The organism is Butyrivibrio sp. Su6, from assembly GCF_900108105.1.
Taxonomy (GTDB): Bacteria; Bacillota; Clostridia; order Lachnospirales; family Lachnospiraceae; genus Butyrivibrio.
In genome coordinates this window covers 115,343-170,166 of sequence record NZ_FNUR01000002.1, presented here as the reverse complement: position 1 = coordinate 170,166, position 54,824 = coordinate 115,343, and the positions used below count along the sequence as shown (strand labels likewise).

Sequence of the window (54,824 nt, the reverse complement as noted above, 5' to 3'; positions counted from 1 at the left end):
CTACAACAGCGATTTTAATCACTTTCTACCTCTGGAAAAATAATCTTATAAACCGGGAAATATATTACCATCTGCACACCGCCATTTATAACAGTTATGAGTATGTTATAAACGGCAGGCTCAAGGAACTGCTTACAGATAGGAACATAGATAGACATCAGCACGCTGCACACTACTGTTATTGCAACGAATGCTATGACATACCACATTGCCTGATACCAAACATTTCCGTGAGACTTAAAGGTAACATTTCTCTGCATTGGGAAATTGACGCACTGAGCGATAAACAAAGTAATCGCAAAGGCTGCAAAATATCCCATTCCACCAGTTTCATCTCCGGTTACCGGATAATTAAAAATGTACGTATCTACTATACCCAATTTTACCCTAAAAAGCTGACAAGGTACACTGCACCAATCTGTGTTGTTATTAATTATTGTGGGCAAAAAAGTGAGCAGTAAATACTGAAGCAGTGTAACCAAAAGAGAAAAGAGATAAAACTTAACAAACTGAAATAGTAACTTCTTTATCTTTTCTCTATTCATCATCTTACCTCTACAGTGGCTGTCGCTGTCAGATTTTTATTAAGTGAAACTGCATTTACCACCATGTTTCCTTTACTTACAGGTCTTATTACAGCAAGTGCTTCACCGTAGTATGTGTCACAGACATCATCCAGATAGCTTCCCTCATAATATGGGCAGGCGCTGCCAAGGCCAATGAGCTCTCCGCCGGTTACGCTGACCTTAATGTGATCTCTTTCAAGAGGCTTTAACTCACCTGACTGATCCGTAAACTTAAGTCGAACATAAGCAAGATCGCCGTCACTATTTATTGCTGTAAGCTCAGGCTCTGCTACTAACTGGGTCTTTTCCCCTGCAGTTAAAAGAGCTGTTGTAGCAATTACTTTACCATTTTCAGCGTATGCCACAGCCTTAAGTTCACCCGGCATATAAGTAACATCAAACACTACTCTGCAATCGTTTTGGGTTCTCTTTTTACCAATTGTCTTACCGTTTAATAAAAGCTCTATCTCGTATGCGCGGGCATAGACTTCTACCCTGGTCTTCATATTCTCGCATCCTTCCCATGACCAGCTGGCCATGGCATTTGTCATCTTCCATGCGGATGGAGAGTGTTTTTGATCAGCATATTTAACAGGGATAACACCTATTGCAATATCCATCTGTCCAAAGGCTACGCGGGTGTAATCAGCTTCAGAAAGAGATTTACCTGTGAGATCAACTCTTCCGGAACCTGCTGCCACCCATCCTTTTCCGTGGCTAAAATCCGGTGCATAGTCCTGATATTCCCAGCTTCCAACGCCTACTTCTCCAAGGTAATCCATACCTGACCACACGAAGTCACCTATTATCCTGGGCTCATCTGCAGCAAGCTCCATGAATTTGTAAGCATCGCTGCAAAATGTCTCACTTCCTAGTATCAATCGGTCAGGATATTTCTTTAGATCATGGACATATCTGTTGATTCCATAGTTGTACCCTGCAAAATCCATTCTTGCAAAGGCGTCTTTAGTCAGTACATCGCAAGGATACAGAGTTGCTCCAAACTTCATGAAATCTGCGCCAAGTATCCCTGCAAGGTTATTAAAGAATTCACTGCCAACCGCCTTCTTTTTTTTGACATTCTTAACTTCCTGCTCCGCCTTTTTATCAGAGTAGATGCCAAGTCCCATTGAACTTAAGAAGTTAAAAAAGATATTGATTCCACATGATACTGGTCTTGAAGGATCAAGTTCATGGAGGTAGTCAGTCATGTTACCGCACAGCTCGATACCCCTTGCCTGAGCTGTCTCTGCAACTTCATTACCGGTTGAATACATGATCACACTTGGATGATTGTAATCCTTATCTACAAGGGCCTTTAAGTCTGTTTTGTAGTTCTTTTCAACTGATGTAGCATAGTCGTATCTGGTCTTGTGGATATACCAGGCATCGACGTACTCATCCATCATCAGGACGCCCATTTCATCGCATGCTCTAAGAATAGCCTCAGAGCATGGATTGTGAGCACTGCGCACTGCATTATAGCCATTTTCCTTCATGAGTCTGATCTTTCTGTAGTCAGAGAACTCATGTCCGGCTGCTCCGAGAATACCATTGTCATGGTGAATGCATGCGCCTCTGAGTATCACTCTTTTTCCATTGATGGCAAAGCCTTTTTTAGCATTGAATTCAAGGGTTCTGATTCCGATACGCTCAGTTCTGACATCATCACCAAAGCTTACCTTAAGGTCATAAAGCTTGGGATTTTCGGGGCTCCAAAGTTCTGCTTTTGGAAGCTTCATGGTGATCTCAGCTACACCATCGGCGTTAGTTATTTCTTTTACCTCTGTATCAAGTTCTGCTATGGCGCATGTCACCTGGCCTTCAGAGTTTGTGCTAACCGCAGCCTTTATCACAGGAGGATCTATTGACAGGGTATCAACCTTAATTCCGTTTATGAGAATATGCTTTTGTGGCATCTGGTATAGCCATACAGGCCTGTAAATACCGGTTCCTGTATACCATCTGCTATTGGGCTGATCAGTATTTATAGCCTCTACAAGAATAGTGTTGTCCTCACCATATTTCAGAAGCTTCGTCACATCCACATAAAATCCGGTGTAACCATAATCCTGGTAAGCAGCTTTGACGCCATTTACATATACAGTTGCCTTGTGATAGACACCTTCGAAATACAGAACAGTGATCTGATCTGCCCATTCCTTTGGAGCCAAAAGAGTCTTTTCAAAAGAGTAATCCTGTGGCACATACCATCCAAGGTTTACTCCAGTGACGCTTGCGTCATCCTTTCCATCCAAAAGCATCGCATCATAGGGAAGATTTACGTCAATGGCGGTATCTCTTTTCCCTGTAACAAAACATTTCCAGTTGTCGTTTAAGCATATTCTCTTCATATTAAACTTCTCTTCTTAAAAATCCACTAACTATTGTAAGTAACACTCCAATGCCCATAACAATTGCTATAGACACTATGTTTCCGACCTGTGTGGCATCTCCGAACATATTTATGCCCTGAAATGCATCTACGAATGATCCGACCTGATCAGCCAGATGTCTGAATACCGCAAATGAATAGCAAGCTGTTGCAGCTACAATCAAAAGGTCCTCGTCCCTGATCATTACAATAACATTTAATACAATTCCTATCACAAGTGCAGCTACCACCAGGGAGTTTGTGGCATTATGAGCAGGCGCCCATGCCAGGTATCTGACAAGTGATATAACTGCAACAATAAGCGAAAGCACTACGGCACAAAAGCCATATGATTTTTTTGCAAAAAAATTCTTCATATTCGTCCACCTCATTCCTTAACAATCTCAATTACATTTCTGCGTTTCTTCAGATCCATGAATATAAACAAAATGTCAAGTGCAGCAAATACCACGATCAAAGCAATCATAAGTGGCTGCCACCAGGGTGTTACAGATACGATTTTAGAATCAACGCTGTATCCGTTCATAACGCTGCTGTTTGCAACTGTATAGAGGTAATCATGTGCTGACTTTCTGACAAGTGCCAAAAGATCTCCATCATCAGTCTCTGTGATCTGTTTTGCAATAGTTGTTCCAACTGAACCGGAGAAATCAAGGCAGAACTGATCTACACCGGCTGCAACTGCACTTGTAAGATGCCACTTATATGTACCCTCGGCACCGGCTACAGCGTCAGTTTCCTGCTGTCCAACAAATCCCCATTCCTTCTCAATTACCTGGCTGCAAAGTGCTGTACTCTCTGAGCACCATACAAGGCCAAGTCTGTTAAAGCCATGCATAAGAGCTTTTCCACCGGCTGCTGCAATAGCTCCCTCGGCTGCTCTTAGAGATGTCTCTCTAAATGCCTGTTCGTTAAAGAATACTGCGATTCCTTCTCTGTTATTTTCCTGATCATTACCAACTACGTGCTTGGCACCGGCCTGAACGCCTCTTTCCTCCATAGCAACTACTTCAGGAATAGCACAGAGATAACTCATAACTGCATCTTCTGAATAGTATTCAAAGTTTCTGCCACCAAATGGTGTTCTGTGGATGTTAATTCCAGGCATCCAGTCTTCTTCCATTCCGAGATACATACACTCATTGGCCATGAGCTTGCCTCTATTGTACATAAGGTCTTTATTAAATGTAGAAGCAAGGACTATCTCTGTTGGGAAACATGTATCCTGTACGCTTGTTCCATATTTGCTCTCGTTATATGTACCGCCAACACCATCAGGTCCATCGCCTGCAACAATGGCTGGCTTACCCACAGAAGCAATCTCAGTTGTACCAAAGTTATCTGACAGAAGGCTTGTAAGCTCAGATATTGTAAACTGGTTCAAATATGTATCCCATGCCTCATCGTCATAATCAAGCCCGATAAGTGCAGCAAGCGGCATTCCTATGTTATCGCCCTGAGTGAAATCAGCTACAGAAAGTGCATCTTCACTCTTTTCATAATAATTACCTGCAAGAAGCTCGATCATCTCATCATTAAGTGTAAGCTGTGTAGCAGATGTTGGATATGTAGCTTCCCAGTCGTTTCTTGACAGATAAGTAACTGTGCCTTCCTGCCAGTAATTAGGATCAGCTTCTTCGAACTGATTTGTAACAACTTCATCTGTGTACTGTGAAGTCTTATATGTTTCTGTATCTAATGCTTCGCTCCATGTGTATACATTAGCTGCATTTCCTGTTACTTGCTGACCATTTTCATCAGTAAGTTTCTCTGCGCCCTTTGCTGCAAGAACGTTATTGAGCGCGTCATGTGCATTATCACCGATTGCGATATAATAATCGCCTTCGCTCATGATATATCCTTTTGCATTTGTGTAATCGTAGCTTGCAAGGAGGTACTTATCACAAGTAATGCTAAGTGTCTGTGACTGCCCCGGTTCAAGTGTATCTGTCTTCCCAAAATCGAGCAGCTGGATAGCAGATTTTTCTACCAGATTCTTTTTCTCATAATCTCCGTAAGGAGTCTGAGCATATATCTGCACAGAAGTCTTACCGGCGACATCACCTGTATTTTTCACAGTTACATTAACTGTTATTTCGTCTCCATTTATTGTTACGCTATCAAGTGTCTTTTCAAAAGTAGTATATGAAAGTCCATATCCAAATGGGTATGTAACTTCCGCAGCATAGTTCCAATCTTTTCCAAAAGATGAACCAGCAGATGAAGTTGCGTTGCCCTGTCCGAGAACGCTGTCTTCATATCTTGTCTCGTAGTACTTGTATCCAACATAGATGCCTTCTGCCTGAACTGTTGAATAAGATATTCCGGCATCAGCATCATCTATAGCTGCAAGTACTTCATCAAGATTAGCCCATGTCTGGTTATTGAAGCTTCCGTTTACAACTGCTGGTGCTGAAAGTGAATTAGCAGCATATGTATCTGTCAGTGATCCTGATGGATTGATATTGCCGTTCAGAATCTGTGCAACTGCTTCAAATCCTCTCTGACCCGGCTCACCGATCCAAAGGCATGCATCGACTCCATATTCATCGAGCCACTCAAGCTCCATGGGATTACCGCTGTTTATCAGCACAATTACCTTATCGAATACGCCAGATTCGTTGATCATATTCAGAAGGTCTTTTTCCTCCTGATGAAGTGCCAACTGGCTGATTCCTTCAAAGCTGTCTTCGAGAGCCAGCTCCATTCCTTCTCCGCCTTCTCTTGCAAGCATTACGATTGCAACATCGCTGTAATCTGCAAATGAAGCCTTAAGATCATCTGTATAGAAAGAGATGTCTTCTTCACCCATTGATAATACGCTTGTAGTATTAGTTAAAAAGTCATATTTGCCGGTTCCTCTCTCTGTTGAGGATTGGGCATATGCATTGTAAAGCGTGTCATTGATCTCAAATCCCTGCTCAGAAAGAGCTGTGTACAGGTCAATACCCTCAGATGTTTCATAGGCCTTTGAACCTGCAGATGAACTCTTGTATAAAGGCTGTGCCACCGCGTGTCCAAAAAGAGTTACTTTTGTTTCATCAGATGAAAGTGGAAGTGCGTTGTTATCATTTTTTAATAAAACTGCTCCTTCTGCCTCTTCCTGAACCGCCTCATCGTAAGTCTCCCTGATAAGTGTCTGAAGATTCTCAGAATTTAATTCGCCATAATCACTTTCAAAATATGTTGTATCTTCTGACGTATCGCCATCATTTACAACCTTACTGGTAGTAATCCCCAAAGCCTGATTAACTGTACCCGAATACCCCAACATACAGTTAAATCCAACGCTTGACAGTACCAGACAGCATGTACTGACAGATGCCAAACCAGTCCATAACTTGGAATGTTTACTCATTTTTTACATACCTCCATAAATACATAAAATACTTCCTGTGGCCAACATTATCTGATTTTGGAGGCAGTAACAATAGGTTGTTCACAACCTGTAATTCATGGTTCATAAACTGTTTGGTTGTATTGGAAATTTGTATGCTACACATTGGTAGGCAGTGGATAGGGGAGATTTTTAGTTCTTACCTTGATTCAAGGGATTCAATTCTTTTTCCAATCTCTTTATCAGCAGTAAGATCATAAACCATTCTATAGCAATCAAGCGCCTGGTCTTTGTCTCTGCCTTCTGCCGCTTCCTCTGCTGCCTTGTACAAAAGTGCAAGGGTTACAGGGTTAGCCTCTGTCGGAATTTGGTTATCCTTAAGAATCTTCTGAATCTGAGGCAGATCTTTCTTTGCAACTTTCTTACCTACAGCCTTCTCCAGGAATTCCAGTTCAGCATCAGCCTGTTGGGATTCGCCAAAATATTTGCTATAGAGATAACATGCTGCAGATACTTCCGGCTTGTATTTTTCCAGGTAATACCATCCAAGGTTTCTGTAATAAGCTGCAAGCTCAGCCCTTGTGCAGCAGTAATTATAAGATTCTGTGCTATAGGAATATTCACCATCTGCATCTCCAAGTTGCTTACAACACAAAATAATTCCGAGGATTGTTTCCATGTCCACAGGGTTCTCAAGGTGTGCACTAAGCCATTCCTGCTGGGCCCCAGAATAATTCCCTGCAAGCAACTGTTCTTTTGCCTTCTCCTTGTGAGGTGTCAATGTATCCTCATCGGATATCTCATATTCATCATCTCCCAAACAGTAATACTCATACAAAAACACTTCCGAAATATGCCTAAGGCAAACTTTTAGTTTACTCATCTTTTCTTTTCCTCTTTAGTATTCCTTTTTTACCTCTGTTACTTTGTACATTTTCTTGAACATTTCCAAATCCTTAGCATCTCTGATCAACATTACCTCAGTGAAATGACCATCTTCTTTACTCTTAAACCCTGCTACCTGCTCACCGGTGCAGATACTACACTTAATTACGGCTATCTGTTTGTCAGAGTCATAAGGTACGGAATTAGTTTTTGGAATCCTAAACTTACTCATTTTCAAATCCTCACTGGTATTGTTCTGTATCATGTTCTGTAAAAAAGCATAACACAATAGAAATTGTTTTGGGCATGTATAATGCGGAAGCATTCGTAATAAAAAACCCGTATCATATGATACGGGCCATTCATTATTTTAATATAGAGAGCTTCATATTATGCACAAATCTGGGCTACGACAACTTGAGCGCCGCTAACTTGAATGTCGAGAAGCAAACCGGAATCTGCGCAGTCTTTCAAGTACTGTGCAAACTCTTCTTTTGTCACGTCCTCAGGGCCGTCTTCGCCGCCGACCATCTGGAAGACTGTCTGATCAGTAATGATGAATGCTGCTTCATCTACATCATTCATTCCTACAGGATCCTGAGCTATGTCATTTCTAAAATTGGTAACACCTTTTACCGTAAGAATATCATCTTCGATATATGCCTCGTATATGATTGCCTGAAGAACCCCTGATTCGTCCGGTTCTCCTGCGCTATCTTTATCTGAAGCTCTTAAATATCCGCTCATCCAATATGTGCCGTCATCCTCTAAGGCTTCAGTAAAACTAGTCGAAGCTGTGTCAGTTTCAGGTACAGACGCTGATTCTGTAACGCTTTCGATGGCTTCTGCAGAAACTGCTGTTGCCGCTCCGGCATCGGCGTTTTCTGTCTTTCCACACCCTAATAGTGTTGCACAAATAGCTACTGTTAATAAAAGTGATACTTTTTTCATCTTTCTCCTCCTCATAAAAATAATAACAACATATTGATTATACCCTAGAAAAAGTACCATATTTATTAAAAGAGTATTAAAAAAGCCATGTACGGGAACTTTGCTCCAGTACAATTTTTACTTGCTTATTCTTTTCTTGATCTCATCTATCAATGTAATATCAGCCGGAAGCCATTTTACTGAATCAATGGTATCTACATCAAGCCACCTGGCATCCTCTGCTTCTTTTAACACCAGATTGCCCGATATCAGGCTGCACCAATAGCAACGCATGGACAGGTGAAACTCCGGGTAATCATATTCGATTGTGCTTATATACTCATCAACGCTGATTTCAGAATCAAGCTCTTCCCTGATTTCCCTTGCCAGAGCATCTTCAGGGCTCTCTCCAGGCTCAACCTTGCCTCCTGGAAACTCCCACCAGCCTTTATAATCTCCATAGCCCCTCGCTGTGGCAAAGACTCTTTTGCCGTCTCTGATCAGCGCAGCAACTACATTTATTGTCTTTCTTGAAGTGTCCATAACTGCCTCTTTGTCTAGTATGTGGTCCATGGACCACATACCCCGTCCCCAATGGGCCACTTATCAGCATACGGATAAGTTCAGCGGTATTCTTTATTTTTATCCGTACAAAATGGTTATCTTTGGCTCCTTTCTCTTTCCTTGTACGGATAAGATTACACGTTACTAGCATTTTTATCCGTACATTATCTGCCAAAAGAGCTCTTCCTGCGCCGTTTGTACGGATAAGATGGCACTTTATTAGCATTTTTATCCGTACATCACATGTCAAATGACCTTTTTACAACACCATCGTACGGATAAAGTAACACATCAAATATATCTTTATCCGTACGTCAATCTTTTCCCACCATATTTGCTCATGCCTGAAAGGAATGCTTTCCCACTTTAATGGGCCACTTATCAGCATCCCTTGCCATCTATTCCACAGGCTGCTCCCGTTTCCCCAGGGTGAACAACCTCAATTCCCTGCTGGATAAAAAAGCCTTCCCAATCCAGAGTGAGTTTTCCTTCATCAGTCACAAGCGCAGGAATCCCAATATATCCATTCTCCTTGGCCTCATCAAAAATCTCATCCTTATCGCGTAGTTTAAGAAACTCTTTCAGGCCCTTAAGGCTCTTTGTGATGTCGATGTTTTCATATTCTATATTGTTTCTGTCCAGATTGTACTTGCATTCTATGCAATCTGGGCACATCTCACTTCCATATATTTTTAACATTTCAAATCCTCCAATTAAAACTCAACTTCTTTATTTGATGATATACGCATCAACTATCTCGCCAACATACATGGTATGGAAATCTCTGTTTGCCATGGGATATGTTCCGTCAACATCCTGAGGATATGTCTTTTCTCTAATATCTTCAGGAATCTTTGAAAGATCCTGATCCTGCGCATAAAGTACTCTGCACTCTATGGTCAGAGGATACTGCTTAACTCCAGGAGTCTTGATGGTATCAGCATCCACCAGCTCAAGCCCTGCCTCTTTTACCTTGTCAACATTGAAGCCCGACTGCCATCCACAGATCTTATTTATCTGAGGATCCGGATTTTCAAGCGGAACACTGATTGTGAATTCGCCCGCCTTATCAAGCTGTCCCTTGGTAAATCTACCCTGGCGGACATACACATGAAAAGTAGGCTTATTCCACAGTGTTCCAAGATGTCCCCAGCCTATCACCATTGAATTAAACCTGTCATCAGCAAATGTATTTAACAGGACTCCCTTGGGAAGTGCCTTTGTAATAAGGTTGGCATAATCAGTTACATTGATTTTTTCCTTCATTTTCGTAACCTCCATAATTCAAAACAATATCTGACTGCGCTATCAATAACAAAAAACCTCTCTGAAATTGTATGCATTTTACGCAATCTGATTGCATCATGTGTACCGTCAATTTCAAGAGGTCTGTTTTATCATCATTCATTTGTAATACGCAGAGACTTCAAGAAAACTCCTGGTGCCATCTATGTAATCTTTATATGCTGTTTCTGCATCTTTTCCGCGAAACACCTTACAAAGTCCGCACATATCGCAATCAGAAATACATGGATATCTTTCCTTTATATATGCTCTGCGCTCTTCCAAAGTGGAATTTCCTATCTCAGGTGCACTTGCCATAACAACAATCTCCTCAGTGTATCTGCCTGTCCTGACGGTATTTTTCCATATACTCCATGTTTATCTCACGAATTTCTTTTTTACCATCAATGTAATCCTGATATATGTCCCAGGGACTTCCGCCTCCAAGCCAGCACGAAGAACAATTCTCACAACCACCTCCGCAGTCAAGAGAGTTCTTCACTATCTGTTCACGTTCTTCTTTAGTTGTATCTTTGATAAGAATTGACTTCATGCCTCTTCCTCTAATTACACTCTATATACGCACGCACCAAGCAGTCATGAAATGAACAGTAGCGTAATGATAGGTAATGCTTTCCTATAATCTTTATTTGTAAAAAGATATGCTGTTCCAAATAGAAAACCAGCCACTGCAGAAAAAATACCAACAAGCACGCTTCCTTTAGTCAATATGTGGAATAATCCCCATATCAGTCCAAGAACAATTCCTCCATAAGGAATCTTATCGCTCTTAAACCATTTCTCAAACGCCTTCTGACCATAGACAATAACAAGAGAAATAAGGAATCCTTCTGCCAGGTAATAAATATATTGGAATACAAATAAGAGCGGTTCCTTGGAATTCCATTCAATAAGAACTTTAAAACCATTCCAATCCAAATACTTCGCAATGATATTTACAACGAAGCACACCAAGAGTGCTATGTATTGCCATCCCTTTATTTTTTCACGGTGTTCCCAGATATCGAAGTCTGTTGTTTTCTTTCCAATATAGATTACTATAAATCCAGCAATGATCCACAATGCTGTAGTTATTACCCAATGAATTATGTTTTGCGATGAGCTGTAGTTGCTTACATCAATCCCCATCTTCCCTTCAACGAACTGTAACAGCAATTCTATTGAAAAAGCCGCGCATGCATACAGCGCACACCATAAAAAATCAAAACCAGTTACTTTCTTTTTACCCATTAAAAACTTTCCTCCCAAGCATATAAAACATAACCTCTCAATAATACTATTTCAATGTAAAGAAAAAAACTCTCATTGTTCTTTTCCCTCAGCTCTTTACTCTTTCCTTGTACGGATAAGATTACAGGTTGTACGCCATCTTATCCGTATTTCATGTGGGATTAGAGCTGTCTACTGACCGTTTGTACGGATAAGATGACATATTATCAGCATTCTTATCCGTACACTCATAGGAAACACCCTATTGTCTTGCCCTTTTCTTCACAGGCTCTTTCCTCTCACCAGCCTTAATTCCGATGACACCGCGTATCTGCTCTGGTGTAGTAATAATCTAAAATACACTGCCTATATTACAAGAAATAGGATAGTAGCAGAACAAAAGCTACCAGAAGGTTATATCGGTATTTTATTTGTATCCCGATGTTCTTTTCAAAATAAGTCCTAGTCACACTGGCTCTCCAATAGATATTTCCCCAGATATTTTTTCACCTAGCTGATTTGCCCATCTTTCCGGATAAGCGGAAAAGTAAGATATTCTATTGCGCGCTCTCTTCCTTACGAATATTGGCAAAAAACTCCATGTGATTGATGGAATACCTACTAAAAGCAAGTACAATGGGCCAAGAAGTAATGACTGTATTGTATGTCCATATTCATGTATCATCAACATCCTTGAAAAGCGCTCTAAGTCATATTCTTTTCTGTATTGAGGATAGTAAAAGAATGGATCATCAGAAACAAAAAGAAACATCCCCAGTGACAAACTCGATGCCATCTGTCTTTTACAAGCTCAATAATAGAAATCCCATCACAGGACCAGCAAATATTGCAAGATAGATCAATGTGATCCATGGCTGATAGTCCACGTAAAATTCTTTGAACGTCAATCTCCATGGGTGTTTGATAAGAACCCAGCCAACAAGATCTATCACGATGCAGATAACAGCCCAGACAGCACCGGTAATAAGTGCCTCCTGAAGCGTTGGGGCTGCAGTGCTTCTCATATATATCCATCCGAACAGAGAAAACAAGATAATATTGTAAAGCGGATGCCAAGGCTTCGTCTTCTCATAGCCCTCTCCCATGCCCGGGCTCTCTTTCATAGATTTCATGTGAAGAACCTTGATATTAAATATGGTGTGGGCAATCCCCACCCACGTAACAAGAACATAACAAATTAGTAAACAAATCAGTGCTATTTTGACATTACTCATTATTCTTTTCCCCATCTTTCTGCATTGATTTTTAGATGCACATGATCATTTCTTTATCACTGCAATTACACAGGGCATTCTTCCGTCAACAACATGGTATTCTACTTTATCGTATCCCATAGCCGTAAAGAACGACTTGTATGAATCAATATCAAACTGCTTCTTGAAATCTGCTCCCAAAAACTCTATGAATTTCACCGCTAAACCTGCTGACTTCTTTGACATGTTGATGTATGTAGGTATGATTATCTTCCCACCAGGCTTTACTACCCTTTCAATCTCTGCAAGTGCCTTCCCCGGATCCGACAATAAATGGATCACATTGCCGGCAACCACCTTGTCAAAACGATCATCCCTGCACTTGATGTTTGTGATATCTGCTTTCTTAAAACTCACATTATTGAACTTTCGACACTTTCGTGCAGCCTGTTTAAGCATCCCTGGCGCAAAATCAGTCGCTATAAGTTTCCTGCACTTTTCGGCAATGCAGACAGTAATAGCTCCCGTTCCGCACGCACATTCAAGGACCTCATCTGTCGGATCGATAAATTCAGCGACCTTTTTCCCCGTACCAGAATAAACCTTATAATTATATACATTTTCAAACAAGTCATATAATGGTGAAACCTTATCCCAAAACATATGAATTCTCCTATATCTTCACTCAACAATTCTTCTTCATCGCAAACCTGAGCATATCCACGCTGCCAAAGCAGAGGCCGCAGGGAATATGATCAAAAGCTTTATCAGCTGTCTTTTTATATTGTATCCATATTTCCTGCCTTGTGCCACGTCTTCTATTTCAGGAAAACAATCCTCCACCTTAACTAAAGTTAGCGTTAACTAACACAATACTATCACTTTGGCAGGACTTGTTCAATTAAATAGTGCACAAAAAAGCGCCAGCACTGTACTCTTCAGTACATCTGCTGGCTCCTTCATTCATCTGACAGTTTTCTCTGCCAGAGTATCATGAAGCTCTGTACTCCATAAGAGTTGTGTTCTGCCATTTTCCAAATCGATCTTTAGCTATTCTTTCCCTATAGCCAATTTCCCTGAAACCACATTTTTTGTGTAAGGCTATACTTGCTTTATTAATTGAAAATATTGCGGAATAAATACTCCAATATCCACATTGCTCAGCCTCTCGGATAATCGTATCTACCAAAGCTGTTCCTATCCCATGACCTCTATAGTTTCTATCAACATATACACTCATTTCAACGCAGCCTTTATATGCGCACCTACTTGAAGAAGGACTTAGCGCTATCCAGCCTACAACCTTTCCTTCTTCCTCAAAAACAAACCTGCAATTCTTTACGTGGCCTTCATTCCACTCAGTAAAACTAGGACACTCTGTATTAAAAGTTGATGTTCCCTCTTCTAATCCCTGCTTGTAAATCTCTGCTACTGTCCCCCAGTCTTCATCTCTCATTTCTCTAATCACAGCATTTCACCTCCGATTTTTTTATCGCATCATTATAGATATTTAACGCCTCTAAAACCTGACTCTGTTTTTCCTTTGGAATCATAGAAAAAACTCTCTTAAACTTCATATTCATATCTTTTTCTATTGTATTGAATCTTGCCATTCCTTCATCAGTCAGATTAAGCACTACGCACCTGCGATCCCTTTTTGAAGGTTCTCTCAAAACATATCCTTTTTGAACAAGTTCTTCTACAGATCTGCTTACAGCACTTTTATCCATCTTAAGAAGTTCAGCAAGTTCCTTTACGCATATTCCGGGTTTTCTGCCTATCTCAACAACCAGAAAGCATTGAGATGTATTGACGTTACATTGACAGCAATCAGAACTGTTTAGCTTCTCAAGATTACGTTCTAATTCTCTGGTACTTTCTCGAAATAGTTTTACCTTATCCATCGAATGCCCTCCTATGGATTTAAATGATAAAATCATTAGTTGTATTTGTCAACTAATTTATAATATAAAAAAGCCACATAGCCGTTTTAAACAACTACATGGCAATTCCGACATATTCGTTGTTAAAGAAACCATATCAGGAATCCCAACGTCTGTATTAAGACTCATTAACCAGTTTCCCTGTCATATGTTCAGGAATGAGTTCGAGGCACTGTACTCTCGGCAGTGCATTTTTCAGTTCTTTTTGTAAAAACTCTTCATCATCTGTGAACTTCTTTGTTAGATGGGTGCATATCTTTATTGCAGTATCCTCATCCTCTACAAACTTGATTCTGCCAAATACAATTACGCTGTTGATATTTAAAGCCCACTCGCCATCCTTTCGGTAGCCTTCATCCCATGTACAGAAACTGGCTTTGTCGCAGGCCTTGATTGCATCAATCTTGTGACCTTCCTTAGCACCATGAAAATAAATCTTCCCATCCTCTTCACAGTACCACTGGTCAATTGGTAAACCATATGGATAACCGTCCTCACCGATCAGGGATAGTACTCCGCGCTTTGCATTTTTCAATACTTCAATGCACTGTTCATCTGTAATCTGTTGCTTAAATCTTCTCATCTTTCTAAACATAGTAACCTCAATTCTCTGCTAATATCTTTAATCCAGCAATTCCAACTACAATAAGAATAACACATATGGCCTGTGGAACTGACAGTTTTTCATGAAAAAGAAAAATCCCAAGCAGAGTAGTCCCCACGATTCCCATGCCTGCCCACATAGCATACGTCATTGGATAGTGATCTTCTTCCGGCATTAATGCGTAATAATTCCATACAACAATTCAATAAATTCTACAAGTTTCTCAGCTATTTTATCTTGCCTAAAATTATGTACATAATGACCACAATCCAGTTCTATAACTTCTGCATTTGCAAGATCTGAAATATAATCACTTTGAATATCTATCCAATTTTCAACACCTGTTTCATGTCCATCTGATACAAACATAAGCATTGGTATATCAGGCTTAGGATTTCTATCAATTTCTGTTACTGCATCCGAAATTGCCAAACCCTCATTTATGATACAAGTATTTACTGCTTTACTTGCAGCAAGCGCCCTATAAATCTTCTTTTCTTTGTCTGTAAGTTTTTCTGGAAGCTGACTATCAGAATAAAATAACCTAACTATCCCTAGTTCACGAGCAAAAACTGCAAGCCTTTCCTTTTTAATTGTGCTGTCCCAGTCCCAATTATCGTAGGCTCTCGGAAGCGCCATATCAAGACCAACAATAGCCTCCACTTCATCTGGGTAATTTTGAGCCCACATTATTGCTTCAATTCCTGACATAGAATGCGGACATAGAATATACGGGCCTTCTATTCCTGCCTTGGTGAGTGCTTCCCTATCTTGTCTAAGAATAGTTTCAAAGGATCTCTCACTATCGACCACATCACTAAATCCATATCCAAATTTTTCAATAACAACTATTTTATAATCGCTACTCAAAAGAGAATACAAACTTTTAAAATCAAGAACCGGTGCAGCTGTGCCAGACCCTGAAAGGAAAAGAAGTGTATGTTTTCCTTCGCCTTCGGTGTATATATTCATCTTATGATCATCCACCTCGACATATTGCCCAATGGGTTTCTCTATTAGCGCCTCTTCAGATGCAAGCATAATCTTGTTATAGATAAAAATTCCACCAATAAGAAAAAACAACACTATAAATAGTAGTAATAAAATCTTCCCAGTAATTCTAGATATTTTTTTCATTTTTTCTCTCTTCATATATAATTCATCATCTGAACAACCCAAGCTATTTCTTCCTATTGAGCTAACTTCAATGTCACATCAGCATTACTTAATAACTCTGTCAGCTCATCTTCCGTTTTATCGTTCTATCCCATTTTTCCATTTTGAAAATCCATTCTGATAAATGCCTTTCCATTAGGAAGTGGGATCCTTGCCTGGAGTATGTCCTTATATCCTATCTCCTGCATTTTTGTTAAAAGTGAATCCTCGTCCATCTGATGATGTACCTCATCCAGTCCGTCAAACGCATGCAAATAGGGAGAGTCTGATACCCACTGCTTATCATCCACATTGATCTGAATCAAACAAGAAACATATTCAGGATTCACTTTACAAACCACTCTCTGAAATGCATCATACCCAATATACTCTATAAGAAGGTTTGCTATCAGCAACTGCGCTCCGGGAAGCTGATCAGCATCGTTGATCAGATTTATCTTCAAGCATTTCAGTACATCAGACAAATGTGCATATCGTTCCGAAACTATTCGAAGATAATCTTCATTGATATCCACTCCATAAACAGTCCGGTACTTATCCCGGCCTACATGCTCCAAGCCATTTCCACCGGCGACTCCAAGGACCATAGCCGTTGAAACCGGATAATCTTCAAACTGCTCCTTCATTATTGAATTCATGATTTGGAGTTGTTTAACAGAATCAAGGCTCATATGATTCTCATAATCATTCAAACTGATTTCTTCCCACGGATTACTCATAATTCTCCTCGATTATCCTGGAATTCAAAGTTTTATTATCGTCGCAAGTTTCTTTCCACATAGAATTCCAAATATGCAGCAACAACAACTTAGTGCCACATATAATCCGCCATTCATATATTGTTTCTTCTCAAACAAATTAAAAGCTTCAAGGGAAAATGTAGAGAATGTGGTAAAACCTCCGCACACCCCTGTCTTCCAGAAAAGAATGGTATTATCAGATACACTTTCTCGATTACTGGTAATTCCAACAACGAATCCAATTAGTATGGCACCGATGATATTTGTAATCAGAGTTAATATCGGAAAATAAGTCTTAACAGGAAGCAGACTTATTGCATATCGCGCTACTGCACCCAAGGCACCACCAAGTGCTACAAATAGAAAATTCATATCAGCCTCTCTATTGTCATATATAACTGGAACATAATCCAATCAACAAACTTGAATTTATAACTTAAACTCAAATATACATTTTTCAGTTTCGCCTTTTAATATACGCATATCATTATCTTCAGGAAGCTTTGCAATTTCAAGAAGATTTCCCTTTAAATACTCACATGTTTTTCTAGACGCAATATTATCTGGATTGCATGTTATGAGAACACGAGACATTTCATGCTTTTTAGCCAATGAGAATAATAACTCACAAGCTTGGGCTGCGTAGTGATGCCCCCTGTATGGTTCATCTATTTCATAACCAATATGACCACCGAAATAAGAGTTCTCATTGTCGCCAATTCTCAAACAACATTTACCCATTCGATTATCGTGTGCGTCACAAATGAAGAAATGGTAGGCAGGCACCCATTTTTTAACGGCATCAGCCTCTGTAAACTTTTCAAGCTCAAGCTTAATAAAATTATTATTTAAAAAATCTGTATTAAAAAAATCCATTATTCCCTCAAAAAATTACGATTTGTCGTTCTCGTTTAAATTCCGGCATAAATGACGAAGAGCATTTTTGTTTATTTCGCAAATTTGAACTTTTATTATTTTTGCGAATCAGAAAGCCACCTGGCGATATCGACAATCCTTATTCCTTCATGCTGGCTTTCATCATGTTTTGTCCTGGCTATCAGCACCTTCGGATAAGCATCCTTAATCCCTAAAAGCGATGAAACTTCTCGCTTAAAAGTATCCTCTCTGGATATATCATCAGATACCTGAATGTAGACCTTTTCGCCTTCTTTGATTGCGACAAAATCCACTTCTTTTTCATATAATTTTCCCACGTATACTTCGTATCCGCGTCTGAGAAGTTCTATTGCCACTATGTTTTCGTAGAGATGTCCATAATCCGCATTTTTTGTTCCTATCTCAGAAAAGCGGAAAGCCAAATCGGACAGGTAGTACTTCTTATCTGATTCTAAATATCTTTTCCCCTTTATGTCATAACGCTGGATTGGATAAAAAAGGAATGATCGGCAGAAGTAATTTATATATGCGCCTACTGTCTTGTCATTAGTTTTGTAGGTTCCAGATGTTAGTTTGGATGCCACATTTCTTATCGAAGTCTGGTTACCAACGTTATCCATAAGGTAGTTCCCAATCATTATCAAAAGATCTTCGTTTTCTATCTTGAATTTTCTAACGATATCCTTTGTAATAGTGGTCCTATAGATACCATTAACATATTGTCTGGCATCTTCCTCCGTTTTATAAAGATATGAACCAGCCATTCCACCTTTCTTTACATAAGAATCAAAGGCTTCATCTATATCATTTGATGGATAATACATAAGATACTCTTTAAATGAAAATGGATATAAGCTTATCTCATAAACTCTTCCACCAAACAACGTAGCCAAATCACTTGATAAAAGGAATGCATTTGACCCGGTAAGGTAAATATCATAGATTTCTTCTTCATAAATGCTATTGATCACGCTTTCAAAGCCTTCACACAGCTGTATTTCGTCAATAAAAAGATAATTTGATTTATCTTCAACATACTGTTGCTCTATGTAGTCATAAAGCTTGTCCGCATCCAACAATTTCTCGAACTTCTTTAAGTTCAGCTTGATCCGGACGATATTAGCCTTATCATCACCGGATATCAGATCTATGAAGGCATCCATCAATTTAGATTTACCGCTTCTTCTTACCCCGGTTATTACTTTTATGTCCGGAACATCCTTTACCGATAAAAGTTTATTTAGATAATAGTCTCTTTTTATAAGTTTCATCGTAATTTCACCGCCTTTATTTAATTGTATTTCATTTCGCAATTTTAATCAATTTTAAAATTTGCGAAATAAAAAGGCAGACCTGGAATCAGTCTGCCTTTTATCATCTGTTCTTTTTTCCATTTAGCAAGAAGTTCTATAATTGATTATTTCGTGCCACTTGGGTGTCATTTGGGTGCCATTTGGGGACGTTTTTTCGATTAGCGTAAGGTCACTTTTTTATCCCAATCAGTTCTATCATTCTTTCATCTGAGATGAATGTCTTAATGACAAATTCTTTCTCAAGCAGCTCGAGAAATTCCTGATCTGAAGGAAGCCCCCGTGACACGTGACATGCTCCATCTGCGTGGCAGCCATCTATAACCTCTCTGCTGGCTCCATGAGCTATGCATATACTCCCCTTATCTACCAGAGCCGTTGACAGATTGTGCATAAGTGTTTCCGGCGACGAAAAATGAGGAAATGCATTATATATAACGCATACGTCATATTTTTCGTCAAACTCAAACTGCTCCGCATCTCCGTTAATAAAATCAACCTCGGAATGATTTCTGAACTTTTGCCTGGCCTTTTCCAGCATTTGAGCTGAAATGTCTACTCCGGTCACTTTTTTTGCGCCTGCTTCCAGATAATACGGAATCATGAAGCCTGTTCCACAGGCAATATCCAGCACCCTTTTCCCTTCAAGCTGCCCCAGATTCCCGATGATATCACGCGTAACAGATTCATCATTGTTTGCAAAGTCATCCCATTTTTCAGCCAGTCCGTCAAAAAATTCAATTACCTGTTCTTTACTGACAATATCCATATGTTATGCAGCCTTTTTTACTGTACTATTTGTTACTAATCCTGCTTTATACAGAGCAAATACTATTGCAGGTATGAATATAAGCTGAATAATAATTCCAGGAAGGCTTGTCACAAAGTAGCTTGTAGCCCATACCTTTATGGAATACTCACCTCTTGCAAAGATGAGAGCTCGGGACAAACCACCGATAACCCTGCCTGCTAGCATGGCTACAACTAGGCTTATATAAAGATCCGCATAAAGCTTTCCTGTGTTGACAAGTTTTATCATAAGACCAGTACAGATGCCATAAACAGCCAGTTCAACCATCATTGCAGGTAAAATAGCCATTGGCGGCATTCCTGTAAGAATCGATGAAAGAAGTGGTCCGACAAGTCCGCAAACAAGACCATACTGCCATCCGCATACCAATCCGCAGATAAGTACCGGAATATGCATAGGGCTGATCACCGATCCGGCATTCGGAATCATGTGAAATGCCATCGGCAGCACCACACACAATGCAATACACATTGCAGTTGTTACCATATTTTTTACTAAGTTTTGTTGTTTCATTTTTCTTAACCCCCTGGTTTCTTTTTTCAAAACTTCTATTATGATAACAACACCAAAAAGCATCCACAAGCCCCATGGGGGGTTATAAAATCCTCCTTAGTACATTATGCGGACATTTTGCAGACATTTAAGAAATCTCCATCCTCCAAAGGCTCAATTGCCTGATACACATCATAAAAAGTTATATCTTTAAGATCTCTTGTAAGCTCTATTCCATGCTAATAGTTATTGTAACATCGCCATTTGAAAGCAACTCAGTCATGCCAGCCTCATCCTTATCAGATATGTGACCTAACCGTGTATATGACCAGCTATTAGAACCATAGAACACAACCATTTGATTCCCTGAATAAAGAACTATATCCCCTGATGATGTTGTCGTCTGTTTGTCATTTCTTGGAAGACTCTGACCTATAGATCCTACCTGCTCAAAACCTCCATACATTGACATCTGGATTGTAACATCTCCTTCTCTGGCCATATCCCGTAGTGCTGCTACAGCCTGGTTGTCTTCCCAATCCACATTTACTTTTGTATCACCGATTTTCATTATCATAGTGGTTTCTCCAATGTCTGTTTCATCAAAAGAAGCATTATTCTCAGCAGCCTGATTATCAACTTCTTCTGTGCGGTATGTTTCTGAGTCTTCTGATAAAATAGTTTCTTCTGTACTCTCTGCTTCAATGTCTTCAGATTCAGAAATGATTGCACTCGAACCATGATTTTCATCAACTGTTTCCGCATTACCTGAACAGGCACTAACACAAATCATCATGAGCACACTGAGTGCCATCTTAATCAATCTCTTTTTCATAGAAAATTCCCTTTATTTTAAAGCCTTTCCAAAATCATAAGCTTCACTTAATTCCTCGGCTTTACCTGAAGCCTCACCCATATCGCCTATGCCTCCGCAGAATAAGGAGCCTGAAAACTGAGCCTTTTCAAAGCAGTCAACCCATCCCTGAAGTCCACTTTCAGCTTTTTTAGGCACAAACTCTTCATCCTCAGCCGCAACAGAGAGCATATATACATTCCTAAACTTATAGTCTGAAGGGTACAACGGATTGAGCCTGTCCAAAAGAGTTTTCATCTGACCGCTCATCTCGTAATAATAAATCGGAGTTGCAAATACCAACGTGTCTGAGTTCTTTACTTTTTCTGCAATCTCAGCAGCATCATCCTTAATGACACATTTCTGGGTATTCTGACAGGCAAGACAGCCTATGCAAAAACCGATATTTTTCCCTTTCAGGCTTATATGTTCCACATCATGACCTGAAGCTTTTGCTCCCTCTATAAGCTTTTCCGTAAGTATGTCGGAATTACTCTTTGCACGAAGGCTTGTAGAAATCACTAACACTTTGCTCATATTTTCCCATCCTTTATTTCTTTTCTATCGGTTTAACATTCTCCTTAAAGAAGTTCTCCAGCTTGTCAAAAGGAATATAATCCTTATCTCCGCCATCATATAGATCAGTATGTACTGCATCAGGGATTATCATTAGTTCCTTGTTATCTGCATACTTGCTGTCTTTGATCATATCTGCATAAGCATCCTTAGAAAAATAGCAAGAGTGTGCCTTTTCTCCATGAACAAGTAAAACAGCGCTCCTTATCTCATTAGAGTACTTAAGGATTGGCTGATTAACAAAAGACTCACAGCCAATAACATTCCATCCACCGTTGGAATTAAGGCTTCTCTTGTGATAACCTCTGTCAGTCTTGTAGTAATCATAATAGTCTTTTACAAAGAAAGGTGCATCCTCCGGAAGTGGATCTACTACACCGCCGCCAAGCTTATACTCACCTGCCTTAAGGTCTTCAAGTCTCTGAGCGCACATGGCAGCTCTCTTCTGATACCTTGCTTCCTCGCTGTCCTCGGAGTCAAAATATCCCTTAGCATTTACTCTTGTCATGTCATACATTGTCATTGCAGCTGTAGCTTTAATTCTTGTATCAAGAGCTGCTGTATTTACAGCCATGCCGCCCCATCCACAGATACCGATGATTCCAATCCTGTCAGGATCTACTTTTTCATTAAGTGAAAGGAAATCAACTGCCGCCATGAAATCTTCTGTGTTGATATCCGGAGATGCCATGTATCTTACATTTCCACCAGACTCTCCTGTAAAAGAGGGATCAAATGCTATTGTCAGAAATCCTCTCTCTGCCATTGTCTGTGCATAGAGTCCTGAGCACTGCTCTTTTACTGCTCCGAAAGGTCCGCATACAGCAATTGCAGGAAGTTTACCTTCTGCATTCTTTGGCACATACATATCTGCCGCAAGGGTAATTCCATATCTGTTTACAAATGTGACTTTGCTGTGGTCTACCTTATCACTTTTCTTAAAGGTCTTATCCCACTCAGTTACAAGGTTTAGTTCTTCTTTTCTGATCATTTTACATTCCTCCGTTTTAATCATTTCTCTTTTTGAATCTGTCTTATCAAAAAATCCATGTTATCAACTTTCTTCTGACTATCATGAAGTTCGTCCATCAGATGGCACCGGCATTTTCTAAGATCTCGAAGAAGCGTATCTGTATCCCCTTCTTCATACATCTTTTTCATAAAGCTTATTTCTTTCTCATCACAGCCCATGTCAGTAAGGCTTTCAAGAATCTTTTTGGTATCCATCTTTTTTGCTCCTTCTGATTTCATAGTAAATCCTTGACCTGGTTTTCGCTAATGAATAAAATAAATATCATGATATTCGTTTTTGGAATAACATATTAATTGTCAGCTTTAGGGAGGTTTTCATGGAAATAAAAAATCTCAGATACTTCCTTGCAGTCGCAAGGGAGGAAAATATGTCAAAAGCTGCTGAGCAGCTTCATGTATCGCAGCCTACTCTTTCAAAGACATTAAAAGCATTAGAAGAAGAACTTGGAAAAAAGTTATTTGTCAGGCACAGCTTCAGTATTTCACTTACTGATGAGGGAATGCTTCTTCGTGACCGCGCTCAGGATCTTGTGGCCATGTCAGATAAGATCGAACAGGAATTTAACTCCCTGGATGATATAACAGGTGGAGATATATATTTTGGACTGGCAGAAAGCTATCAGATCAGATACCTCGCCAGAGAGATCTATAAGTTAAAAGAAAAATACCCTAATTTCACTTATCATATAACAAGCGGAGATACTGAGCAGGTTACTGAAAAGCTTGATAAGGGCATTTTAGACTTTGCTGTACTATGTGAAACACCTGACAGCAATAAATACGAATATGTAAAATTTCCGGAAGCTGATGTATGGGGAGCGATCATCTCTTCATCTCATTCCCTTGCAAAGAAAAAATCCATCCATGTCTCTGACCTGACAGGACAGCCTCTGTTTGTCTCAGAGCAGAGTTGGAACAATGAAATCAAAACATGGGCCAAAGACAGATATCCTGAACTAAAGCTTGAGGGTTCCTTTAGACTTTCTTATAACGGCTCTGTATTTGCAAGAGAAAACCTTGGAATACTTCTTACATTTAAAAATCTGATAAATACTGAAGGAACTGACATGGTATTCAGACCGCTTTCACCTGAACTAAAATCAGAGCTGTATCTGATATGGAACAAGTATCAGACCTTTACTCCTATTGCGGAAAAATTTCTGGAGCAGATAAAAAAGACTTTCAAGTAATTTTTTGAAAATCCGCTATACTTTATCTGCCACTTTCCTACCAAAAACCTACCGAGAACCTACTTTTTCAAAAAAATGCATCATCCGCAGTAGATCTGTATAGCCCGGTGAGTAAATTCAGCAGTTCCTTCTCCACCCATCTTATCAATATTCTCGGTGAATTCGCCGCCACCGGCATACATCTTACCGAGACTTGAAAGAATCTCCTTAGTGCATTTGTAAAAATGCTCGGTAATAAAGCCCTGCAGTTTCTTTACCTGATCCTGAACTTCTGTAGAAGCAGGATCCTGATCCTTCATAGCTCCGAACTCTTCAAAGATTTTCATAAAATCGGCCATCATACTTTTTTCTTCACTCTTTGACCGCTTACCGTTCTTCTCTTCGAATTCCTTATATTCCGGAGTATTGCCCCACCGTTCTTTTGCGCGCTTAGCGTATTCGTCTAATTTACTTGAATCAAATGCTTTAAAATCCAAATGTCTCACTCCTCTCAGTTTTAAACCACGGCACATACTGATCAGATTTTCGATATGTTCCTTCTTTAATTCAAGAAGTTCTATCTGCTGATCAAGTGCCAATCTCTTGTCAAAATCAGATCTGGTTACGATATCCTTGATATCCTTAAGCGGAAACTCAAGCTCACGAAACAGTAAAATCTGCTGAAGTCTCTCCAGCGCCGCATCGTCATACAGCCTGTATCCGGACTCGGTATACTCCGCCGGCTTTAAGAGTCCTATCTTATCATAATACTGCAGCGTGCGTATACTCACTCCAGTCAGCTTGCTCACTTCATTTACTGTCTTCATGGCTATCATCTCCTTCACGTGTGATTACATCATAAACTATCACGTTACGTCATAGTCAAGCAAAAATAAATAATTTTGCAAAAAAAAGATCGGCCTCAAATCCATTTCTGAATTCCTTGCCGATCCTCTGCTTTTCCTTGCTTAGTGCAATCCCTCATCCTCCAGATCCCAGGGATCTATATCAAGCTCAGCCTTGATACGAGTCTGCTTGCCGTCTTTATTCTGGAATGGGAATTCAATTATCTTCTTTTCCTTCTCAGCAACTATTCCCAGCTGCTCATTCAGATCCAACTGTGCCAGCTGCTCTTCTGTATAATCATCCAGGAAAAGACAATCCGTATCCCAGAAACATATATCAAGATATGCACGAAGATCCTCATAGCAGTTAACCAGATACTCAGCAGTTTCCTCCAGTTCTTCGCCTTCAAAATCTCCCTTGTAGGATTCAAGGGCTGCTTTTTTAACTACTGAACGGTCTGGCTCAGGAATTCTTTCTACTGTGGTGAGTTCTTCGTCATCATCGAAATCATCTCCGAAGAAATCATCCTCGTCATCGTCAAAATCCTCATCGAAGCCATCTATCATATCATTCTCAAGATCATCGAAAAGGCCATCATCGATATCCTGATTGATCATATCTACTTCGCCAATCTTGCTCTCGATAATGCTGTAGAGAACATATTCCGTTGTAAGATCCGGCACATACTCTTTCTTTGCCCTGAGAAGCTTGTAAAGTCCAAAGAACTTCTTATTTGCCTTTTCCAGAGGATAGTTCTCCGGCAGATAAGACATAGAAACAGCTGCTGCAAATTCATCATCAAGCATAAGCTCTTTTAAATCCACAAGCTCATCAAAACTCTTCGTAGACGCACTCTGATCAAGTTCTCCCCTCTGAGCCATTCCCCAGACAACTTCATCGAGAATAATATCCTCCATAATCTCCAGAAGCCTGTAATTTACAAATTCAGTAATTATCTTATCCGCTTTTTCATCCCCAATAGGATTAGGTAATTGAAGCATTCTACATTTCCTCCTTTGGCCACTCCGAGCCAACATCTAATCTATTCTCTGGTCCACACCCAGAGGGTCCTCCCTACAATAGCGCCGCTGGTCTTTTCTCATATAAAAAAAGGTCAGCGGCTTCATATATGTCATTTACTGAACATATCCATTATACCCCCAACAGTGCTATTCATCCCACAAAAAATGGACTGGAACACTCTCCAGCCCACCTGTAAATCTCTCCTGTAATTACATATTCAGTATCTCCCACAGCTCCGAAGTCAGGTACTTCTTAATAAGCCCTTCCCTTTGGGCTATCTAAAGCAATGATACAACGCTCTAAAATACGCTTCATAATCCTGATTGTCTGAAAGGCCATCTACCATGAGTGTGAACAACACTGAAAACAAGTTATTATCTTACCATTTTTTTAGGAACAAACTCTATTTTTAAAGTACTGTCCATAGCTTCAGCAAGGCGTTTAAGAAGCGCAATGCTAGGATTTCTTGTCCCCTTCTCCAATCTGCTTATGTCCGCTTGACTTATACCGCTCTTCTCTGACAATTCCAACTGAGTCATACCCGCATGGATTCTTGCATCAAGTATCGCTCTTGTAATATCCATTTCTGGTTGAAGTGCCTCATATTCACTTTTAAACTCAGGATCCTGCATAAGTTCATTGGTCAATTCCTGAAGATCACTCATACGTTCCCGCCTCCTTCCTACTATGGTAGTCGATTCTTCTCTGCTTAGCTAAATCAATTTCACCTCTAGGTGTTTTCTGTTGTTTTTTAACAAAACCATTAGTGGCAATTATGATTTGCCCCTTATCAAAGAAATACAATATCCTGACTATGTTATTTCCTTCACCACTACGTAATTCAAATATTCCATCTTCCAGCTCTTTTGAAAGAGGTTCTCTAGCAAGATTGCCATACTCCTCAAGCAAGTGAAGATTAGCCACAACCTTGGCCTTCATCTTTACATCCAAAGTCCTAATAAATAATCCAACAGGCTTACTGCCGTCTATGTCTCTATAAAAATTTATTTGAAAATTTGGCACATTGCCTCCCTCTCTTTATGCTATATATAACATATTTTATTCTTTTCGTCAAGAACGTTAGCATAGTACATGTGGAACCGCAAAGCCACAAAATAACTAATTTTCCGCTGCGTTCACCATGTAAGAATCGTGCCCCATTATCCCCGCCATCCTCTATATTCTTTTAATGTACCTTTTACCATCATCAACATCTTTTCTGCCAATTTGCCGTTACTCATCATTCTTCATAAGATACTTGTTGTTTATTACCTTCATCGACAACGGTCCGCTAAGTGTATATGAATGAACCGGCTCTATGGGACGAATTACTATTCCTTCTCTGGTAGTTCCGTTATAACCAATTCCTTCAGCCCTGGCTAAAAGAGCTGCTTCATCTGGATACTTTGCAAGAAGGTCATCACCTTCCTCTTCCACCGGGACCATCTGGCAGTGAACGAATTCACAGATTTCCCTTAGCGTTGTAAGATCAGTTCTCTTATCATCCGTTTTAGCTGTAAATACAAACCACTCCGGTCTCTTTAGCTTAAGCCTGTTCTTCTGAATTCCTTCACCGCACCATTCTCCCTGAAGTACAAGGGTGCTTAGTCCATGCTCATCTGCATATTCTTTCATCTTTTCAGGTATACCTACCGCCTTTACGTGCTCAACAAATGCAGACTTTCCATCATCCTTATAAGTGAAGTTATGCCCGGTAAAAGAAATCTCCCCATCCCTTACACCTATTGAATGGCTTGATCCATCCATCTTTGTAGTTATGTAATAGGGTAGTCCCCTGAACTCATTTAGGAGCTCTGGTGCAGACTGTATTCTGGTCTCATCAGTCTTAGGGATATATCCCGGACGATCTCCAATCATAGTTCCTCCGGATCCTGCACGCTCAGGCATTTCCCATTCACGCACACCAAGGATTTCCGTAACGTCCATTCCTTCCTCCAGTGTCATGCCCTGAAGCTTTGGCAGCTTATCTATCCCCAGACATAAACCCTGAGATATCTCACCTCTGAACTTCATGGTCTTAAGTCTGAATCCTTCACCCATGAACTCATTGCTTCTGTAGGAACTCTTTCTTAAAAACTCGAACTCATCACATACAGGCAGAAAGGAGTCTATCTCGAAATAGACCACCATATCTCCTACACGGAATTCATCTTTTCCACCGACACACTTCCATCCAAGTACCTGGACAAGTTCCAGTCTATCCGCATCCGGTATAGGCATGACTGCCTTGATTTTCTGTATTGATGCTAGTTTTCTCATCTTTTCTTACCTTCCTTTGTTATTTTGTATATCCGACTGTTACGGCGAGGCCCGATAGGTGGACCCCACCTGGTTTTCACACCACCTCCGGATTAATGTGACGGCGCACAATCCACATGAATAAATGATATTCCCCTGAACGCTGATTGTCAGTCGACTCGTGGTTGATAAGATGTGATAGTCGCGGTTGTGCATGTCAAATTAGAAATCATCATCTGTTTCATTGAAAGCTTTTTACAAAATATCAACTTTCCACTTTTGCCTCTACAAACTTCCTCGTCAGAGTATCCACGATGTAGAGTTTCTGATTACCGTATGGATCCCCATTTGAATACGTCGAGAAAAGGTCTAATGTCAGCACTCCACAAGCATCAAGTGGTTCCTCTACAGGTGTATGGCCCACTACCTGATAAAAGAGATCATCCCTGAACATCCTGTAAAAGTCCGCCTGAGGTCTTGCCCATATAGGCGAACTATCTCTCCATAGTTCCTGTTTTCCCATCCGATTGATCTTTGCAAGGATATCTTCAATTTCTTTCACATGATATCCACAGGAATGAAGCACGAAAGTCTCAGTAACTCCGGCATGACTGAACAGTACATTATCAATTCTATGAACAAACTTATATCTGTCCTCAAGAATCCGCTCAAGCTTAGTTATCCCTTCAATGACTGTTATCCTAGCCTGTACTGAATATCCTGATTCCATGGCATCCCAGAGATAAGAAACATCATGATTCCCGTAGCACCAAAGAGACTCACCATGCTCTTTTCCAAACTCTGCAGCTCTTTTCAAAGTCTCTTCATAAGCATCAATATCATTGCCCTTCCCCCAGTCATCTACCAGGTCTCCAAGAACGACAATATCTTCGTAACTACTCTTATCTACCTTATCTGCCTCATCAAATATCCAGGGTTTTAAATGCACATCTGGAATTACCAAAACTCTGCTCATGTACAAACCTCGATCAATCTAAACGGCTCAACGCCTCAATAATCTCACTGTCTTTACTACGTCTTACTACGACACTTGGAATCGGACCAAGATTGCAGGAGTCAAAGTCCTGTGGGCTACCATTACCCCATGTCGTAAGATGCAGTCTTAAGCGACTGCGATTATGTCATCAATAGGTACTTCAAGATAAACTGAAAGAGCCACGATTCTGTCTATACTTGGAAGAACCTCTCCCCTTAAGTATCTGTACACAAGTGATGTACTTGCTCCAAGGTATTCTGAAACCTCTGATACTGTATGACCGCTCTCTCTAATCAGCTCCCTGATCCTTATTCCTGTTCCTTCGATATCTATTACTGGATAATCCATTTCTTTTTCTCTCCTTTTTGCATTAAAAAATCCACCTAACGCAAGTTAAGTGGACCTAGAACTACTCTATTCTCAATGCTCAGGATTTCTTCGGATTATCTTTTCCCAGATCCTAGATCATCAACCACCAACTTGCAATTTGCATAACTAACAAAGCACTTCTGATTCTTGCAGAACTGCATAAACTGTTTGTTATTAAATTGCTTGTTGATAGTTACGTAGTACATTCTTAATTCTTCTCCTTAAACTTCGCTGCTGTTTCGCAGCTCTTTTGCGTTTCTGTAATTGTATTATTATCCAGAAGCCTTGATCTGTATAGTGTCATCAGATGACACTGAGCGTTTGCGGAAGGATTCGAACCTTCGGCACAGTTTAGCCGTGCTTCGCTTTAGCAGAGCGATACCATAAGCCATCTCGGTCACGCAAACATAGTGGGCAGGGTGAGACTCGAACTCACGGTGTTTCTGTTGTCAGGGTTTTACAGACCCCTGCCTTCGCCACTAGGCATACCTACCCGTAATAGCTCCTGCGGGGTTTGAACCCGACATCTCCAGCTTGAGAGGCTGGCGTCCTAGCCGACTAGACTAAGGAGCCTCAGTGATTCCAACGGGACTTGAACCCGGTATCTCTGGCTTGAAAGGCCAGTGTCCTAACCCTTTAGACTATGGAACCATGCGCAGGCGCTTTCACGCCCGCTAATCTATATTCAGTTCATGCGCTTAGTGAATAAAGCCATTCCCCTTCAACTACGATAATGTCATCCATAGCAACACCTAAAACAGCTGCTAATACGACTAAATTGTCAAGTGTTGGCATGGCAGTTCCGTGCTGCCACTTGTAAATCGCCTGTGGAGTAGCAAAACCGAACACATCCTGTAAATCCCTAACAGACATACCGGCTGCCACTCTTAAATCTGTAATTCTCTGTCCCGTAGCGACCATATCGATCGCTGGAATATTCTGTGTCATTTTTGACTCCTTTCTGGCCTCTGGCCAAGTACACGAGGTGGGATTCGAACCCACATGCCTTTCAGCGTCTGATCCTAAGTCAGGTGCGTCTACCAACTTCGCCACTCGTGCAAGTTTTGGGACTGCTGCGTCCTCGCTTCGCGTCGCTCCCGATGCTGTACCAATTGAGCCAACTCTGCATTTTAGGCAAAATAAAAAGCTGCCTGCCTCATCTAAGAGGTAAGCAGCTGCTAAACATGTTCATCTATAAGCTAGGATCCTGTCTATCACGATCCTGCCAAAACAACATTTTCTCGCATTTGCCTATCCTTAAATGAGCGCATGAAATTAAACATCCACTCTGATTTACTCTGGAGTGATGATTCATAACTTTCGCTATAGAGGCAATAATTGCGATTCATTGTTGTCATGTCTCTTTCTTTTCCTTTCCGGGAGCTCTTATCTGCTCCGCTTATCTCTTTCTATATCGTATAGTAACACTGGTAAGTTTAGTTGTCTATTAGCCTTGTAGTATAAAAATTCCAAGCTTTTTCCTCAGCTCAATATCCTGGTGTTGCTTCTCAAAGTATGATCTTAGCTTAATCTGCTCGGATCTCTCCTGATAAGAATACTGGTCCGTGACCTGATTTTTCATTGCTACATCGAGCCAATTGAGCCAATTGATTTTCTTAGTAGAATTCAGATGATTGTTGATATCCGGGAGCTCATCCATATCAATGGCAGTCTGTATATAGCTCTTTAGCCTGTTATATGAGCCAAAAGAGCCTGGGCAGGTAATGTTCTTATCATCCATGTATGAGCATAGGGCAAACATCTCTATCTGCGTCGCTTCTTTTGGATCAACATCTTTTACACTGATATTATAAGAGCCATAATCACCAAGCGAGACCGTAATTATAGGATTCTGTTCAGTAGAATTTTCCGAATATCTTGCAATCATTGTCTGGGAAGCATTTGGGCCAACGGCAATTGCAGACATTCCAAGTACTTTACCATCTCCTGCAGATGGCGCCATGGACGTTGTAGATGTCAATTCTACCGCAAAGGGCTTATTCAGAGCACTCGCTGTGACTGCACTGGTTGCAGCTGTCTTATACCAGCTGTGATCATTTCGTCTGTCATAAGAATCAATAGCATAAAAACTCATGCAAGCTCCTTCCTCTCATCAAATAGTTTCTGGATCTTATCTTCGTATTCTTCTTCGGCTTGCTTTTCCTCTTTTTCCTTCAAAGCTTCCTGAATGTCATCCACGTTCACATGAAGAGCTCCGCCACTTGGAAGATAGATTTTAAGCTCCTTTTCCTTCTCATACATATTTCCCAGGGTTATGGCATTCTGCTGATAATCGCATTCAAAAATCACACCATTGTAATTGATGATGCCATTCTTTGCCAGGAAGTTATAAGGACATTTCATCTCACTGGCTTCACTGAGATGAGAACCAAAACATTTAGATGTCTCATCTACGCCTGTATAATTCTCTTTTCCCGCAACAGAATATGTATTGTCCGCATAACGATCAAGTGCCAATGCTGCTATACCCATAATGCAAGCCTCCTAGATGGTAACAAAAAACGTGCCCCTTCATAGGATAATCAATCCATTGAAAAGACACGCATTCCTTTTGCTATCTTATATATCGGTAATTCTCTTTAATTGTTTATACCGCCAACAAAAAAGAATCAGCTCCAAATCCATCTCTGAATTCTTTGCTGATCCTCTCTTTTTCCTTCTTGCGGTTGTAGGCCTTTCCACTTGGAACGCTTCTTGTTACAGGATTTATCTCTCCCCAAGTGCGTCTCTGTTTGGAATGGTACTCTTTTTGCGCTTTCTTACTTCGTTTGTCCAGTGAAACATACTTACTCATTGTCATTCCTCCGTTTCTTCTGCCTTATTCTTTACATAATGAGTAGCATAAAGCTTTTCCATGTATTCATTACCGGTCTTACTGAACCGTAGCTGTTTTGTAGATTTATTCTTTCGTCCCCACTGCTTATAAAATGTGTAGCTGGGCTTTAGATTGTTCTTGGCTGCGTAACGTTTCATCTCCTGGAGAACTGATGCCAGTTTCTTAAGGTTGATATGGCAAACTTTTTCCAAATAAGGAACCTGTCCATTACGCCATTTTTCATAGTCCTCTTTAGAAAGAATCTGCATATCCATCAGTGTCTGAACCGCAGTTGCGTAGCCTATATTATTTAATTGTTGGTACATAGAAGAGCCGACCTTCTTGATCAGTTCGGATTGATTCATTTTTGCTCCTTGTATTCATCCTCCACATTAAGCCTAAATACGCAGCAGCCGTCGATCATGCCTTGATATGTGAATCCAAGGAATCCTTGGTGTAGGAAGCCCACCAGCAACCTCCGGGCATACCGAAATAACTTCATGCCCTTTGATATACTCAGCGACTTTCTCACTGTAGTTGTTGCCACCGCTGTATTTGCAATTCTGCCCTAAGAGGCAGGCGCTAACCATCATTTTCATTACTAAAAGTCCTTGCTAGATTATGTATTCAAAAACATAGCTGTCATAAGTAATATCCATATGATACTTCTTAAATGACGTTTCTTCTTTAACTTGAAATCCAAGCTTTTTCATAAGACCGCATGATGCTTCATTCTCTTTGGCCACCTCTGCTGTGATTGATTTATAAGCCTGTTGTGAAGCCCACTCCACCAGTTTTCCAACAGCCTCAGTAGCATAACCATTTCTCCAAAACTTTTTGTTTATGCAATATCCAATATCTATGCTATTTCCATCATCATTAGGAAATGCGCAGCAAGAACCTATTCTTTTACCATCTGAAACATCTTCAATTACAAAGTAGAACCCATCTTCGCTGTCCTGCAATGTATCTACAGCATTTTGAAACACTTCATCTACATATTCCTCTGTAGGGTCACTTAGATACTTTCCATTATCCTTGTCATACCACATACCGGTACAAAACTCTTTATCTTGTATCTCATAATTTCTAATAGCAATTCTTTCTGCAATTAACTTGTTGTCTAATTTCATTATTTCTAATTATTACCTCTCCCAATCTTAATAATGCCAGAGCAATATGATTTCTGTTCAAATTCGGCCTGCGGGAATGACCGTCTTATTTCGTCAAGAACGAAGTAAATCTCATCCTCATCCCAGCTGTCACCAGCTTCCTATCTATGTCAGATAAGAACTCATGATATCTATGAGTGTGTTGTTGTAAAAGATCACTCTTTTTCCTTAATTGGCTTTTCAGTTCCTAAATACATAAATGGCAAAAACAGGTCTTTTAAGTACTCTGATTTTGTCCAATCTACTTTATGCAAAAAGACTCCGAAAGAGCGTAATGCATTTTGCGGATTTCTTACACTAAAAAAAGTACCAACTGCAGCCTTGTCATACTTGTTAGTTTGTTCCAGTTCCTTAACCAACCCATTTTTTAATGATTCTATAAATTTCTTCACTTCCTGAATCAATTCCTTTTCTTCAGGAATATCATTAAGGGCATTGATAATAACTCTTTCTAAGGCTCCATTTTCATTGGGTGGTATTACTAATAGATATGTGTTTATAATTTTACGCTGTCCAAAAGAATCAACAATATCATTGCTAATCCATTCCCCCGCCCTTATTAAAATGGATTCTAAAGATTTACCGATTTTTCTTCCAACCTTAGCATCGGAATCTTCATCTCTATCTGTTACAACCATCAATGATGCTATTTCTTTTTCAACAAGCATCATGTTTACACGATGTTTCTCAACAAAAGAAGCGAATTTTCCATTACCACCAACCCCGCATAATACTAACTGGTTTTCTTGCTTGGACAGGCTCTCAATGTGCTCATACTCATCATTCGCTGTAATGCCCAACGCATTACTATTCTCATGCTTCCATCCATATATATTTTGCAGATAATAGCTGATCAACCGAACATCAGATACGCCTTCGACAAGAACTATTTCAATCATAAGCGCACCTCAAAATCAAATGCCATCCTGTTATCATACACATATTTCCCAGTAACATTTCTGGCAACTATGTTACTTTCAAATCCATCGCTAAAATCAACCTTCTTCAAAGTAATCACCTTGATTGGATCTTCTTTCTCATTAGAATTCTCATAATTACCATATCTAAGAATTGCATCTATCGCTTCTATGCTGTGAGTTGCAATAAACATCTGAACATTAAACTTTTTGGCCAATTCAAACACTACCGGGAATAGAATATCAAAGTATTTTTTATGCAGCCCAGTCTCAATCTCATCAATCAGTAATATTGAATTAGAAGCGGCATACAGTCTATTGAGAATATATAGTATCTTCTTAATACCATCACCATATACAGAGAAAGGCATTGTTATCCCATTCTTCGTAATTATTGTTTCCAAAAAAGATCCATCATCTGCCTTTGTATAGCATATATCAGCTATATCCTTGTCAAATTGTCTCAAAATATCTATTACCAGCTTTTTGTAATCTAGATCATCCACGATGTTCTGAAGTAGATCATAACGCATATGACCAAAAGAAGGGATATAATGAACTTCTTTCCTAATGTCAGATAAAGATGCTAAAGAATCAAGAGATGTACATCTTATGCCATCCTCCGTTATCTTTTTACCAACCTGTTTAGCAATACTACCTGTAAAGATCTTTGCGTTTTCTGGCAAATATGCCGCCTCTCTTTTGTACTGAGTTTTTTGGCGTGATGACAAAGAGGATATCTGAAGCGCCTCCTCCCCAGAAATCACTTTTTCATTTCCGCTTATTTGAAGGTGTAAAATACCTCTTTTACTTTCCGCAGAGATATCAAATTCTAATTGATCCCTGCTTTCCGCCGCATTGAACATTTTAATAAATGACACATAAAAACTGCTCTTATCCGGACTAAGTACTGTTCTCTGATCTATCACAGGTTTGATCGATCCAAGCTGTGACTTTGCAAACAGCAATTGGATAGCTTCCAATAATGTGGTTTTACCACTATTATTATCTCCGACAATTAGATTAATGTTTGAAAAACCCGAAACAGAAAGTTTCTTAATGCTTCTAAATTGGTTTATTTCAATTGATTTTATATATGCCATAATCAGTAATCTCCATCAAGATGCTCAAAGCTAATAACAAGTTTTGTATGCGTTGCCTCTGCTATTTTTTGTAAAGTCTCAATTTTGGGAACCACCTTACCATTTAATATTTTGCTGATGTTAGATTGAGACATATCAGTTATTCTGCATAGATCTTCTTGAGTGAAATCATTAACATCCATTACTCTTTGTATTTCTTCTGACACTCCCGCTAATACGTTTTTTACTGCTTTATTTGAATCATAATCAATTTTTTGTTCTACACTTGGGCTCTTTAGATTGTTTATCTGCTCTAATATGGTCTTTATTTCTGCATTATTCATATAAGAGGCCTCCTTTTATGTTAAGTATAACATAATTTTTGGCATTTTTCATTATTATTGCTTTCTGTGACATAATCATTCTAAAATATGTCACCAACAGCATATTTTTGTTAGAAACCTCTATCATCTTCGTACTGGTCAAATTCAGTCATTCCCAACAGATCAGATGGCATCTGCAATGCAACGCCTCTGAAGTCAATATCGCTGCCTTCATTGTTTCCATGTAGTTCTCCTGCCAATCAGGAAGGTACTTTCTGAAAAGCTTCCAGTCTTTTTCATTTACGTCCATACTACTCAACCCTCTCAAACAAAATGACTTCTATCCTGAATATCCACATCCAGGCCCTCATCATATAGCAGCTTCTCTATATGCGTAGCTGCATAGTCACCAATTCCAAACACTTGCCACTCCCATCTCTTTTGACGGGCAAGAAGAACAAGCAGCCCAACGTTATCAATTCCCATATTTAAAAGACATGTGATATTATCGGAACTAAGGCCTTTAATACTGCCAAGATCGTCATACACCCGCTTCGACTGTTCATATTTTCCCAAAGTTTCAAATGCTACAGAAAGTCCAACCACGGCTTTCTTATGATTCTTCACAGTTGCCTCATATCCATCTTTGATCCACCGGAAACTAAGATCTCTTTTTTTTCGTCTTTACTTCTGTACCAAAAGCTCCGCCGATAAGTCTTTTTATCTGATCTGCGTTTGCTACTGGGTACAACTCCATAATGTGCTGGGCAATTGCCTTCCCTGACACTTCTGGAATCTCACTGTACCTTGAAGTCACATACTCATACCCCCACAAAGCCTCAGGCTTTGCATAAACAGCTATCGGCCAGCCATAAAGCTCGCCCTTTTTGTTCTTACGCTGTCTGAAATCCTTGACACAAAGATATGTCTTCATCTGAAGGTCAGTAACAGTCCCATCAAAGCCCTTTTCTCCGCCTTTAGCAAAACCAGCCTTCTGCTTGAGATCATTAGAATACAGCTCACCCTCTATATCAAAGCAGTCCATTATCTTTTTCTGGCGCCTTGAAGCCTTCTCATCATCCCAGAGCGCATCAAAATCATATCCATCCCTGCGATAATTCACAAAATATGGAAGCCACTCTTTGGATATGAATCCAGCCTTTTTCTCAAAGAACTTGCCATAAGCAACTTCTCCGCTCCTGGCAATAAGTTCACGCCACTCCCAGGGATCCACTTTAGGATCTCCACACCACCAAAATTCAACTGCAGTGCGCTCCTCAAGTGAAAATCCCGGAATATCATTCTTAAAAAGTGGCAAAAATCCTACTTCATTTATGTAATCAATTGCATCCTGAACTGTATGCAGGCATTCAGGGTCATCCCACTCAACGCCGTACATAATCCAGGTTCCGTTTTCATTTCCCATTGCTCACCTCAAAGCTTACGCCATCCTCTTCTTGATCTCATCTATCAAAGTAATATCCGCCGGAAGCCACTTAACTGAATCAATGGTATCAACATCAAGCCACTTAGCATCCTCAGCTTCTTTTAGCACAAGATCTCCTGATATCAAACTACACCAGTAACACCGCATGGATAGATGAAACTCCGGATAATCATGTTCAATTGTACTAATATACTCATCAACGCTGATCTCTGAATCAAGCTCTTCTCTAATTTCTCTTACTAAAGCATCTTCAGGGCTTTCTCCAGGTTCAACTTTTCCGCCCGGAAATTCCCACCAACCTTTATAATTCCCATAGCCTCTAGCTGTGGCAAAAACTCTTTTACCGTCTCTGATCAGCGCAGCTACTACGTTTATTGTCTTTCTGGAAGTGTCCATAAATGCCTCTTTTTCCCAAATAATCACTCATTCAATTATATAGAAAAAAGGAATCTAGCGCTATATGAGTCGCTAGATTCCATCTATGGTTAATCCTCAACATATTCTCTTGTACCTGATGAATGACTATTCGATTTTGAAGGTTCGTGAAGGGGATTTATTGACTCCTTCACTTATATGGAATGGGAAAGGTGTTTTGGGGAGTATGTTTTAAAAAAAATTTTAAAAATAATTTCAGAAGCAAGATAATTGGCAAAAAAATACAGCTGCACACTCATGCAGCTGTAAAAATCGCAACGAAAATTCTATTTTCTTCCAACAAGCATAACAAGCGTTAGATCCTGTACTTTTTCTTGTAGAAGTGCTAACCCCGCTCAAAATGTGGGCTTAGAAAAAGGACCGGATTTTGCTCCGATCCCATTTTCAGCTCTTATTCAGCTTGCATTATTACCTATCCAAATCTTCGTTATGGCATGCGATTAAGATAAGCAATTATATCTCTTTGGCTTTGAACAAATCATCTAGTGTGACCTGCTTTTGAACAATTCCACTATACTGATTCTGTTCTTATTTATCTTTATCTTTTTTCATACACGCTTTTTTCATGCACCAGCCATCAGGCCTATGATCCGGTCCTATCCCCCTATCATCTGGTCTCATCATCCATGCCATACGGATAAGTTCAATGCTATTCTTTGTTCTTATCCGTACAATATAGCTATCTCTTGTTCCCTGCTCTTCCCTTGTACGGATAAGATTACAGACTATACGCCATCTTATCCGTATATTATGTGGTATAAGAGCTGTCTACTGACCATTTGTACGGATAAGATTGCTCTTTACTAGCTTTTTTATCCGTACATTATCTACCAAAAGAGCTTTTTCTACGCCGTTTGTACGGATAAGATTGCTCTTTACTAGCTTTTTTATCCGTACTTTATCTGCCAAAAAAGCTTTTTCCACGCCGTTTGTACGGATAAGATTGCTCATTACTAGCATTTTTATCCGTACTTTATCTGCCAAAAGAGCTTTTTCTACGCCGTTTGTACGGATAAGATGGCTCATTACTAGCATTTTTATCCGTACTTTATCTGCCAAAAGAGCTTTTTCTACGCGTAAAGAGCGTAACAAAAGAGCCATCGAAGAAATTCCTCTAAAAAGCCAAAATGGAATAGTAGTCCGTGAATAGGACTCATTGATAGCGCATCCGCGCCAAAATTCAAAAGATTGCCACACACCAAATGCCGCGCCGATACTGGGCTGCATTGATCAGGTGTGGTCAAATTGTTGTCAAACAAATAAATTGTTGTCAGAATAATTGCTCTGAAAGCAATATAGCAATAACTGTTCCAACACCAGTAATTATCAACCGGGTATTCATTGGTGCCACATCACTGAGTTCATAGCACAGGAAGAGATTTATAATAGTCACTTAAAGAGCCCGATTCATCACGAACCGGGCTCTTGTCACGTCTCTAACTTATGATTATATTCTATCCATTATCTTTCCGTGTTTTTAAATATTTTTTGTTTTCATACATCCTTCTGTCTGCAGCTTCAAATACTTCAGCCACACTGGTCTCTTTATCATATTTGGCCATACCACAGGCAATGATAAGTCCGCCGTTTAAAAGAGCCTCTTCGTTATGTTGTGTAATTAACTCAACCAGCTCCTCGCTTCGAGCATAATCCTCATCCTGGGAAATAACCACGAATTCATCACCACCAACTCTGTAGACAGGACTGCGTTTAAAGGTTCGACAGATTATTTCGCAAGCATCACATATACATTTATCCCCTGCTTCATGTCCTTCTGTATCATTAATCCTCTTCAGATCATTTACATCCAGTACCACAATGGCGAACTCAGGCTGACGATGTTCCTGAATTCTCCCATTCATCAGATTCTCTCTTTCCTTATAAGCATTTTTATTTTTAATACCGGTAAGAGCATCTACTTCAGCCATATTTTGTACAAGCGCAAGCTTTTCAGTATATTCTCGCTTAATACGCATTGCATCTGTAACATCCTGACACAGTCCTAACAGGCACTCTCTGCCTGTATCATCTGTAAATTTAAGCTTTGTAGTCTGAAACTGCCTGGGGTTCCCTGCAGCATCAGGAACGTCTTCGTAGAAGATATATGGTCTGTCCATCGCAAGTGCTTTCTTATCATCCTCAATAAAATGAAGCGCAGTATCTTCGTCAAAGATTTCTAAATCAGTCCGGCCCACAACTCCCTCTGGAGTATCTTTATGAGCATAATCAGCAAATGACTGATTACATGCTAGATATTTCCCGGTATCAACATCTTTTGAAAATGTCATGGCAGGCATATTAGTTAAAAGATCTGAAACCGACTTCTTCAGACTCAGTATCTTTCTATTTGCATCAGCCTCTTTCCTAAGACGCTCATTCTCCTGTTGGAGTCTTCTATATTCACCTGATATATCCTCATTCTCATTCAATTCATCACCAACAAAGGCTCCTTGATCCGTGTACCAGATGAATGCAAGTCGTGTTCCATCTTCTTTATAGATATGTTTGCCGTAGGAATGAATTATTCTATACTCCCCATTCCTTTTTATTCTGTAGATCACATCATAGACGTCACCTTCTGTTACAAACCGGTAAACCGCATCATTTATGGAAGGTATATCATCCGGATGTGCATCACGATACATATCGTTATCCATCAGATCATAGATTTCTTTTTTATCCATGCCTTTGTATCCGGACAGTTCAAAAAAGCCCTCAGACAGAACTATCGTAACCACTCTCTTATCTACAGACTGGTAAATTGCAAAGGGTATGGGACTGTTTTCTAAAAGTTTTAATTCCTCATCACTATATCTGTACTTTTCCATTAGAAATACCTCCACACATAAGAAGCCATCGCTCCATCTATCATCTGCTTTCCATTACTTATGCTCGTTTATCGTAATCAAGCTCTTTATCAAATGCCTTTTCAAAATCCTCTACCGGCATTGGTTTGAAGAAATAATACCCTTGCATCTCCTGGCAACCTCTATCTTTTAAGAAATCAGCCTGATCTTTGGTCTCTACTCCTTCTGCAATCAGCTTCATTCCTAGTAGCTCTACCAATTTGATCACCTGCGTGATTATGATACGGCTCTTTTCCATATCTCCAGCTCCAGTAAGAAAATGGAGATCCATTTTAATACGATCAACAGGAACTTCTTTGAGCATATGCAGTGATGAGTATCCGCTTCCAAAATCATCCATTTCTACCTGGAAGCCATATTCACGAAGTTCAGAAGTTGTTTTAATCAGGAAAGCTGGGCTTTCAACATATGCCGTTTCTGTTATCTCAATCCTTAGCTGTTCCGGATCAAGATCATATTTCTTGGTAAGTTCATAGAAAATTCCCGGAATACTCCTGTCTTCTCTTATGTCTGAGCGGGAAAGGTTTATTGAAACAGATCGACGCTTGCCTTCCTGATTCCAACGGTGAAGATCCTGACATACTTTATCCCATACATAGCTGTCCAGATCAAAAATCATTCCTGTTTCTTCTAATACGGGAATAAACACTCCCGGAGAAATCCAGCCACGTTTTGCATGTTTCCAACGGCAGAGAGCTTCCGCACCACTTATCGTGCCAGAAGTATAATCCACCTGTGGCTGATACCATACCTGTATTTCGCCTTCTTGGAGAGCCGCTGGTAGATGTCCACTTATGTCAACTATCTGCTTACCCTTTTCCCACTGCTCAGGGTTGTAGAATTCATATCCTGTCTTTAATGTTTCCCTTACTTTCTTCTCAGCCATTCTGGCATAATCAAGCATTCGATCCACATCAATGTTTTTGTGGTCTTCCGGAGTAATCGCAAAAACACCGGTACATATCTGAAGCTGGATCTCTTTTCCTCTATCTATAAAGTAATTTCTGAGAGGCTCAAAAACTTCTTTTTCATCGCGACCCATCTGCTCCGCATCAGTAAATTTCCGAAGCACTGCAAATCTGTCTCCGTTAATTCTTCCCATTGCTTCCTCATCCGAGAAAGTCGCAGTTGCCCTTTCAGCCCAGAAGCGCAAAAGGTCATCTCCAGTCTTCCTTCCCATACTTTCATTTATGAATTTGAAGTTCTTAATATTGCTAAAGGAAAGAAGATACTGGTTCTCCGGATGTGTAACAAGCAGTTCCTCGACACGCTTCTTAAAGCCCTCCAGATTCAACACCCCTGTAAGTGGATCTTTTTCAGTCAGTTCACGTATCTTTTCTTCATGTTGTCTATATATAGCCTTCTGCTTGTGAACAATAGCTATAATAAATAAGATGAAAAATATCGTTCCCAGTATCAAAAGATATCTGTATTCAAAGAGATAGTCCCAAAAGTCATTTTGATACAGGCGTCTTGAAGTATAATCCAGAACAATTGCCTGCTTACGTGTATCAGTAAGCTTGTCAATACCTTCATTAAGCCTGTCAACTACCACTCTTCCTTCAGGTGTATCGAGTGTCCCTGCACGAAAGTCCATGGAAAACATGGTGGCAGGCTGAACTTTCAGATCCGAATATGAAGGCTTCTGTAAAACATAGCTCCACACATAGGAATTATGCATCAATGCATCTACTTCGCCTGATCTAAGTGCCTTGACACACTCAGGCATCGTATCATAAAGTGTAATCTCTATTCCCGGATAAAGCTGCTTAACTGTTTCTACTCCTCCAGCAAGGGAACTGAGCATTCCAATATGGCTTTCATGTAATGCAGGGAGTTTTTTATCGCCCTTTGTAACCATAGTAAATGGCGTCTGAATAAGATTCTCCGTTACAATAGTCTCTTTTCCGGACGAACTCTTGATTGCACTGCCAAAGGGCATAATGATGTCATATTCAGGATTATCCAAGGCATCTTTATTTGTTTTTTCTGTGATAACCTTAAAAGACGCACTATATCCTGCTTCTTCTGCAGCAGCGCGCATGAGATCAATGCCTATCCCCACGGTCTCTTTTGTCTCAGGGTCCAAATAAAATACAGGGCATCTGTCAGCAGGAACTCCTATGACAATACTGTCTGCATCATTATTTCCCGCATTAACTGAAACTGTAATTCCCAAAAAGGCCAGAGTGAATAAGCATATTAAAAAGATTGAATAGCGTTTTATATTCTGCATTATTTTCATGCAGCGCACCATCCCTCAATGATTTCAGAAACAAAAATGCATGGAGACAGAATTTATCCCCATGCACGTACATTATATCATTATTATGGTGCAAAAAAATGCGGTTTATAGCATTTTTATAAATACAATTATACTAATTGTTTACTTCCCACAGTAAATCTTTATTGCCTGATATACAAATTCTGCGGTTCCTTTGCCGCCCATCTTGTCGATGTTCTCAGTGAATTCTCCGCCACCGGCATACATCTTACCAAGGCCGTAAAGAATCTCATCGGTGCATTTATACATCATTTCTGACAACTCATGAATAATCATACATGTTTTCAGACAAAAATAAAATAGCATTATTATGCTGCATCATAGTATTTTTCTTTTTTATTACAGAAACCTCTGCATATACTTCCATAGTCGTCCTAATGTCTGAATGCCCCATAATGTCCTGGATAACTTTGATATTAGTTTCAACCTCGCACAATCTTGCGCAAAATGTGTGTCTTATCACATGGGTAGAAAAATGCGGAACTCTAGTCCCATCGCCTGATTTCTTCTGTAAGTTATTCGCATTACATGCCAACCTCATATTCTCAATTGCATTATTAAGATTCTGAAAGTTCATGAGCTTTCCTTCTTTATTTACAAATATAAAGTCATCTAATCCGTCTATCACGACCTTAGGCCAGCCTTCTTTTTCCTGTTTTTTATATATTCTGTCAAATGCATCATACACCTCATCCAACATAGGAATTATCCGCTTTCCTGCAGCAGTCTTCGTAACGGATATATGATATGGACACCCCTTCTCTCTTACATTTCTAACAACAGCATGGTCAACTGTAATTGTCCTATTGGCAAAATCAATATTTTCCCACAAAAGTCCAAACATCTCGCTTGAACGCAAGCCCGTTCCAAAAAGGATTATCACAATATCCCTCCACTTTTCGCAAGCCGGGTCTGTTCTTACATAGTTCAAAAAAGTTGCTTGCTGCTCAGGCGTTAACGCTCTTCGAATTCCTTTTGTTATCTTCTCATTTCTTTTTAGTTCTTTGAGCGAATTATTCGCAGGATTTCTTTGCAGCACTCCGTCATCTACCAACATTTGAAAAGTTGGATAAATAACATTTTGAATATTATCCATTGTGCTAATGCTAAAGCCCTGATCAAATAATGATTTATATAAAAAGACCAACTCCGAATGAGTATACTCTCCAACCTGCTTTGTTCCAAACACTGGTCTGACATATCTGTCATAAACATAGTAATAGCTATCGCGGGTATTTGCTTTGAGATTTCTTTTTCCAAGCATATAAAAATCAAACGCCTCATTCAAAGTAATCATACCTGCTCTGTAAGCACTTGAACATACTCGCATGATTCCTAAAGTGTCTTCTTTTTTTCTTCGCAATTCAGGCAGCGTTCGTGCATAAAGATGACAGGTTTTCCCAGTAGCATCCGTATATTGAAACTCATACCTGTCATCATTGTTTCTGAACAATTCTCCTTTATAAAGAACATTCCCCAAATAATCTCTTCTTATCATATAAGCCTCCGTTCAACATAGTTATTGAGTGAAGTTTCCTATATCAGCTCTCATTTCACCACATAAAATCTTATGTTTACATCTTTTATTGAGCTTATATTTCTCAGTCATTTTTAAATCCAAGTACCGATAATATGGCGAAAATATTGTACCAATTAGTAGCTATTTTTCCCCGCTCAATGAGTGATAATGTGTTCTTATCCATGAAAAGATCAAACTCGCTATAAAGTATGTCCAGCATTTTTTCCTGTGTTAGATTCTGTTGTTTTCTTCTGTTCTTGATAAAGCTGCCCAATTCTTTTACCATTTCTGCCTTTGACTTATTTTTCATAATGTACCTTCCTTTCTCTAAAAGGTACAACACTACACATTTGAATAGTAGTCTGTCAAATTATGCGCAAGAACTTTTTTGTTCAATAATTACAAAAAATCATGATATGGCAAGTGATTATTTTCTACGTCAAAAGGGATAGTGCAAAAACACTATCCCTCTGAAAAGTCGCATAACTACTGCGTTTTTTTATTATTTATTTATTGAAGCTTTTAAGTGTCGGGAACAACAACACGTCTCTGATTGCCGCAACTTTTGTTAGTAACACCCCAAGCATATCTATTTCGTAACCTATAACTCCTTATAATTGTAACACTCAGAAAAAGCATCTATATAATCTCCCTTATGCTCTTTTCGAATTCTCTTATGTTGAACGGACATCCATCCTCTTCAAAAGTCAGGATGAGATTCTTCCCCACAAAAATTCCGTTTCTTCTATATTCCTCTATCTTGCGCAGATTCTTTTTCCGATATTTCTCATCATCCATCCTGCCAAGGTGCTCATGATATATAACTTCTCTCGTCCTCTTGTTAAGTAATGTAAAATCAGGGTATTTGATGACACCGCTCTTGAGCCGCAGCTCGCACTCATATCTGTATGGAACTCCAATCTCAAAGTACATATCCGCAATCACCATCTCCGACTTGGATCGCACCATCTCATCACGCCTGGTTGTATATATTTTTTCCTCTGGTTTATAAGTGCTGATGCGGAATTGTTCCTCGCTCCATCTTCTAGCATACTCATCATCACTTATCAAAAGTGGAGACACGAGTATTTTTCTTTCCTTCTTGAGACTGTCATATACCGCCTCCGGAGTAATAATTCCCTGATTATCTTCCTTTGTTTTTGGAAAGTTGGCGCCTGCACCTATAGCTCTTTTTACAATTGTTAGTTCTTCCTGCGCTACATTAATAATCTTTTTCAGATAATCCTTCTGCGCCAGCTCTTGTGCTATCTTGAAGTCGCTTTTTTTGATGTATTTCCCGTGAGTATCGGCAGAGTCAATAATCTTGTAATACTGCGGATTCCCCCTACAGTACGAAATCCGCAGCTTTCCCTCTGGCAATTTCTCAATCTTTTTATTTGCTATGGCTATACTCGCTTCCAGTTGCACCTTTCTTTTTTGTAATTCACCAATTATCTCATTGTAATTTGTCATAAATTTTCCTTTCCTGTTCTTATTTATCTTTATCTTTTTTCATACACGCTTTTTCATGCACCAGCCATCAGGCCTACGATCCGGTCCTATCATCTGGTCCCATCATCCTTTCATCTGGTCCCATCATCCTTTCATCTGGTCCTATCATCCATGCAATACGGATAAGTTCAATGCTATTCTTTGTTCTTATCCGTACAATATAGCTATCTCTTGTTCCCTGCTCTTCCCTTGTACGGATAAGACAGCTCATTACTAGCTTTTTTATCCGTATATTATGTGGTATAAGAGCTGTCTACTGACCGTTTGTACGGATAAGACAGCACTTTACTAGCATTTTTATCCGTACTTCATCTGCCAAAAGACCTTTTTCCTCGCCTTTTGTACGGATAAGATTGCACTTTACTAGCACTTTTATCCGTACATTATCTGTCAAAAGAGCCGTAAAGAGCTTTTTACACGCGTAAAGAGCGTAACAAAAAAGCGTAACAAAAGAGCCATCGAAGAAATCCCTCTAAAAAGCAAAAATGGAATAGTAGTCCGTGAATAGAACTCATTGATAGCGCATCCGCGCTGAAATTCAAAAGATTGCCACACACCAAATGCCGCGCCGATACTGGGCTGCATTGATCAGGTGTGGTCAAATTGTTGTCAAATAAATAAATTGTTGTCAGAATAATTGCTCTGAAATCCGCATAAACACTGGATTTCAGAGCAATAATGATTTTAGATGTATTTAAGTGTTCTAAAAAAATTTCAAATCAAAAATCTCCGCAAAGCCGCATGAATACTGGGCTTTACTTATCAAGAGATTTTAGGGTTGGAAAGAGCAGTACATCACGAATACCTGCACTGTTAGTCAACAACATGCAAAGTCTGTCGATACCGTAGCCGATACCGCCTGTTGGTGGCATACCGATCTCAAGGGCATTGAGGAAGTCTTCATCTGTGTGCTCTGCTTCTTCGTCGCCGGCAGCTGCGTTAGCATCCTGAGCTGCGAAACGCTCACGCTGATCGATAGGATCGTTAAGCTCTGAATAAGCGTTACACATCTCCCAAGTATTGATGAAGAGCTCGAAACGCTCAACCTTCTCAGGATCTGAAGGTTTCTTCTTGGTAAGAGGTGAAATTGCAAGAGGATGATCCATGATAAATGTAGGCTGGATCAGTTTCTCTTCGCAGAACTCTTCGAAGAAGAGGTTGATGATGTCGCCCTTAGTGTGACGATCTTCAAATTCTACACCACGCTCTTTAGCAATTGCCTTAGCTTCTTCGTCAGTTGCAACTGCATCGAAGTCTACGCCTGCGTATTTCTTGATTGCGTCGTTCATTGTAAGACGCTCAAATGGCTTTCCAAGGTCGATGATATTGTCGCCGTAAGGAATCTGTGTTGTGCCACAAACCTTTTCAGCAAGGTAACGGAACATGCTCTCTGTAAGTTCCATCATACCCTCGTAATCTGTATATGCCTGATAGAGCTCCATAAGTGTGAACTCTGGGTTATGTCTTGTGTCTGTACCTTCGTTTCTGAATACACGGCCAATCTCGAAAACTCTCTCCATGCCGCCAACGATAAGTCTCTTGAGGTAAAGCTCAAGGGAGATACGAAGCTTTCTCTCTTCATCAAGAGCATTGTAATGTGTGAAGAATGGTCTTGCAGCTGCGCCACCTGCATTCTCAACAAGCATAGGAGTCTCTACTTCCATGAAATCTCTGTCTGCAAGGAAGTTACGAATTTCTCTGATGATAGCTGATCTCTTCTTGAATGTCTCCTTAACATCTTCATTCATGATGAGGTCAACGTATCTCTGTCTGTAACGAATTTCTGTATCAGTAAGTCCATGGAACTTCTCAGGAAGTGGCATAAGAGACTTGGATAAAAGAACCAGCTCCTTAACATGAACTGAGATCTCACCTGTCTTTGTTCTGAAAGCAAAGCCCTTAACACCGATGATGTCACCGATATCCATTTTCTTGAAATCAGCATAAGCCTCGTCTCCAAGATCGTTTCTTGAAACATAGAGCTGCATGCGGCCATCTCTGTCCTGAAGGTTAGCAAAAGAAGCCTTACCCATTACACGCTTGCTCATCATACGGCCTGCAAGTGAAACAAGCTTCTCTGAAGGTATATCAGAAAGAGGAACTACTACTGCCTTACCCTCTTCGTCTACAGGAGGAACAAACTCCAATGAATCAAAGTTGTCTCTAATCTCCTTTGTATGATGTGTCTGATCGTATTTTACGATCTGGAAAGGATCTCTTCCTGCTGCCTGAAGCTCAGAAAGCTTATCTCTTCTAACCTGACGAAGACGTCCAACGTCTTCCTGTGGTGCATTGTTGTTCTGCTGATTATTCTCTGCCACTTGATTTCCTCCTTATGAGCATGTATATGCTATATTCTTGATTAGTGATTGGGTACGATATAAAGAGCCAGCAAGTCTTCTGACCGCTGGCTCATAAATTACATCTCTGCAATACTCAGAGGCCGATAGTTTTATCAGTTCTCTGATCTCTCAATTCCAAGTACTTTGTACTTAAGAACACCAGCCTGTGTCTCTACAGAAACTGTCTGTCCTTTTTTAGCACCGATAAGAGCTCTTCCAACCGGTGACTCGTTTGAAATCTTACCCTTAAGGCTGTTTGCCTCTGATGAACCTACGATCTTGTATTCAAGATCCTCATTGAACTCAAGGTCACGAATCTTAACTTTACAACCGATGCTGATCTTGTTGAGGTCTACATCCTCTTCTACAACAACTTCTGCGTTCTTAAGGATTTTCTCGAGGGCTTCGATTCTAGCCTCGATGTCACGCTGTTCGTCTTTTGCTGCATCATACTCAGCATTCTCAGAAAGGTCGCCCTGTTCTCTAGCTTCCTTGATCTTTTCAGCTACTTCTTTACGCTTAACTACCTTTAACTCATGAAGCTCATCTTCATACTTTTTAAGTCCTTCATAAGTTAATATGTTTTTCTTTTCTTCCATTATGATATTCCCTACCCTTCATAAAGATTGAATAATAAATCTATATAAAAGCATTTGCTAAACAAGCTACTTTTAACTTTGCCATTATACAGTCTATAACTATTCATGTCAATGAAACATAAACACTATTTTAGACAATTTTCTAAACATTTAATAATTGCCTTAAAGCATTATTTCTGCACAGGCTTTTTTCAGGGAATCCATGTCTTCCATCTGGTTTATCTGATTCCTGAATTTGGCACTTCCCGCCATTCCTGTTGTGTACCAGGAAACATGCTTTCTCATCTCTCTAATTCCGATATAATCGCCCTTGTACTTAAGCTGCAGGTCCGCATGTCTTATGACGGTATCGTAGACTTCCTTATTGGTCGGGCGTGGACAAGTCGTTCCTGTTTCAAAAAAGCTCTTTATCTCTCTGAATATAAATGGATTGCCCTGAGCTGCTCTTGCGACCATTACGCCGTCGCACCCTGTCTCATCAAACATTCTCTTTGCGCTCTCTCCATCTACCACATCGCCGTTTCCGATAACAGGGATCTTAACTGCCTCTTTCACCTGTCTGATGATTGACCAGTCGGCCTTCCCTGAGTAATACTGCTCTCTGGTTCTTCCGTGAACTGCAACTGCTGCCGCTCCGCCTTCCTGCGCAGCCAGTGCGCACTCTACCGCGTTGATACTCTTATCATTAAAGCCTTTTCTTATCTTAACCGTGACAGGTCTGTCAGAAACTTCCACAAGTGCAGCCACGATCTTCTGTATCAGTTCCGGATTTTTCATAAGGGCTGAGCCCTCACCATTGCCAACAACTTTGGGAACAGGACAGCCCATGTTTACATCCAGGATATCGTAAGGTCTGTCCTTTATCATCTCTACTGCCTGCTGCATTACCTCTGGTTCGGAGCCAAAGAGCTGAAGGGATACCGGATGCTCATCCTCATGAATATCCATCAGCATTCCGGTGTTCTTATTTTTATAGGTAATGGCCTTGGCGCTTACCATTTCCATGCACACAAGCCCCGCGCCCATTTCTCTGCATAACAGACGAAAAGGCAGGTCCGACACACCTGCCATTGGTCCAAGTATTATATTATTATCAAGGGTTACGTTGCCAATCTGTAACTTGCCGTATCCGCTCATCTTTCTCCTATCTAATGTAGTTCTGCTAACGCTTTGCTCGCCAGAATAAGCCCCGCTCACGCAAATCCTGGATCTGCTATCTCAGTCTTCATCCAGGATATCAGCCGGATTCTCATGAAGAACATAAATCCTGTAGTAGAGTCCAAGAGCCTCGAAGAGGTCCTGTCTCTTTCTTCTTACTTCTCCCACCAAAAGACCTGCTGTGATCTCGTCGTATGTGATGTCCTCTTCATCGGCGTTTGTCTCGATGCTGATGTTTCCATCCTCTTCAAATACGATTGTGAAGATTCCACCTGCTTCCTGGGTAAAAAGAACACTGATGATATTCAGCTCTTTTTTAATGCTCTCAGGAATCTCTTTGAATAAGGGATTAAAATAGTATTTCTGCTCGTAGGCATTGGCTCCGCAAAGAACTATCCTTCCGCCTGCTGCCTCCTCGAAGACTCTTCCCTTATTGGTCTTTTGCATTTCATCTATCTTGAGGTCTTCTTTTTCCTCAAATTCTTTTTTGTACTCGTTTTCAAAATCCTGTGCGCTCATTTTTTAACTCCAATTATTCCGGTCTGTCACCATCTTCAAATTCGTGAAGCTGAGGTTTGCTCTTTCTGTTTTTCTCATATAAAATCTGAAGTCCCCTGAGTGTAAGGGTTGGGTCGTAGACATCTATCTCTTCTGTTTCATCAGCAATGATCCTGCCAAGGCCTCCCGTTGCAACTACCTTCATGTCAGTATAGCCGGAAGCTTTTTTCATCTCATTAACAATGTACTTGGTCTGGCCAATCTGCCCGTATATGAGTCCCGCCTGCATGCTGGAGATTGTCTCTTTTGCCAGGATGCTCTCGGGCTTTTTGATCTCAACTTCAGGGAGCTTTGCTGTGTCCTCCCAAAGGGCTTTTGCTGATATTCTGATTCCCGGCGATACCACTCCGGTAAAAAACTCGCCTTTTTCATTTACAATAATATAAGTAGTTGCGGTTCCAAAGTCAATGATAAGTACAGGACCGCCATAAAGTTCAAATCCGGCAACAGCGTCAACGATAAGGTCCGGACCGGCTTCTCTTGGATTATCAATCTTAACTTTGATTCCTGTTTTGATGCCGGGGCCAACGATATATGGCTTTCTGCCCAGGTATTTCAGAATAGAATTCACGAGAGCATGCATAACCTGAGGCACAACACTTGCGATCATTACGCCTTCGATATCTTCTTTTTTAATATTGTTCAGGTTCAAAAGAGATATGAGGTTAAGTCCATATTCATCAGATGTATGAGAGATCTGTGAGATCATTCTAAATGAAGTAACAAGCTTCTCTCCTGAATATACGCCAAACGTAATATTTGTATTTCCAACATCAATTACAAGAATCATTTCTTTCTCCTATTGTCTAAAAAAGAATATTCACACGTAGCTGTAAAGTCCTCTGACTGTGACCTCTCCGCCGTTTATGATGCGCTCCTTACCATCATTAGTAACAACGATGAGGGCTCCTTCATTGGTAATACCTCTTGCGACAGCTTCGTACTCGCCTTTGGGGTCAAGCACTCTAACGTGTTTATCTATATTAATAAGTCTATTTTCATATTGCTCTTTTAAAAGAGACATGTCAAAAGTCTTATTGTATTTTTCATAGTTATCTTCAAAACATTTCATACAGTTGGCAACAACCGCGTTTCTGTCCGTCATGATACCTGTCTCAGAAAGGATCGACCCGGCTATGTCTTTTATGGAATCAGGGAAATCTCTCATATTGACGTTTATTCCAACGCCTATCACCACGTCATTTATGGTGTTGTCACTCTTCATATGAAGTTCAGTGAGAATTCCGCAGATCTTTTTACCTGCAATGACTACGTCATTTGGCCATTTGATCAGGGGAAAAACCTTTACTTCAGAAAGGAGCTGTCTTGAAATATCAACGTCAGTTCTTTTGCCAAGCTGCTGGTCTTTTGCCTGAACTATAGCATTTTCTATGCCCTCAGCCACTGAAAGTCCCATAATAAGAGTCAGCATGGATATCTTCTCAGGTGGAGCATCAGGTCTTATCAAGAGGCTCATGGCAATATTGGTTCCGCTTGGTGTCTCCCAGCTACGACCCCGGGATCCTCTGCCAACTGTCTGTTTGTCAGCCACCACAAGAGTTCCATGTGGCGCGCCTTCTTCGCCCAGTTTTTTGGCATCGTTATTTGTTGAATCTGTTACATCCTTGTAGACAAGATTACGGGCAGCCCATTTTGTATGGAGCTGCCCTTCAATATTTTCTTTAGTTAACATTTTCAGGCTTCCTTTAAAGTAGCATACATCACTGCTTTGATAGTGTGCATACGATTTTCTGCCTCTTCGAAAACGATCGATCTGTCGGATTCAAAAACTTCGTCAGTTACTTCCATTTCATCGAGGCCATATTTATTCTTTATGTCCTTACCAATGCCTGTGTTAAGATCATGGAATGATGGAAGACAATGCATAAATACACAATTTTTACCTGCATTATTCATAATATCCATAGTTACGCGATAGGGTTCAAGGTCTTTTATTCTCTCTTCCCAAACTTCATCCGGCTCTCCCATAGATACCCAGATGTCTGTATAAATAACATCTGCCCCCTTTGTTCCCTCCAATGGATCCTCTGAAAAATCAATTACTGCGCCTGTCTGTGCTGCTATTTCCTGACAAGTCTTAACAAGCTCCTCTGATGGGAAATACTTCTTATTGGATACCGCAGTGAAATGCATTCCGAGTTTTGCACACAGAACCATTAGTGAGTTACCTGTATTGTATCTTGCATCGCCCATATATACAAGATGTATTCCTGAAAGCTTTCCAAAGTGCTCTTTTATGGTCAGTGCATCAGCAAGCATCTGTGTTGGGTGAAACTCATTAGTAAGTCCGTTCCATACGGGCACTTTGCTGTATTTGGCTATAGTCTCAACTATTTCCTGCTCAAATCCACGGTACTCGATTCCATCAAACATTCCTGCCAAAACCCTTGCGGTATCTGCAATGCTCTCTTTTTTCCCAATCTGAGAATCGCTTGGATTTAGATATGTCGAACCCATTCCAAGATCGTGAGCAGCTACTTCAAAAGCACATCTGGTACGAGTACTGGTCTTTTCAAAAATAAGAGCTATGTTCTTGCCCTTTAAAACATCAGTAAGTACACCATTTTTCTTTTTCTCTTTTAACTCTGCTGCAAGATCAACAAGATAAAGGATCTCCTCTGGTGTGTAGTCCAACAGTTTCAAAAAGTCGCGTCCGAATAAATTCATATCTCATCCTCCGTTCTTCTGGAAATAGTATAAGGGATTGCTACTGCAATCCCTTATATATTAGCATAAATATTCATTTATGTGAATGATTTTGAATAAATATTCAATTTTTATGCATTACCAGAATACATGCGCCCCGATAATAATACCTTCTCTTCCGTTGATCCTTCTGAAGTGAAGGGCTGTACCAACAGTTGTTTCACCATTTATAGCTGCCTGAGCTGCCTGATAGTTAGTATCAGAAATCTTGCCACTGTTGTATACCTTGGCAACTGTTCCGTTAAGTGCCGGTGTGAACTGACCTGATGCATAAATAACACTGTAAATGCTGCTAGGATAAGCTCCGCTCTTAACACGGTTCATAACTACCGCACCTACCGCAACTCGTCCTTCATATGGCTGGTTACCTGCCTCGCACTGGATAAGTGCTGCAAGAAGTTTAACTTCATCTGCGTCTGCGCTTACAGCGCCTGTGTTCTTTGTGAGGGCTTTCTTTTTCTCTTCTTCCTCACGGATCTTGATCGCTGCTATTGTTTCACCCTGGTCTATCTTGAACTCAGTGGTAACATACTCTGACTGAACATATCCTGTCTCGTCGTTGTAATCAACGCTGATCCAACCATTTCCAAGGTCCTCGATCATATCTACAAAGGCTTTTTCACCAAGAACTCCGATGATCTCTGAGTCCTCTGACGCCTCGCTTCTAACGTTTAGAGCACTGCTCTGGCTTGTTACAAGCTGTTTACCTACATCAGATGCAAGTTTTTCAGCATCTTCACCGAATAAAAGATACTCATCCTTGGCCCATCCGATCAGGTCGCCTGACTGCAGCTTAGTCCAACCGTCTTTTCTCTCGAGAATTTTTCCTCCGCAGTCCTTATAAAGAACTCCGACTTTCTGAGCGTCCTCTGAGGGTTCTTCTCTTACATTCATAGCCTTGCCCACATTGGACATGACTAAGGTTGATTCAGTCTCTTCTGAAGATGAGGCAGAGCTTGCTTCAGTAGATTTCTCCACGCTTGCCGCTACCTTAACTTCTGTAGCTGTCACATCAATTCCCAAAGGTGTCATCGGACTAACAATGTTAGAAATGCCCGCAGAAACAGAAATGCTGTTAGCTCCTCCACCTGCATGTACCGTCATCACATGGGAATCAAATAGAACTAAGATGAGACCGCAAATCATGATAAGTCTCATTATCCCACGGGATAACTCTAGCTTTTTTTTCATATCTTTGCTTTCCTCTTTGCTACCCTAGCGATCGCCTGGGTAAATGTTACGAAAATATTTCAACTTGTTACCAAGTCGAAAACACTCTGAAAGAGATATTAACAAACATATGATTTTTTGTCAAATACTGCGGCTTTTTTCAATACAGGCCTGGACTGCGTCCATTACTGTTCCTCTGAATCTCTCCTTTTCAAGGACGTGTACAGCTTCGATAGTTGTACCTGAAGGAGAGCATACCATGTCTTTTAACTCACCCGGGTGTTTGCCTGTTTCAAGAACCATTTTGGCGCTTCCGAGAACTGACTGTGCTGCAAACTCATAGGCCTGCTTTCTGGGCATTCCTCCTGCAACCG

70 protein-coding genes, 5 tRNA genes and 1 pseudogene (2 of these 76 running past the window's edge) are annotated in these 54,824 nt (G+C 40.2%); 1 reads left to right on the top strand and 75 read right to left on the bottom strand.

What is annotated here, in order from left to right; genetic code table 11:
• From C4S54_RS03115 to C4S54_RS02960, 31 genes are all read right to left on the bottom strand, one after another.
• On the bottom strand, positions 1 to 22 hold the beginning of the coding sequence (locus C4S54_RS03115; RefSeq protein ID WP_103868224.1) for a LytR/AlgR family response regulator transcription factor. 701 nt of this gene lie to the left of the window's left edge; 22 of the gene's 723 nt are visible here — the first part of the coding sequence; its start codon is at positions 20 to 22; its stop codon lies beyond the left edge, outside the window.
• On the bottom strand, positions 15 to 548 hold the full coding sequence (locus tag C4S54_RS03110) for a hypothetical protein (protein WP_103868223.1): 534 nt from the start codon (positions 546 to 548) through the stop codon (positions 15 to 17). The genes C4S54_RS03115 and C4S54_RS03110 overlap by 8 nt, the downstream gene beginning before the upstream one ends.
• On the bottom strand, positions 545 to 2,920 hold the full coding sequence (locus C4S54_RS03105) for a glycoside hydrolase family 2 TIM barrel-domain containing protein (RefSeq protein WP_103868222.1): 2,376 nt from the start codon (positions 2,918 to 2,920) through the stop codon (positions 545 to 547). The genes C4S54_RS03110 and C4S54_RS03105 overlap by 4 nt, the downstream gene beginning before the upstream one ends.
• Position 2,921: 1 nt before the next feature.
• The gene (locus C4S54_RS03100) at positions 2,922 to 3,317 is read right to left on the bottom strand and encodes a hypothetical protein (protein ID WP_103868221.1); all 396 of its coding nucleotides are present in this window, start codon (positions 3,315 to 3,317) and stop codon (positions 2,922 to 2,924) included.
• Between the two features lie 11 nt (positions 3,318 to 3,328).
• Entirely contained in the window at positions 3,329 to 6,319 is a 2,991-nt protein-coding gene (locus tag C4S54_RS03095; protein WP_103868220.1) for a glycoside hydrolase family 3 protein, read from the bottom strand.
• A gap of 178 nt (positions 6,320 to 6,497) precedes the next feature.
• The gene (locus C4S54_RS03090) at positions 6,498 to 7,181 is read right to left on the bottom strand and encodes a hypothetical protein (protein ID WP_103868219.1); all 684 of its coding nucleotides are present in this window, start codon (positions 7,179 to 7,181) and stop codon (positions 6,498 to 6,500) included.
• 15 nt (positions 7,182 to 7,196) lie between these two features.
• Positions 7,197 to 7,415 (bottom strand): aspartate dehydrogenase, encoded by a 219-nt coding sequence (locus C4S54_RS03085; RefSeq protein ID WP_103868218.1) that lies wholly within the window; start codon positions 7,413 to 7,415, stop codon positions 7,197 to 7,199.
• A 158-nt stretch (positions 7,416 to 7,573) separates the two neighbouring features.
• The gene (locus C4S54_RS03080) at positions 7,574 to 8,134 is read right to left on the bottom strand and encodes a hypothetical protein (protein WP_103868217.1); all 561 of its coding nucleotides are present in this window, start codon (positions 8,132 to 8,134) and stop codon (positions 7,574 to 7,576) included.
• A 117-nt stretch (positions 8,135 to 8,251) separates the two neighbouring features.
• Positions 8,252 to 8,656 (bottom strand): (deoxy)nucleoside triphosphate pyrophosphohydrolase, encoded by a 405-nt coding sequence (locus C4S54_RS03075; protein ID WP_242973729.1) that lies wholly within the window; start codon positions 8,654 to 8,656, stop codon positions 8,252 to 8,254.
• A 402-nt stretch (positions 8,657 to 9,058) separates the two neighbouring features.
• Entirely contained in the window at positions 9,059 to 9,376 is a 318-nt protein-coding gene (locus tag C4S54_RS03070; RefSeq protein WP_103868216.1) for a glutaredoxin domain-containing protein, read from the bottom strand.
• Positions 9,377 to 9,406: 30 nt separating this feature from the next.
• Positions 9,407 to 9,943, bottom strand: a complete 537-nt coding sequence (locus tag C4S54_RS03065) for a flavin reductase (RefSeq protein ID WP_103868215.1) — start codon at positions 9,941 to 9,943, stop codon at positions 9,407 to 9,409.
• A gap of 138 nt (positions 9,944 to 10,081) precedes the next feature.
• Positions 10,082 to 10,279: a hypothetical protein gene (locus tag C4S54_RS03060; RefSeq protein WP_103868214.1), complete on the bottom strand. Its 198-nt coding sequence runs from the start codon at positions 10,277 to 10,279 to the stop codon at positions 10,082 to 10,084.
• Between the two features lie 13 nt (positions 10,280 to 10,292).
• Positions 10,293 to 10,514: a hypothetical protein gene (locus C4S54_RS03055; protein WP_026661844.1), complete on the bottom strand. Its 222-nt coding sequence runs from the start codon at positions 10,512 to 10,514 to the stop codon at positions 10,293 to 10,295.
• Positions 10,515 to 10,558: 44 nt separating this feature from the next.
• Entirely contained in the window at positions 10,559 to 11,212 is a 654-nt protein-coding gene (locus C4S54_RS03050) for a hypothetical protein (protein ID WP_103868213.1), read from the bottom strand.
• Positions 11,213 to 11,994: 782 nt separating this feature from the next.
• Entirely contained in the window at positions 11,995 to 12,426 is a 432-nt protein-coding gene (locus tag C4S54_RS03045; RefSeq protein ID WP_103868212.1) for a hypothetical protein, read from the bottom strand.
• 45 nt (positions 12,427 to 12,471) lie between these two features.
• Positions 12,472 to 13,068 carry a class I SAM-dependent methyltransferase gene (locus C4S54_RS03040; RefSeq protein ID WP_103868211.1) on the bottom strand — a complete coding sequence of 199 codons (597 nt, stop codon included), beginning with the start codon at positions 13,066 to 13,068 and terminating at the stop codon, positions 12,472 to 12,474.
• A gap of 328 nt (positions 13,069 to 13,396) precedes the next feature.
• On the bottom strand, positions 13,397 to 13,873 hold the full coding sequence (locus C4S54_RS03035) for a GNAT family N-acetyltransferase (protein ID WP_242973728.1): 477 nt from the start codon (positions 13,871 to 13,873) through the stop codon (positions 13,397 to 13,399).
• The gene (locus tag C4S54_RS03030; protein WP_160110658.1) at positions 13,866 to 14,309 is read right to left on the bottom strand and encodes a MarR family winged helix-turn-helix transcriptional regulator; all 444 of its coding nucleotides are present in this window, start codon (positions 14,307 to 14,309) and stop codon (positions 13,866 to 13,868) included. Before C4S54_RS03030 ends, C4S54_RS03035 begins: the two co-directional genes overlap by 8 nt.
• A gap of 157 nt (positions 14,310 to 14,466) precedes the next feature.
• A complete protein-coding gene (locus tag C4S54_RS03025; protein WP_103868209.1) occupies positions 14,467 to 14,943 on the bottom strand; it encodes a pyridoxamine 5'-phosphate oxidase family protein in 477 nt (158 codons plus the stop codon).
• Positions 14,944 to 14,950: 7 nt separating this feature from the next.
• Entirely contained in the window at positions 14,951 to 15,103 is a 153-nt protein-coding gene (locus C4S54_RS03020; RefSeq protein ID WP_242973727.1) for a DMT family transporter, read from the bottom strand.
• Between the two features lie 23 nt (positions 15,104 to 15,126).
• The gene (locus C4S54_RS03015) at positions 15,127 to 16,131 is read right to left on the bottom strand and encodes an alpha/beta fold hydrolase (RefSeq protein WP_242973726.1); all 1,005 of its coding nucleotides are present in this window, start codon (positions 16,129 to 16,131) and stop codon (positions 15,127 to 15,129) included.
• Positions 16,132 to 16,214: 83 nt separating this feature from the next.
• On the bottom strand, positions 16,215 to 16,847 hold the full coding sequence (locus tag C4S54_RS03010; protein WP_103868206.1) for a class I SAM-dependent methyltransferase: 633 nt from the start codon (positions 16,845 to 16,847) through the stop codon (positions 16,215 to 16,217).
• Between the two features lie 24 nt (positions 16,848 to 16,871).
• Positions 16,872 to 17,240 (bottom strand): fluoride efflux transporter CrcB, encoded by a 369-nt coding sequence (crcB, locus tag C4S54_RS03005; protein ID WP_103868205.1) that lies wholly within the window; start codon positions 17,238 to 17,240, stop codon positions 16,872 to 16,874.
• Positions 17,241 to 17,297: 57 nt separating this feature from the next.
• On the bottom strand, positions 17,298 to 17,744 hold the full coding sequence (locus tag C4S54_RS03000) for a GNAT family N-acetyltransferase (protein ID WP_103868204.1): 447 nt from the start codon (positions 17,742 to 17,744) through the stop codon (positions 17,298 to 17,300).
• A gap of 95 nt (positions 17,745 to 17,839) precedes the next feature.
• On the bottom strand, positions 17,840 to 19,036 hold the full coding sequence (locus C4S54_RS02995; RefSeq protein ID WP_103868203.1) for an ATP-binding protein: 1,197 nt from the start codon (positions 19,034 to 19,036) through the stop codon (positions 17,840 to 17,842).
• A gap of 211 nt (positions 19,037 to 19,247) precedes the next feature.
• Complete coding sequence (locus C4S54_RS02990) at positions 19,248 to 19,844, bottom strand: class I SAM-dependent methyltransferase (RefSeq protein WP_103868202.1); 597 nt, start codon at positions 19,842 to 19,844, stop codon at positions 19,248 to 19,250.
• A 3-nt stretch (positions 19,845 to 19,847) separates the two neighbouring features.
• Positions 19,848 to 20,399, bottom strand: coding sequence for an ECF transporter S component (locus C4S54_RS02985; RefSeq protein ID WP_103868414.1), 552 nt, complete (start codon positions 20,397 to 20,399; stop codon positions 19,848 to 19,850).
• A gap of 208 nt (positions 20,400 to 20,607) precedes the next feature.
• Positions 20,608 to 21,213, bottom strand: coding sequence for a cyclophilin-like fold protein (locus C4S54_RS16200; protein WP_160110657.1), 606 nt, complete (start codon positions 21,211 to 21,213; stop codon positions 20,608 to 20,610).
• A gap of 12 nt (positions 21,214 to 21,225) precedes the next feature.
• Positions 21,226 to 21,768, bottom strand: a complete 543-nt coding sequence (locus C4S54_RS02970; protein ID WP_103868201.1) for a flavodoxin family protein — start codon at positions 21,766 to 21,768, stop codon at positions 21,226 to 21,228.
• A 13-nt stretch (positions 21,769 to 21,781) separates the two neighbouring features.
• Entirely contained in the window at positions 21,782 to 22,798 is a 1,017-nt protein-coding gene (locus C4S54_RS02965) for an alpha/beta hydrolase (protein ID WP_103868200.1), read from the bottom strand.
• 20 nt (positions 22,799 to 22,818) lie between these two features.
• Positions 22,819 to 23,058: a hypothetical protein gene (locus C4S54_RS02960; RefSeq protein ID WP_242973725.1), complete on the bottom strand. Its 240-nt coding sequence runs from the start codon at positions 23,056 to 23,058 to the stop codon at positions 22,819 to 22,821.
• A 98-nt stretch (positions 23,059 to 23,156) separates the two neighbouring features.
• On the opposite strand from C4S54_RS02960, the gene C4S54_RS02955 reads away from it, so the two are divergent.
• On the top strand, positions 23,157 to 24,029 hold the full coding sequence (locus C4S54_RS02955; protein ID WP_103868199.1) for a LysR family transcriptional regulator: 873 nt from the start codon (positions 23,157 to 23,159) through the stop codon (positions 24,027 to 24,029).
• A gap of 80 nt (positions 24,030 to 24,109) precedes the next feature.
• Here C4S54_RS02955 and C4S54_RS02950 read toward each other — a convergent pair whose 3' ends face one another.
• From C4S54_RS02950 to proC, 44 genes and pseudogenes are all read right to left on the bottom strand, one after another.
• Complete coding sequence (locus tag C4S54_RS02950) at positions 24,110 to 24,835, bottom strand: MerR family transcriptional regulator (RefSeq protein WP_103868198.1); 726 nt, start codon at positions 24,833 to 24,835, stop codon at positions 24,110 to 24,112.
• A 141-nt stretch (positions 24,836 to 24,976) separates the two neighbouring features.
• Positions 24,977 to 25,855 (bottom strand): hypothetical protein, encoded by an 879-nt coding sequence (locus C4S54_RS02945; protein ID WP_103868197.1) that lies wholly within the window; start codon positions 25,853 to 25,855, stop codon positions 24,977 to 24,979.
• A gap of 396 nt (positions 25,856 to 26,251) precedes the next feature.
• Positions 26,252 to 26,542 (bottom strand): helix-turn-helix domain-containing protein, encoded by a 291-nt coding sequence (locus tag C4S54_RS02940; protein ID WP_026658859.1) that lies wholly within the window; start codon positions 26,540 to 26,542, stop codon positions 26,252 to 26,254.
• Positions 26,535 to 26,900: a type II toxin-antitoxin system RelE/ParE family toxin gene (locus tag C4S54_RS02935; protein WP_103868196.1), complete on the bottom strand. Its 366-nt coding sequence runs from the start codon at positions 26,898 to 26,900 to the stop codon at positions 26,535 to 26,537. Before C4S54_RS02935 ends, C4S54_RS02940 begins: the two co-directional genes overlap by 8 nt.
• A 210-nt stretch (positions 26,901 to 27,110) precedes the next feature.
• Positions 27,111 to 28,157, bottom strand: a complete 1,047-nt coding sequence (locus C4S54_RS02930) for an RNA ligase (ATP) (RefSeq protein ID WP_103868195.1) — start codon at positions 28,155 to 28,157, stop codon at positions 27,111 to 27,113.
• 244 nt (positions 28,158 to 28,401) lie between these two features.
• Complete coding sequence (locus tag C4S54_RS02925) at positions 28,402 to 29,112, bottom strand: metallophosphoesterase (protein ID WP_103868194.1); 711 nt, start codon at positions 29,110 to 29,112, stop codon at positions 28,402 to 28,404.
• A gap of 147 nt (positions 29,113 to 29,259) precedes the next feature.
• Positions 29,260 to 29,481, bottom strand: coding sequence for a helix-turn-helix domain-containing protein (locus C4S54_RS02920; protein ID WP_024865527.1), 222 nt, complete (start codon positions 29,479 to 29,481; stop codon positions 29,260 to 29,262).
• Positions 29,482 to 29,576: 95 nt separating this feature from the next.
• Positions 29,577 to 29,708, bottom strand: a complete 132-nt coding sequence (locus C4S54_RS16290; protein WP_278308897.1) for a hypothetical protein — start codon at positions 29,706 to 29,708, stop codon at positions 29,577 to 29,579.
• Between the two features lie 112 nt (positions 29,709 to 29,820).
• Positions 29,821 to 29,909, bottom strand: a tRNA-Ser gene (locus C4S54_RS02915).
• A 4-nt stretch (positions 29,910 to 29,913) separates the two neighbouring features.
• A tRNA-Tyr gene (locus C4S54_RS02910) sits at positions 29,914 to 29,997 on the bottom strand.
• A 4-nt stretch (positions 29,998 to 30,001) separates the two neighbouring features.
• Positions 30,002 to 30,075 (bottom strand) — tRNA-Glu (locus C4S54_RS02905).
• Positions 30,076 to 30,079: 4 nt separating this feature from the next.
• Positions 30,080 to 30,153, bottom strand: a tRNA-Glu gene (locus C4S54_RS02900).
• A 39-nt stretch (positions 30,154 to 30,192) separates the two neighbouring features.
• The gene (locus tag C4S54_RS02895; RefSeq protein ID WP_022778260.1) at positions 30,193 to 30,450 is read right to left on the bottom strand and encodes a helix-turn-helix domain-containing protein; all 258 of its coding nucleotides are present in this window, start codon (positions 30,448 to 30,450) and stop codon (positions 30,193 to 30,195) included.
• Positions 30,451 to 30,479: 29 nt separating this feature from the next.
• Positions 30,480 to 30,561: transfer RNA gene (locus tag C4S54_RS02890), tRNA-Leu, on the bottom strand.
• A gap of 388 nt (positions 30,562 to 30,949) precedes the next feature.
• Positions 30,950 to 31,597 carry a hypothetical protein gene (locus C4S54_RS16195; RefSeq protein WP_242973724.1) on the bottom strand — a complete coding sequence of 216 codons (648 nt, stop codon included), beginning with the start codon at positions 31,595 to 31,597 and terminating at the stop codon, positions 30,950 to 30,952.
• The gene (locus tag C4S54_RS02880) at positions 31,594 to 31,995 is read right to left on the bottom strand and encodes a hypothetical protein (RefSeq protein WP_103868193.1); all 402 of its coding nucleotides are present in this window, start codon (positions 31,993 to 31,995) and stop codon (positions 31,594 to 31,596) included. The genes C4S54_RS16195 and C4S54_RS02880 overlap by 4 nt, the downstream gene beginning before the upstream one ends.
• A gap of 115 nt (positions 31,996 to 32,110) precedes the next feature.
• Complete coding sequence (locus C4S54_RS02875) at positions 32,111 to 32,317, bottom strand: hypothetical protein (RefSeq protein WP_103868192.1); 207 nt, start codon at positions 32,315 to 32,317, stop codon at positions 32,111 to 32,113.
• Positions 32,318 to 32,319: 2 nt separating this feature from the next.
• The gene (locus C4S54_RS02870; protein ID WP_103868191.1) at positions 32,320 to 32,703 is read right to left on the bottom strand and encodes a hypothetical protein; all 384 of its coding nucleotides are present in this window, start codon (positions 32,701 to 32,703) and stop codon (positions 32,320 to 32,322) included.
• A 78-nt stretch (positions 32,704 to 32,781) separates the two neighbouring features.
• A pseudogene (locus C4S54_RS02865) lies at positions 32,782 to 32,937 on the bottom strand (DUF523 domain-containing protein); the annotation flags it as partial.
• A 15-nt stretch (positions 32,938 to 32,952) separates the two neighbouring features.
• Complete coding sequence (locus tag C4S54_RS02860; RefSeq protein ID WP_103868190.1) at positions 32,953 to 33,471, bottom strand: GNAT family N-acetyltransferase; 519 nt, start codon at positions 33,469 to 33,471, stop codon at positions 32,953 to 32,955.
• Positions 33,472 to 33,665: 194 nt separating this feature from the next.
• Positions 33,666 to 34,409, bottom strand: a complete 744-nt coding sequence (locus C4S54_RS02855; protein ID WP_103868189.1) for a DUF3226 domain-containing protein — start codon at positions 34,407 to 34,409, stop codon at positions 33,666 to 33,668.
• Positions 34,406 to 35,530: an AAA family ATPase gene (locus tag C4S54_RS02850; protein ID WP_103868188.1), complete on the bottom strand. Its 1,125-nt coding sequence runs from the start codon at positions 35,528 to 35,530 to the stop codon at positions 34,406 to 34,408. Before C4S54_RS02850 ends, C4S54_RS02855 begins: the two co-directional genes overlap by 4 nt.
• A 2-nt stretch (positions 35,531 to 35,532) precedes the next feature.
• Entirely contained in the window at positions 35,533 to 35,853 is a 321-nt protein-coding gene (locus tag C4S54_RS16190; protein WP_103868187.1) for a helix-turn-helix domain-containing protein, read from the bottom strand.
• 148 nt (positions 35,854 to 36,001) lie between these two features.
• Positions 36,002 to 36,142, bottom strand: coding sequence for a hypothetical protein (locus tag C4S54_RS15900; protein WP_160110656.1), 141 nt, complete (start codon positions 36,140 to 36,142; stop codon positions 36,002 to 36,004).
• Positions 36,143 to 36,156: 14 nt separating this feature from the next.
• Entirely contained in the window at positions 36,157 to 36,459 is a 303-nt protein-coding gene (locus C4S54_RS02840) for a hypothetical protein (protein WP_103868186.1), read from the bottom strand.
• 34 nt (positions 36,460 to 36,493) lie between these two features.
• On the bottom strand, positions 36,494 to 37,258 hold the full coding sequence (locus tag C4S54_RS02835) for an AlkZ-related protein (RefSeq protein ID WP_103868185.1): 765 nt from the start codon (positions 37,256 to 37,258) through the stop codon (positions 36,494 to 36,496).
• A gap of 15 nt (positions 37,259 to 37,273) precedes the next feature.
• Positions 37,274 to 37,675 carry a (deoxy)nucleoside triphosphate pyrophosphohydrolase gene (locus C4S54_RS02830; RefSeq protein WP_103868184.1) on the bottom strand — a complete coding sequence of 134 codons (402 nt, stop codon included), beginning with the start codon at positions 37,673 to 37,675 and terminating at the stop codon, positions 37,274 to 37,276.
• Positions 37,676 to 38,482: 807 nt separating this feature from the next.
• Positions 38,483 to 38,815 carry a hypothetical protein gene (locus tag C4S54_RS02825; protein ID WP_103868183.1) on the bottom strand — a complete coding sequence of 111 codons (333 nt, stop codon included), beginning with the start codon at positions 38,813 to 38,815 and terminating at the stop codon, positions 38,483 to 38,485.
• Between the two features lie 353 nt (positions 38,816 to 39,168).
• A complete protein-coding gene (locus C4S54_RS02820) occupies positions 39,169 to 40,542 on the bottom strand; it encodes a diguanylate cyclase domain-containing protein (RefSeq protein WP_103868182.1) in 1,374 nt (457 codons plus the stop codon).
• 58 nt (positions 40,543 to 40,600) lie between these two features.
• A complete protein-coding gene (locus C4S54_RS02815) occupies positions 40,601 to 42,826 on the bottom strand; it encodes an EAL domain-containing protein (RefSeq protein WP_103868181.1) in 2,226 nt (741 codons plus the stop codon).
• Positions 42,827 to 42,967: 141 nt separating this feature from the next.
• Positions 42,968 to 43,117: a TipAS antibiotic-recognition domain-containing protein gene (locus C4S54_RS02810; protein ID WP_330405561.1), complete on the bottom strand. Its 150-nt coding sequence runs from the start codon at positions 43,115 to 43,117 to the stop codon at positions 42,968 to 42,970.
• A 10-nt stretch (positions 43,118 to 43,127) separates the two neighbouring features.
• A complete protein-coding gene (locus C4S54_RS02805) occupies positions 43,128 to 44,363 on the bottom strand; it encodes a site-specific integrase (protein WP_103868179.1) in 1,236 nt (411 codons plus the stop codon).
• A gap of 103 nt (positions 44,364 to 44,466) precedes the next feature.
• Entirely contained in the window at positions 44,467 to 44,694 is a 228-nt protein-coding gene (locus tag C4S54_RS02800) for a helix-turn-helix domain-containing protein (protein ID WP_103868178.1), read from the bottom strand.
• 329 nt (positions 44,695 to 45,023) lie between these two features.
• A complete protein-coding gene (locus C4S54_RS02795; RefSeq protein WP_103868177.1) occupies positions 45,024 to 45,857 on the bottom strand; it encodes a hypothetical protein in 834 nt (277 codons plus the stop codon).
• Between the two features lie 73 nt (positions 45,858 to 45,930).
• Positions 45,931 to 46,107: a hypothetical protein gene (locus C4S54_RS15895; protein WP_160110655.1), complete on the bottom strand. Its 177-nt coding sequence runs from the start codon at positions 46,105 to 46,107 to the stop codon at positions 45,931 to 45,933.
• A 544-nt stretch (positions 46,108 to 46,651) separates the two neighbouring features.
• The gene (gene lysS / locus C4S54_RS02790; RefSeq protein WP_022775874.1) at positions 46,652 to 48,217 is read right to left on the bottom strand and encodes a lysine--tRNA ligase; all 1,566 of its coding nucleotides are present in this window, start codon (positions 48,215 to 48,217) and stop codon (positions 46,652 to 46,654) included.
• 134 nt (positions 48,218 to 48,351) lie between these two features.
• Positions 48,352 to 48,837 (bottom strand): transcription elongation factor GreA, encoded by a 486-nt coding sequence (gene greA / locus C4S54_RS02785; protein ID WP_022775872.1) that lies wholly within the window; start codon positions 48,835 to 48,837, stop codon positions 48,352 to 48,354.
• 162 nt (positions 48,838 to 48,999) lie between these two features.
• The gene (dusB, locus tag C4S54_RS02780) at positions 49,000 to 49,974 is read right to left on the bottom strand and encodes a tRNA dihydrouridine synthase DusB (protein WP_103868176.1); all 975 of its coding nucleotides are present in this window, start codon (positions 49,972 to 49,974) and stop codon (positions 49,000 to 49,002) included.
• 81 nt (positions 49,975 to 50,055) lie between these two features.
• Positions 50,056 to 50,514 (bottom strand): DUF6145 family protein, encoded by a 459-nt coding sequence (locus tag C4S54_RS02775; RefSeq protein WP_242973723.1) that lies wholly within the window; start codon positions 50,512 to 50,514, stop codon positions 50,056 to 50,058.
• Between the two features lie 13 nt (positions 50,515 to 50,527).
• Entirely contained in the window at positions 50,528 to 51,343 is an 816-nt protein-coding gene (locus C4S54_RS02770; RefSeq protein ID WP_103868175.1) for a type III pantothenate kinase, read from the bottom strand.
• Between the two features lie 30 nt (positions 51,344 to 51,373).
• Entirely contained in the window at positions 51,374 to 52,246 is an 873-nt protein-coding gene (locus C4S54_RS02765; protein WP_103868174.1) for a biotin--[acetyl-CoA-carboxylase] ligase, read from the bottom strand.
• A 2-nt stretch (positions 52,247 to 52,248) separates the two neighbouring features.
• Positions 52,249 to 53,241 carry an ornithine carbamoyltransferase gene (argF, locus tag C4S54_RS02760; protein WP_103868173.1) on the bottom strand — a complete coding sequence of 331 codons (993 nt, stop codon included), beginning with the start codon at positions 53,239 to 53,241 and terminating at the stop codon, positions 52,249 to 52,251.
• A 117-nt stretch (positions 53,242 to 53,358) separates the two neighbouring features.
• Positions 53,359 to 54,471 (bottom strand): cell wall hydrolase, encoded by a 1,113-nt coding sequence (locus C4S54_RS02755; RefSeq protein ID WP_103868172.1) that lies wholly within the window; start codon positions 54,469 to 54,471, stop codon positions 53,359 to 53,361.
• Between the two features lie 120 nt (positions 54,472 to 54,591).
• Positions 54,592 to 54,824: the final stretch of a pyrroline-5-carboxylate reductase gene (proC, locus tag C4S54_RS02750; protein WP_103868171.1), read on the bottom strand. Its footprint extends 562 nt past the window's final position; 233 of the gene's 795 nt are visible here — the last part of the coding sequence; its start codon lies off the right edge, out of view — the gene reads right to left on this strand; its stop codon occupies positions 54,592 to 54,594.

What these genes read in the sequence shown, in the direction of transcription:
- C4S54_RS02835 (WP_103868185.1), bottom strand. Translation starts at nt 37,258, where the DNA reads ATGGGAAATGAAAACGGAACCTGGATTATGTACGGCGTTGAGTGGGAT.
- C4S54_RS03040 (WP_103868211.1), bottom strand. Translation starts at nt 13,068, where the DNA reads ATGTTTTGGGATAAGGTTTCACCATTATATGACTTGTTTGAAAATGTA.
- C4S54_RS03000 (WP_103868204.1), bottom strand. Translation starts at nt 17,744, where the DNA reads ATGGATTTTTTTAATACAGATTTTTTAAATAATAATTTTATTAAGCTT.
- C4S54_RS02770 (WP_103868175.1), bottom strand. Translation starts at nt 51,343, where the DNA reads ATGATTCTTGTAATTGATGTTGGAAATACAAATATTACGTTTGGCGTA.
- C4S54_RS16190 (WP_103868187.1), bottom strand. Translation starts at nt 35,853, where the DNA reads ATGAATAATGCAGAAATAAAGACCATATTAGAGCAGATAAACAATCTA.
- C4S54_RS03085 (WP_103868218.1), bottom strand. Translation starts at nt 7,415, where the DNA reads ATGAGTAAGTTTAGGATTCCAAAAACTAATTCCGTACCTTATGACTCT.
- C4S54_RS03075 (WP_242973729.1), bottom strand. Translation starts at nt 8,656, where the DNA reads ATGGACACTTCAAGAAAGACAATAAATGTAGTTGCTGCGCTGATCAGA.
- C4S54_RS02775 (WP_242973723.1), bottom strand. Translation starts at nt 50,514, where the DNA reads ATGAGCGCACAGGATTTTGAAAACGAGTACAAAAAAGAATTTGAGGAA.
- C4S54_RS02925 (WP_103868194.1), bottom strand. Translation starts at nt 29,112, where the DNA reads ATGAGCAGAGTTTTGGTAATTCCAGATGTGCATTTAAAACCCTGGATA.
- C4S54_RS03025 (WP_103868209.1), bottom strand. Translation starts at nt 14,943, where the DNA reads ATGTTTAGAAAGATGAGAAGATTTAAGCAACAGATTACAGATGAACAG.
- C4S54_RS03070 (WP_103868216.1), bottom strand. Translation starts at nt 9,376, where the DNA reads ATGTTAAAAATATATGGAAGTGAGATGTGCCCAGATTGCATAGAATGC.
- C4S54_RS03110 (WP_103868223.1), bottom strand. Translation starts at nt 548, where the DNA reads ATGATGAATAGAGAAAAGATAAAGAAGTTACTATTTCAGTTTGTTAAG.
- C4S54_RS02765 (WP_103868174.1), bottom strand. Translation starts at nt 52,246, where the DNA reads ATGTTAACTAAAGAAAATATTGAAGGGCAGCTCCATACAAAATGGGCT.
- C4S54_RS02810 (WP_330405561.1), bottom strand. Translation starts at nt 43,117, where the DNA reads ATGATGTATAAATGCACCGATGAGATTCTTTACGGCCTTGGTAAGATG.
- argF (WP_103868173.1), bottom strand. Translation starts at nt 53,241, where the DNA reads ATGAATTTATTCGGACGCGACTTTTTGAAACTGTTGGACTACACACCA.
- C4S54_RS02920 (WP_024865527.1), bottom strand. Translation starts at nt 29,481, where the DNA reads ATGGATTATCCAGTAATAGATATCGAAGGAACAGGAATAAGGATCAGG.
- C4S54_RS02965 (WP_103868200.1), bottom strand. Translation starts at nt 22,798, where the DNA reads ATGATCAGAAAAGAAGAACTAAACCTTGTAACTGAGTGGGATAAGACC.
- C4S54_RS03060 (WP_103868214.1), bottom strand. Translation starts at nt 10,279, where the DNA reads ATGGCAAGTGCACCTGAGATAGGAAATTCCACTTTGGAAGAGCGCAGA.
- C4S54_RS02955 (WP_103868199.1), top strand. Translation starts at nt 23,157, where the DNA reads ATGGAAATAAAAAATCTCAGATACTTCCTTGCAGTCGCAAGGGAGGAA.
- C4S54_RS02875 (WP_103868192.1), bottom strand. Translation starts at nt 32,317, where the DNA reads ATGAGTAAGTATGTTTCACTGGACAAACGAAGTAAGAAAGCGCAAAAA.
- C4S54_RS16290 (WP_278308897.1), bottom strand. Translation starts at nt 29,708, where the DNA reads ATGTACTACGTAACTATCAACAAGCAATTTAATAACAAACAGTTTATG.
- C4S54_RS02950 (WP_103868198.1), bottom strand. Translation starts at nt 24,835, where the DNA reads ATGAAGACAGTAAATGAAGTGAGCAAGCTGACTGGAGTGAGTATACGC.
- C4S54_RS02870 (WP_103868191.1), bottom strand. Translation starts at nt 32,703, where the DNA reads ATGAATCAATCCGAACTGATCAAGAAGGTCGGCTCTTCTATGTACCAA.
- C4S54_RS03010 (WP_103868206.1), bottom strand. Translation starts at nt 16,847, where the DNA reads ATGAGTAATCCGTGGGAAGAAATCAGTTTGAATGATTATGAGAATCAT.
- C4S54_RS02795 (WP_103868177.1), bottom strand. Translation starts at nt 45,857, where the DNA reads ATGACAAATTACAATGAGATAATTGGTGAATTACAAAAAAGAAAGGTG.
- C4S54_RS02880 (WP_103868193.1), bottom strand. Translation starts at nt 31,995, where the DNA reads ATGGGTATAGCAGCATTGGCACTTGATCGTTATGCGGACAATACATAT.
- C4S54_RS02825 (WP_103868183.1), bottom strand. Translation starts at nt 38,815, where the DNA reads ATGGCTCTTTTGTTACGCTCTTTACGCGTAGAAAAAGCTCTTTTGGCA.
- C4S54_RS02995 (WP_103868203.1), bottom strand. Translation starts at nt 19,036, where the DNA reads ATGAAACTTATAAAAAGAGACTATTATCTAAATAAACTTTTATCGGTA.
- C4S54_RS02960 (WP_242973725.1), bottom strand. Translation starts at nt 23,058, where the DNA reads ATGAAATCAGAAGGAGCAAAAAAGATGGATACCAAAAAGATTCTTGAA.
- C4S54_RS02895 (WP_022778260.1), bottom strand. Translation starts at nt 30,450, where the DNA reads ATGACACAGAATATTCCAGCGATCGATATGGTCGCTACGGGACAGAGA.
- C4S54_RS03090 (WP_103868219.1), bottom strand. Translation starts at nt 7,181, where the DNA reads ATGAGTAAACTAAAAGTTTGCCTTAGGCATATTTCGGAAGTGTTTTTG.
- C4S54_RS03055 (WP_026661844.1), bottom strand. Translation starts at nt 10,514, where the DNA reads ATGAAGTCAATTCTTATCAAAGATACAACTAAAGAAGAACGTGAACAG.
- C4S54_RS15900 (WP_160110656.1), bottom strand. Translation starts at nt 36,142, where the DNA reads ATGGACGTAAATGAAAAAGACTGGAAGCTTTTCAGAAAGTACCTTCCT.
- C4S54_RS02945 (WP_103868197.1), bottom strand. Translation starts at nt 25,855, where the DNA reads ATGCTTCAATTACCTAATCCTATTGGGGATGAAAAAGCGGATAAGATA.
- C4S54_RS15895 (WP_160110655.1), bottom strand. Translation starts at nt 46,107, where the DNA reads ATGAGCTGTCTTATCCGTACAAGGGAAGAGCAGGGAACAAGAGATAGC.
- C4S54_RS02855 (WP_103868189.1), bottom strand. Translation starts at nt 34,409, where the DNA reads ATGATTGAAATAGTTCTTGTCGAAGGCGTATCTGATGTTCGGTTGATC.
- C4S54_RS16200 (WP_160110657.1), bottom strand. Translation starts at nt 21,213, where the DNA reads ATGAAAAAGAGATTGATTAAGATGGCACTCAGTGTGCTCATGATGATT.
- C4S54_RS03045 (WP_103868212.1), bottom strand. Translation starts at nt 12,426, where the DNA reads ATGAGTAATGTCAAAATAGCACTGATTTGTTTACTAATTTGTTATGTT.
- C4S54_RS03065 (WP_103868215.1), bottom strand. Translation starts at nt 9,943, where the DNA reads ATGAAGGAAAAAATCAATGTAACTGATTATGCCAACCTTATTACAAAG.
- C4S54_RS16195 (WP_242973724.1), bottom strand. Translation starts at nt 31,597, where the DNA reads ATGAGTTTTTATGCTATTGATTCTTATGACAGACGAAATGATCACAGC.
- C4S54_RS02815 (WP_103868181.1), bottom strand. Translation starts at nt 42,826, where the DNA reads ATGAAAATAATGCAGAATATAAAACGCTATTCAATCTTTTTAATATGC.
- C4S54_RS02820 (WP_103868182.1), bottom strand. Translation starts at nt 40,542, where the DNA reads ATGGAAAAGTACAGATATAGTGATGAGGAATTAAAACTTTTAGAAAAC.
- C4S54_RS03080 (WP_103868217.1), bottom strand. Translation starts at nt 8,134, where the DNA reads ATGAAAAAAGTATCACTTTTATTAACAGTAGCTATTTGTGCAACACTA.
- crcB (WP_103868205.1), bottom strand. Translation starts at nt 17,240, where the DNA reads ATGAATTTTCTATTTGTAGCACTTGGTGGTGCCTTGGGTGCAGTAGCG.
- C4S54_RS03020 (WP_242973727.1), bottom strand. Translation starts at nt 15,103, where the DNA reads ATGACGTATGCTATGTGGGCAGGCATGGGAATCGTGGGGACTACTCTG.
- C4S54_RS02830 (WP_103868184.1), bottom strand. Translation starts at nt 37,675, where the DNA reads ATGGACACTTCCAGAAAGACAATAAACGTAGTAGCTGCGCTGATCAGA.
- C4S54_RS03105 (WP_103868222.1), bottom strand. Translation starts at nt 2,920, where the DNA reads ATGAAGAGAATATGCTTAAACGACAACTGGAAATGTTTTGTTACAGGG.
- C4S54_RS03030 (WP_160110658.1), bottom strand. Translation starts at nt 14,309, where the DNA reads ATGGATAAGGTAAAACTATTTCGAGAAAGTACCAGAGAATTAGAACGT.
- C4S54_RS02940 (WP_026658859.1), bottom strand. Translation starts at nt 26,542, where the DNA reads ATGAGTGATCTTCAGGAATTGACCAATGAACTTATGCAGGATCCTGAG.
- C4S54_RS02985 (WP_103868414.1), bottom strand. Translation starts at nt 20,399, where the DNA reads ATGAAACAACAAAACTTAGTAAAAAATATGGTAACAACTGCAATGTGT.
- C4S54_RS02755 (WP_103868172.1), bottom strand. Translation starts at nt 54,471, where the DNA reads ATGAAAAAAAAGCTAGAGTTATCCCGTGGGATAATGAGACTTATCATG.
- C4S54_RS03050 (WP_103868213.1), bottom strand. Translation starts at nt 11,212, where the DNA reads ATGGGTAAAAAGAAAGTAACTGGTTTTGATTTTTTATGGTGTGCGCTG.
- C4S54_RS02850 (WP_103868188.1), bottom strand. Translation starts at nt 35,530, where the DNA reads ATGGCATATATAAAATCAATTGAAATAAACCAATTTAGAAGCATTAAG.
- dusB (WP_103868176.1), bottom strand. Translation starts at nt 49,974, where the DNA reads ATGAGCGGATACGGCAAGTTACAGATTGGCAACGTAACCCTTGATAAT.
- C4S54_RS02970 (WP_103868201.1), bottom strand. Translation starts at nt 21,768, where the DNA reads ATGAGCAAAGTGTTAGTGATTTCTACAAGCCTTCGTGCAAAGAGTAAT.
- C4S54_RS03100 (WP_103868221.1), bottom strand. Translation starts at nt 3,317, where the DNA reads ATGAAGAATTTTTTTGCAAAAAAATCATATGGCTTTTGTGCCGTAGTG.
- C4S54_RS03095 (WP_103868220.1), bottom strand. Translation starts at nt 6,319, where the DNA reads ATGAGTAAACATTCCAAGTTATGGACTGGTTTGGCATCTGTCAGTACA.
- C4S54_RS02860 (WP_103868190.1), bottom strand. Translation starts at nt 33,471, where the DNA reads ATGAAATTAGACAACAAGTTAATTGCAGAAAGAATTGCTATTAGAAAT.
- C4S54_RS02800 (WP_103868178.1), bottom strand. Translation starts at nt 44,694, where the DNA reads ATGAAAAATAAGTCAAAGGCAGAAATGGTAAAAGAATTGGGCAGCTTT.
- C4S54_RS02805 (WP_103868179.1), bottom strand. Translation starts at nt 44,363, where the DNA reads ATGATAAGAAGAGATTATTTGGGGAATGTTCTTTATAAAGGAGAATTG.
- C4S54_RS02930 (WP_103868195.1), bottom strand. Translation starts at nt 28,157, where the DNA reads ATGAGAAAACTAGCATCAATACAGAAAATCAAGGCAGTCATGCCTATA.
- C4S54_RS02990 (WP_103868202.1), bottom strand. Translation starts at nt 19,844, where the DNA reads ATGGATATTGTCAGTAAAGAACAGGTAATTGAATTTTTTGACGGACTG.
- greA (WP_022775872.1), bottom strand. Translation starts at nt 48,837, where the DNA reads ATGGAAGAAAAGAAAAACATATTAACTTATGAAGGACTTAAAAAGTAT.